This window comes from Salegentibacter sp. 24 (assembly GCF_004362395.1).
In the GTDB taxonomy this organism is placed as follows: domain Bacteria; phylum Bacteroidota; class Bacteroidia; order Flavobacteriales; family Flavobacteriaceae; genus Salegentibacter.
This window is the reverse complement of record NZ_SNWE01000001.1, coordinates 230,687-288,357: the sequence shown is the minus strand read 5'-3', so window position 1 is coordinate 288,357 and position 57,671 is coordinate 230,687. Positions and strand designations below refer to the sequence as shown.

55 protein-coding genes (2 of these 55 running past the window's edge) are annotated in these 57,671 nt (G+C 37.5%); 22 read left to right on the top strand and 33 right to left on the bottom strand.

What is annotated here, in order from left to right; genetic code table 11:
* From DET49_RS01310 to DET49_RS01295, 4 genes are all read left to right on the top strand, one after another.
* Positions 1-432, top strand: partial view of a 4Fe-4S binding protein gene (locus tag DET49_RS01310; protein WP_133546343.1) — the end only. It extends 1,152 nt beyond the left edge of the window; only the last 432 of its 1,584 coding nucleotides appear in the window; the start codon falls outside the window, past its left edge; it ends in the stop codon at positions 430-432.
* On the top strand, positions 432-1,124 hold the full coding sequence (locus DET49_RS01305; RefSeq protein WP_133546342.1) for a glycosyltransferase family 2 protein: 693 nt from the start codon (positions 432-434) through the stop codon (positions 1,122-1,124). Before DET49_RS01310 ends, DET49_RS01305 begins: the two co-directional genes overlap by 1 nt.
* The gene (locus tag DET49_RS01300) at positions 1,124-2,590 is read left to right on the top strand and encodes a cellulose synthase family protein (protein WP_133546341.1); all 1,467 of its coding nucleotides are present in this window, start codon (positions 1,124-1,126) and stop codon (positions 2,588-2,590) included. Before DET49_RS01305 ends, DET49_RS01300 begins: the two co-directional genes overlap by 1 nt.
* Positions 2,591-2,718: 128 nt before the next feature.
* Positions 2,719-4,143 (top strand): mannosyltransferase, encoded by a 1,425-nt coding sequence (locus tag DET49_RS01295; protein ID WP_133546340.1) that lies wholly within the window; start codon positions 2,719-2,721, stop codon positions 4,141-4,143.
* A 65-nt stretch (positions 4,144-4,208) separates the two neighbouring features.
* Here DET49_RS01295 and DET49_RS01290 read toward each other — a convergent pair whose 3' ends face one another.
* From DET49_RS01290 to DET49_RS01255, 8 genes are all read right to left on the bottom strand, one after another.
* A complete protein-coding gene (locus tag DET49_RS01290; protein WP_133546339.1) occupies positions 4,209-5,180 on the bottom strand; it encodes a deoxyhypusine synthase family protein in 972 nt (323 codons plus the stop codon).
* A complete protein-coding gene (gene speB / locus DET49_RS01285) occupies positions 5,173-6,048 on the bottom strand; it encodes an agmatinase (protein ID WP_133546338.1) in 876 nt (291 codons plus the stop codon). Before speB ends, DET49_RS01290 begins: the two co-directional genes overlap by 8 nt.
* Before the next feature lie 44 nt (positions 6,049-6,092).
* A complete protein-coding gene (locus DET49_RS01280; RefSeq protein ID WP_133546337.1) occupies positions 6,093-7,496 on the bottom strand; it encodes an arginine decarboxylase in 1,404 nt (467 codons plus the stop codon).
* 283 nt (positions 7,497-7,779) lie between these two features.
* Entirely contained in the window at positions 7,780-8,622 is an 843-nt protein-coding gene (locus tag DET49_RS01275) for a pseudouridine synthase (RefSeq protein WP_133546336.1), read from the bottom strand.
* 97 nt (positions 8,623-8,719) lie between these two features.
* Positions 8,720-9,196, bottom strand: a complete 477-nt coding sequence (locus tag DET49_RS01270; protein WP_133546335.1) for a nucleoside deaminase — start codon at positions 9,194-9,196, stop codon at positions 8,720-8,722.
* A gap of 18 nt (positions 9,197-9,214) precedes the next feature.
* Entirely contained in the window at positions 9,215-10,120 is a 906-nt protein-coding gene (locus DET49_RS01265) for a geranylgeranylglycerol-phosphate geranylgeranyltransferase (RefSeq protein ID WP_133546334.1), read from the bottom strand.
* A gap of 11 nt (positions 10,121-10,131) precedes the next feature.
* Entirely contained in the window at positions 10,132-11,070 is a 939-nt protein-coding gene (locus tag DET49_RS01260; RefSeq protein ID WP_133546333.1) for a mevalonate kinase, read from the bottom strand.
* A 50-nt stretch (positions 11,071-11,120) separates the two neighbouring features.
* The gene (locus DET49_RS01255; protein ID WP_133546332.1) at positions 11,121-12,209 is read right to left on the bottom strand and encodes a diphosphomevalonate/mevalonate 3,5-bisphosphate decarboxylase family protein; all 1,089 of its coding nucleotides are present in this window, start codon (positions 12,207-12,209) and stop codon (positions 11,121-11,123) included.
* 244 nt (positions 12,210-12,453) lie between these two features.
* On the opposite strand from DET49_RS01255, the gene DET49_RS01250 reads away from it, so the two are divergent.
* Positions 12,454-12,930 carry a TspO/MBR family protein gene (locus DET49_RS01250; RefSeq protein ID WP_133546331.1) on the top strand — a complete coding sequence of 159 codons (477 nt, stop codon included), beginning with the start codon at positions 12,454-12,456 and terminating at the stop codon, positions 12,928-12,930.
* On the opposite strand, the gene DET49_RS01245 is transcribed toward DET49_RS01250, so the two are convergent.
* Both DET49_RS01245 and DET49_RS01240 read right to left on the bottom strand, forming a co-directional pair.
* Complete coding sequence (locus DET49_RS01245; protein ID WP_133546330.1) at positions 12,927-14,147, bottom strand: NAD(P)/FAD-dependent oxidoreductase; 1,221 nt, start codon at positions 14,145-14,147, stop codon at positions 12,927-12,929. The two genes, DET49_RS01250 and DET49_RS01245, sit on opposite strands and share 4 nt — an antisense overlap.
* A 74-nt stretch (positions 14,148-14,221) precedes the next feature.
* Positions 14,222-14,911 (bottom strand): glycerophosphodiester phosphodiesterase, encoded by a 690-nt coding sequence (locus tag DET49_RS01240; protein ID WP_133546329.1) that lies wholly within the window; start codon positions 14,909-14,911, stop codon positions 14,222-14,224.
* 127 nt (positions 14,912-15,038) lie between these two features.
* On the opposite strand from DET49_RS01240, the gene DET49_RS01235 reads away from it, so the two are divergent.
* The 4 genes from DET49_RS01235 to DET49_RS01220 all read left to right on the top strand — a co-directional run bounded on the left by DET49_RS01235 (position 15,039) and on the right by DET49_RS01220 (position 17,606).
* Positions 15,039-15,563 (top strand): DUF421 domain-containing protein, encoded by a 525-nt coding sequence (locus DET49_RS01235; RefSeq protein WP_133546328.1) that lies wholly within the window; start codon positions 15,039-15,041, stop codon positions 15,561-15,563.
* Positions 15,564-15,724: 161 nt separating this feature from the next.
* Positions 15,725-16,423, top strand: coding sequence for a guanitoxin biosynthesis heme-dependent pre-guanitoxin N-hydroxylase GntA (gene gntA, locus DET49_RS01230; RefSeq protein WP_133546327.1), 699 nt, complete (start codon positions 15,725-15,727; stop codon positions 16,421-16,423).
* Positions 16,424-16,425: 2 nt separating this feature from the next.
* The gene (locus tag DET49_RS01225) at positions 16,426-17,037 is read left to right on the top strand and encodes an FMN-binding negative transcriptional regulator (protein WP_133546326.1); all 612 of its coding nucleotides are present in this window, start codon (positions 16,426-16,428) and stop codon (positions 17,035-17,037) included.
* A complete protein-coding gene (locus DET49_RS01220) occupies positions 17,028-17,606 on the top strand; it encodes a DUF1989 domain-containing protein (protein ID WP_133546325.1) in 579 nt (192 codons plus the stop codon). Before DET49_RS01225 ends, DET49_RS01220 begins: the two co-directional genes overlap by 10 nt.
* On the opposite strand, the gene DET49_RS01215 is transcribed toward DET49_RS01220, so the two are convergent.
* The 9 genes from DET49_RS01215 to DET49_RS01175 all read right to left on the bottom strand — a co-directional run bounded on the left by DET49_RS01215 (position 17,603) and on the right by DET49_RS01175 (position 26,841).
* Positions 17,603-18,325, bottom strand: a complete 723-nt coding sequence (locus DET49_RS01215; protein ID WP_133546324.1) for a TerC family protein — start codon at positions 18,323-18,325, stop codon at positions 17,603-17,605. The two genes, DET49_RS01220 and DET49_RS01215, sit on opposite strands and share 4 nt — an antisense overlap.
* A 148-nt stretch (positions 18,326-18,473) precedes the next feature.
* Positions 18,474-19,706: an ATP-dependent Clp protease ATP-binding subunit ClpX gene (gene clpX / locus DET49_RS01210; RefSeq protein ID WP_133546323.1), complete on the bottom strand. Its 1,233-nt coding sequence runs from the start codon at positions 19,704-19,706 to the stop codon at positions 18,474-18,476.
* Positions 19,707-19,758: 52 nt separating this feature from the next.
* Positions 19,759-20,436, bottom strand: a complete 678-nt coding sequence (clpP, locus tag DET49_RS01205; protein ID WP_075325692.1) for an ATP-dependent Clp endopeptidase proteolytic subunit ClpP — start codon at positions 20,434-20,436, stop codon at positions 19,759-19,761.
* A gap of 105 nt (positions 20,437-20,541) precedes the next feature.
* Positions 20,542-21,864 carry a trigger factor gene (tig, locus tag DET49_RS01200; protein WP_133546322.1) on the bottom strand — a complete coding sequence of 441 codons (1,323 nt, stop codon included), beginning with the start codon at positions 21,862-21,864 and terminating at the stop codon, positions 20,542-20,544.
* An 86-nt stretch (positions 21,865-21,950) separates the two neighbouring features.
* On the bottom strand, positions 21,951-22,292 hold the full coding sequence (locus DET49_RS01195) for a phage holin family protein (RefSeq protein ID WP_133546321.1): 342 nt from the start codon (positions 22,290-22,292) through the stop codon (positions 21,951-21,953).
* A gap of 90 nt (positions 22,293-22,382) precedes the next feature.
* Entirely contained in the window at positions 22,383-23,948 is a 1,566-nt protein-coding gene (locus DET49_RS01190) for a G-D-S-L family lipolytic protein (protein WP_133546320.1), read from the bottom strand.
* Between the two features lie 10 nt (positions 23,949-23,958).
* Complete coding sequence (locus DET49_RS01185; protein WP_133546319.1) at positions 23,959-25,218, bottom strand: OmpP1/FadL family transporter; 1,260 nt, start codon at positions 25,216-25,218, stop codon at positions 23,959-23,961.
* Between the two features lie 119 nt (positions 25,219-25,337).
* Positions 25,338-26,102 carry an alpha/beta fold hydrolase gene (locus DET49_RS01180; RefSeq protein WP_133546318.1) on the bottom strand — a complete coding sequence of 255 codons (765 nt, stop codon included), beginning with the start codon at positions 26,100-26,102 and terminating at the stop codon, positions 25,338-25,340.
* Positions 26,103-26,130: 28 nt separating this feature from the next.
* Positions 26,131-26,841, bottom strand: a complete 711-nt coding sequence (locus tag DET49_RS01175) for a pyridoxine 5'-phosphate synthase (RefSeq protein WP_133546317.1) — start codon at positions 26,839-26,841, stop codon at positions 26,131-26,133.
* Positions 26,842-26,931: 90 nt separating this feature from the next.
* Here DET49_RS01175 and DET49_RS01170 point away from each other — a divergent pair, with 90 nt between their 5' ends.
* The 8 genes from DET49_RS01170 (at position 26,932) to murI (ending at position 34,895) form a co-directional block, all read left to right on the top strand.
* On the top strand, positions 26,932-27,588 hold the full coding sequence (locus tag DET49_RS01170) for a CBS domain-containing protein (protein ID WP_133546316.1): 657 nt from the start codon (positions 26,932-26,934) through the stop codon (positions 27,586-27,588).
* Positions 27,585-28,469 (top strand): NAD kinase, encoded by an 885-nt coding sequence (locus DET49_RS01165; RefSeq protein ID WP_133546315.1) that lies wholly within the window; start codon positions 27,585-27,587, stop codon positions 28,467-28,469. Before DET49_RS01170 ends, DET49_RS01165 begins: the two co-directional genes overlap by 4 nt.
* Positions 28,470-28,569: 100 nt before the next feature.
* Entirely contained in the window at positions 28,570-29,274 is a 705-nt protein-coding gene (locus tag DET49_RS01160; protein WP_133546314.1) for a DUF6089 family protein, read from the top strand.
* Position 29,275: 1 nt separating this feature from the next.
* Positions 29,276-30,016 (top strand): isoprenyl transferase, encoded by a 741-nt coding sequence (locus tag DET49_RS01155; protein ID WP_133546313.1) that lies wholly within the window; start codon positions 29,276-29,278, stop codon positions 30,014-30,016.
* A gap of 7 nt (positions 30,017-30,023) precedes the next feature.
* Entirely contained in the window at positions 30,024-32,642 is a 2,619-nt protein-coding gene (locus DET49_RS01150) for an outer membrane protein assembly factor (RefSeq protein WP_133546312.1), read from the top strand.
* Between the two features lie 33 nt (positions 32,643-32,675).
* On the top strand, positions 32,676-33,479 hold the full coding sequence (locus DET49_RS01145; protein ID WP_133546311.1) for an OmpH family outer membrane protein: 804 nt from the start codon (positions 32,676-32,678) through the stop codon (positions 33,477-33,479).
* Positions 33,480-33,521: 42 nt separating this feature from the next.
* Positions 33,522-34,031, top strand: a complete 510-nt coding sequence (locus DET49_RS01140; RefSeq protein ID WP_133546310.1) for an OmpH family outer membrane protein — start codon at positions 33,522-33,524, stop codon at positions 34,029-34,031.
* A gap of 69 nt (positions 34,032-34,100) precedes the next feature.
* Positions 34,101-34,895 carry a glutamate racemase gene (gene murI, locus DET49_RS01135; RefSeq protein WP_133546368.1) on the top strand — a complete coding sequence of 265 codons (795 nt, stop codon included), beginning with the start codon at positions 34,101-34,103 and terminating at the stop codon, positions 34,893-34,895.
* On the opposite strand, the gene DET49_RS01130 is transcribed toward murI, so the two are convergent.
* Entirely contained in the window at positions 34,892-35,941 is a 1,050-nt protein-coding gene (locus DET49_RS01130; protein ID WP_133546309.1) for a type IX secretion system membrane protein PorP/SprF, read from the bottom strand. The genes murI and DET49_RS01130 overlap by 4 nt on opposite strands.
* A gap of 59 nt (positions 35,942-36,000) precedes the next feature.
* Between DET49_RS01130 and DET49_RS01125 the strand changes: the two genes are divergently transcribed.
* Complete coding sequence (locus DET49_RS01125) at positions 36,001-36,924, top strand: NifU family protein (protein ID WP_133546308.1); 924 nt, start codon at positions 36,001-36,003, stop codon at positions 36,922-36,924.
* 11 nt (positions 36,925-36,935) lie between these two features.
* Here the strand turns inward: DET49_RS01125 and DET49_RS01120 are convergent, their stop codons facing one another.
* The 5 genes from DET49_RS01120 to DET49_RS01100 all read right to left on the bottom strand — a co-directional run bounded on the left by DET49_RS01120 (position 36,936) and on the right by DET49_RS01100 (position 45,333).
* A complete protein-coding gene (locus DET49_RS01120) occupies positions 36,936-39,188 on the bottom strand; it encodes an inorganic phosphate transporter (protein ID WP_133546307.1) in 2,253 nt (750 codons plus the stop codon).
* Between the two features lie 175 nt (positions 39,189-39,363).
* Positions 39,364-40,965 carry a PepSY-associated TM helix domain-containing protein gene (locus DET49_RS01115; RefSeq protein ID WP_133546306.1) on the bottom strand — a complete coding sequence of 534 codons (1,602 nt, stop codon included), beginning with the start codon at positions 40,963-40,965 and terminating at the stop codon, positions 39,364-39,366.
* A gap of 11 nt (positions 40,966-40,976) precedes the next feature.
* Positions 40,977-41,255: a hypothetical protein gene (locus DET49_RS01110; protein ID WP_133546305.1), complete on the bottom strand. Its 279-nt coding sequence runs from the start codon at positions 41,253-41,255 to the stop codon at positions 40,977-40,979.
* A gap of 445 nt (positions 41,256-41,700) precedes the next feature.
* Positions 41,701-42,936, bottom strand: coding sequence for a DUF4374 domain-containing protein (locus tag DET49_RS01105; protein WP_133546304.1), 1,236 nt, complete (start codon positions 42,934-42,936; stop codon positions 41,701-41,703).
* A gap of 27 nt (positions 42,937-42,963) precedes the next feature.
* Complete coding sequence (locus tag DET49_RS01100; protein WP_133546303.1) at positions 42,964-45,333, bottom strand: TonB-dependent receptor; 2,370 nt, start codon at positions 45,331-45,333, stop codon at positions 42,964-42,966.
* Positions 45,334-45,580: 247 nt separating this feature from the next.
* Between DET49_RS01100 and DET49_RS01095 the strand changes: the two genes are divergently transcribed.
* The 4 genes from DET49_RS01095 to DET49_RS01080 all read left to right on the top strand — a co-directional run bounded on the left by DET49_RS01095 (position 45,581) and on the right by DET49_RS01080 (position 49,738).
* Positions 45,581-46,312 carry a DUF4198 domain-containing protein gene (locus DET49_RS01095; protein WP_133546302.1) on the top strand — a complete coding sequence of 244 codons (732 nt, stop codon included), beginning with the start codon at positions 45,581-45,583 and terminating at the stop codon, positions 46,310-46,312.
* A gap of 154 nt (positions 46,313-46,466) precedes the next feature.
* On the top strand, positions 46,467-46,667 hold the full coding sequence (locus tag DET49_RS01090) for a dodecin family protein (protein ID WP_133546301.1): 201 nt from the start codon (positions 46,467-46,469) through the stop codon (positions 46,665-46,667).
* 69 nt (positions 46,668-46,736) lie between these two features.
* On the top strand, positions 46,737-48,779 hold the full coding sequence (locus DET49_RS01085; protein ID WP_133546300.1) for a thioredoxin domain-containing protein: 2,043 nt from the start codon (positions 46,737-46,739) through the stop codon (positions 48,777-48,779).
* A gap of 74 nt (positions 48,780-48,853) precedes the next feature.
* Positions 48,854-49,738: a mechanosensitive ion channel family protein gene (locus DET49_RS01080; RefSeq protein ID WP_133546299.1), complete on the top strand. Its 885-nt coding sequence runs from the start codon at positions 48,854-48,856 to the stop codon at positions 49,736-49,738.
* Here DET49_RS01080 and tsaB read toward each other — a convergent pair.
* The 8 genes from tsaB to DET49_RS01040 all read right to left on the bottom strand — a co-directional run.
* Positions 49,735-50,394 carry a tRNA (adenosine(37)-N6)-threonylcarbamoyltransferase complex dimerization subunit type 1 TsaB gene (tsaB, locus tag DET49_RS01075; RefSeq protein ID WP_133546298.1) on the bottom strand — a complete coding sequence of 220 codons (660 nt, stop codon included), beginning with the start codon at positions 50,392-50,394 and terminating at the stop codon, positions 49,735-49,737. The two genes, DET49_RS01080 and tsaB, sit on opposite strands and share 4 nt — an antisense overlap.
* Positions 50,395-50,405: 11 nt before the next feature.
* On the bottom strand, positions 50,406-51,653 hold the full coding sequence (locus DET49_RS01070; RefSeq protein ID WP_133546297.1) for an efflux RND transporter periplasmic adaptor subunit: 1,248 nt from the start codon (positions 51,651-51,653) through the stop codon (positions 50,406-50,408).
* Between the two features lie 3 nt (positions 51,654-51,656).
* The gene (locus tag DET49_RS01065) at positions 51,657-53,096 is read right to left on the bottom strand and encodes a TolC family protein (RefSeq protein WP_133546296.1); all 1,440 of its coding nucleotides are present in this window, start codon (positions 53,094-53,096) and stop codon (positions 51,657-51,659) included.
* Between the two features lie 62 nt (positions 53,097-53,158).
* Positions 53,159-54,277 (bottom strand): efflux RND transporter periplasmic adaptor subunit, encoded by a 1,119-nt coding sequence (locus tag DET49_RS01060; RefSeq protein ID WP_133546295.1) that lies wholly within the window; start codon positions 54,275-54,277, stop codon positions 53,159-53,161.
* 35 nt (positions 54,278-54,312) lie between these two features.
* Positions 54,313-55,578, bottom strand: a complete 1,266-nt coding sequence (locus DET49_RS01055) for an ABC transporter permease (protein ID WP_133546294.1) — start codon at positions 55,576-55,578, stop codon at positions 54,313-54,315.
* A 1-nt stretch (position 55,579) separates the two neighbouring features.
* A complete protein-coding gene (locus tag DET49_RS01050) occupies positions 55,580-56,827 on the bottom strand; it encodes an ABC transporter permease (protein WP_133546293.1) in 1,248 nt (415 codons plus the stop codon).
* Entirely contained in the window at positions 56,820-57,521 is a 702-nt protein-coding gene (locus DET49_RS01045; protein ID WP_133546292.1) for an ABC transporter ATP-binding protein, read from the bottom strand. The genes DET49_RS01050 and DET49_RS01045 overlap by 8 nt, the downstream gene beginning before the upstream one ends.
* Before the next feature lie 106 nt (positions 57,522-57,627).
* Positions 57,628-57,671 carry the end of a hypothetical protein gene (locus tag DET49_RS01040; RefSeq protein WP_133546291.1) on the bottom strand. It continues 190 nt past the right edge of the window, so 44 of the gene's 234 nt are visible here — the last part of the coding sequence; its start codon lies beyond the right edge, outside the window; it ends in the stop codon at positions 57,628-57,630.

Sequence of the window (57,671 nt, the reverse complement as noted above, 5' to 3'; positions counted from 1 at the left end):
GCTGGCTACAAACTTCGTGAATGGTACGGCTTTTTAATTGGAGCTGTTTTTTCCGGTGTCATCGGAGTTGGTTTCTATCCAATTTTTGGAAGCAGGGTCTGGTGCCGCTATGGCTGCCCCATGGCCGCAATATTAGGAATGCAGCAACGGCTTTTTTCCAAATTCAGGATTACCACAAATGGAGGACAATGTATCTCCTGCGGGAATTGCTCTACCTATTGCGAAATGGGAATTGATGTTCGCGCCTATGCTCAAAAAGGTGAAAATATAGTTCGTTCCAGTTGTGTAGGATGCGGAATTTGCTCTGCAGTTTGCCCTCGCGGGGTGTTAAAACTTGAAAATGGTGACTTGGATGGAAGAATAAATTCTGAAGAGGTTTTACTTGGGAATGATGTGGATTTAATGGATTTAGTAAATCAGAAATCTAAGTAATGCCGAATCTTATTAAGGTCATTATTCCGGCTTTCAACGAAGAAGAATCCATTGCCAAAGTGATTGCTGAAATTCCAAAAATTGTTCAGGAAATAATCGTTGTAAGCAACAATTCCACAGATGCAACTGAGAATAATGCCAAAAATGCGGGTGCCACTGTGCTTCAGGAGTATCAAAAAGGCTATGGTTATGCCTGTATAAAAGGAATTGATTATATTTCAAAACAAGCAGTGAAACCGGATATAATTGTATTTTTAGATGGTGATTACAGCGATTTTCCTTCAGAATTGACCAATATCATCGCTCCAATTATTAAAAAAAATAAAGACCTGGTAATTGGTGCCCGAATTAAAAAATGGCGTGAAAAAGGTTCGATGACCTTCCCCCAAATATTTGGGAACTGGTTGGCCACTTCTTTAATGAAACTAATATTTAATGCCCGATTTACCGATCTGGGTCCATTTCGTGCTATTAAATATCAAAAGTTATTGGACCTGGAAATGCAGGATAAGACCTATGGCTGGACCATAGAAATGCAGCTCAAGGCCTTAAAAAAAGAATTTTCCTATACAGAGGTTCCTGTCCATTACAAAAACAGAATTGGTACTTCAAAAGTTTCGGGCACGGTGAAAGGTGCTACCTTTGCAGGAATCAAAATCCTGGGATGGATCTTTAAATACAGTTTCAAGTAATGGAATTGGCCATTGTCATTTTATACACTCTCGCCCTACTGCTCATTCTTTTCTACAGTATTTCGCAGCTGCAGTTACTTCTGAACTACCGAAGGGCTAAAAAACAGGTGGATGAGTCAGAAAAATTTGATTTGACTAATCCTAATGAAACTCCCGTAATCACTATTCAGCTTCCCCTTTACAACGAACTTTATGTACTGGAACGCCTGCTAAAAAATATTGCCAAAATCCAATATCCCAGAGAAAAACTGGAAATTCAGGTTTTAGATGATTCTACTGATGAGTCAGTTGAAAAAATTGAAACATTAGTGGCTCAACTTCAAAAAAGCGGACTCAACTTAAAACACATTACCCGTAAAAATCGTATCGGTTATAAAGCAGGCGCTTTAAGAGAAGGTTTAGAAATCGCCAAGGGCGAGTTTATAGCGATTTTTGATTCCGATTTTTTACCAAAAGAGGACTGGTTATTGCAAACAGTACCATATTTTAAAAATGCTGAAATTGGGGTGGTTCAGACCCGTTGGGGACATATTAACCGTAATTACTCCCTGCTTACTAGAATTCAGGCTTTTGCTCTTGATTATCATTTTATACTAGAACAAACAGGTCGTAATTTTGGACGGCATTTTATCAACTTTAACGGCACCGCGGGCATATGGAGAAAAGAATGTATTTTGGATGCGGGAAACTGGAGCGGAGACACTTTAACAGAAGATCTTGACCTGAGCTACCGCGCACAACTTAAAAAATGGAGATTTAAATACCTGGAAGATGTGGAAACTCCCGCCGAATTGCCTGTGGCTATAAGTGCAGCACGATCCCAGCAATTCCGTTGGAATAAGGGAGCGGCTGAAAATTTTAGGAAGAATTTCCAAAAGCTTGTAAAGGATAAATCGCTACCCTTGAACACTAAATTTCATGCGTTTTTTCACTTGCTGAACTCCAGTATGTTTCTAGTTATTCTGGTTTTGGCAGTTTTAAGTATTCCACTTTTGTTTATTAAAAATAACAATCCACAGTTTGACTGGTATTTCAATTTAATGGCCTTCTTTTTAGCAAGTACTTTAATTTTCTTATTATGCTATTACACCGCCTATACAAAGATCCATGGCAAAAGCATAAAGAGTTTTCTGAATTTTATCGGCATGTTTTTTACGTTCTTCTCCATAGCGATGGGGTTCTCTGTTCATAATTCATTGGCTGTTTTGGAAGGACATTTTGGAAAAAAATCAGCGTTTATAAGAACGCCAAAATTCAATGTAAATTCGCTAAGAGATTCCTGGAAACACAATATTTACATTCAACAAAAATTTTCATTGAGTATTGCCGTGGAATTCGCACTGTGGCTGTATTTTGGCTTTGGCCTTTTCAGTTCTTTTATACTTAATGATTTTAGCCTTGTTATTTTCCACCTAATGCTTTTCATAGGCTTTGGATTTGTGGTTATTAGATCGCTTAGAATTTAAGAAAGCTGAACCAAAAATAAATTGTAATTGTGGTGACAAATTAAGATAAGTTTTCTTTTGGTTGATTAAATATTCAATAACAGATTGCTACCATTGAGTTTTTTGGGCAGCTAATTTTGATAGAAAAAGTGAAAGATTTCTTTAAATATCATAAATTCTCTATTCTCCTAATTCTATCAGGAGGTGTTTTATACTGGTCTTTTGCATACGGTCTTGACCGAGATGATTTCGTTAAATTAATAAGTCTTTACACCGGGGTATTTTTTATCAGCTTTAAGCTTATTCAATTAGAAAAAAACAACTTTTGGTTTTTGGCAGGAGCTGCGTTGCTATTTCGATTAATTTTTATTGCTGCTGTACCAAACCTTTCGCAAGACTTTTATCGCTTTATCTGGGATGGCAAATTAATTTTAGAAGGAATAAATCCTTATATATCGGTGCCCCGAGAATTCCCTACACCACTTGGTGACACACAGGAAAAATTGATACAAGGAATGGGCAATCTAAGTGCAGGAAATTTCACGAGCTATCCACCTGCAAATCAGTTGATATTTGCTATCGCAGTACTTATGGGAGGAAAAAGTATTTTAGGTGCTGTGATCGCTATGCGGTTTTTTATCATTTTTGCAGATCTTGGAATTCTTTATTTTGGTCGAAAATTATTGCTGAAATTAAACCTACCTTCTCATCAAATTTTTTGGTTTATCCTCAATCCATTCATTCTCATAGAACTTACTGGAAACCTCCATTTTGAAGGGGTAATGCTTTTTTTCCTGGTCTGGGCCTTTTATTTATTACAGCAAACAAAATGGATTTGGAGTGCAGTGCTTATGGGGGTTTCAATTTCAGTAAAATTATTGCCATTATTGTTTGTACCCTTACTATGGAATTATTTTTCAAGTAAGAAAAAATCTAAGAATGCCGTTGTGGAAAATCAGGTTCAGGGTAACCGAAAGTTAAATTTTAAAATGTTCTCCATTTATTGTTTGATAGTTGGAATCACGGTTTCAGTAAGTTTTCTACCATTTATTTCTTCAACAGTAATATCGAATTTTTTGGCGAGTATCGCACTTTGGTTCCAGAAGTTTGAATTTAATGCGAGTATTTATTATGTAATCAGGTGGATTGGTTTTCAGTTAAAAGGCTATAATATTATAGCAACTGCTGGAAAAATATTACCAGTTATTGTGATCCTTATCTTTGCAGGATTATCATTTTTTAGAAACCACAATTCCACAAAGAAACTTCTAACAACAATGCTGTGGGGAGTTTCAATTTACTTTTTCCTTGCCACCACAGTGCATCCCTGGTATATTGCCACGCCTCTTTTGCTTTCAGTTTTTACCAAATTTAGGTTTGCCCTTGTTTGGTCCCTATTGGTAATGCTCAGTTATTCTGCTTATGCAAATGCTGAATTTCAGGAAAACTATTGGCTCATTGCAGTCGAATATATTGTTGTAATCAGCCTTTTTCTTATTGAAATTTTTCAATATTTACTGCAGGATATAAACAACCGTTCTTTACGGATAAAAACCAGTCGAAAAAACGCTTAAAAAGCCGTTCCATCCTTTTCGAACCGAACAGCTTTTGAGTTTAAAGTTCCAAACCTTCTTGGTGATTACATATCCAGCAAATACGCAAAAATAAGTGGTGCTACAATGGTTGCATCGCTTTCTATAATATGCTTGGGCGTATTTATATCTAATTTACCCCAGGTAATTTTCTCGTTCGGTACAGCTCCAGAGTAAGAACCATAACTTGTTGTAGAATCGGATATTTGACAGAAGTAACTCCAGAATGGCGTATCGGTTCTTTCCATATCCTGGTATAACATAGGCACCACACAAATTGGGAAATCCCCGGCTATACCCCCGCCAATTTGAAAAAATCCAATTCCTTCTTTTGAATTATTGGTGTACCAATCCGCAAGAAAAGTCATATATTCAATTCCTGATTTCATTGTACTGGCTTTTAATTCCCCTTTAAGCACGTAGGATGCAAATATATTCCCCAGGGTACTATCTTCCCAGCCAGGAACAACCATGGGTAGGTTCTTTTCGGCAGCGGCATACATCCAGGAATCTTTCAGGTCTATTTCATAATGTTCTTCCAAAACTCCGGAAAGCAACAATTTATAAAGAAACTCATGTGGAAAATAGCGTTTTCCACTAGCTTCGGCATCTTTCCAAATCTTTACAATATGTTTCTGGATTCTTCTAAATGCTTCCTCTTCGGGAATACAGGTATCGGTTACACGGTTTAATCCTTTCTCCAATAAATCCCATTCATCCTGCGCCGTTAAATCGCGATAATGTGGCACCCTCTTATAATGCGAATGGGCCACAAGATTCATCACATCTTCTTCTAGGTTAGCTCCAGTACAAGAAATAATATGGAGTTTCTCCTTGCGAATCATTTCGGCAAAAATCTTACCTAGTTCTGCCGTACTCATCGCTCCCGCTAGAGAAACAAGCATTTTAGAACCACCTTCAAGTTGTTTTTCGTAATCTTTTGCAGCATCTACAAGGGCTGCAGAATTAAAATGTAAGTAATATTTTTCTATAAATTGGGAAATGGCTCCTTTATTCATCTTCGTCTTCTTCGTTATAATTTTGGTATTTAAATTTATAGCTCAACATTTTATAATACAACTTTGCCGCAAGAAAATCTGACGATTTCTCGTTCTTATTAGGACAAAGTTCTACAATGTCAAATCCTACAACATTTTTCTTTTTGAACATCATTTTGAGGAATTCCAAGGTTTCATACCAGAAAAGTCCACCGGGTTCAGGGGTGCCGGTAGATGGTAAAATAGAAGGATCAAAAGCATCCAGATCTATGGTGATAAATACGTTGGGCGTCATTTGGCCAATGGCATCCTCCTGCCAGTCCTCGTAAAGATCATGCGCAAAATACACCTGGTTCTCATCCATATGTTCTACTTCTGATACATCCATTGATCGAATACCTACCTGCACCAAATTAGCTTTTTTACTGGCTTCATATACCGCGCAGGCGTGATTACAGCTAGAACCCTCATATTCCGGTCTAAGATCAGCGTGTGCATCTAATTGCACCACTGTTAAGTCTTCAAAACTTTCGTTGAAAGCACGAATTGTACCTATTGAAACAGAATGTTCCCCGCCAAAAATTGTAACAAATTTTTCCTGCTTAATATAATTTTTTACGGTCTTGTAAACGGTGTCTACCATTTTCTCTGGTGATTCGTCTTCAGTAACCGCAGGTGCAAGATATATTCCTTTCCTGTACACTTCAGATTTGGTTTCAATATCATAAAGCTCCATATTCTCTGAAGCTTCAAGAAAAGCCTCAGGACCTTTATCCGCCCCTTTTTGCCAGCTACTTGTCCCATCATAAGGAACAGGGATCAATACCACTTTCGCGTCATCTATTCGCGAATATTTATCTGGTATTCCGGCGTAATTCTTTTTATTCATTGTAATGCTAAATTGGTTGTTGTTGGTTATAAATTTATAAAAAATTAATTGCTTCCATTATAACCAAGGATTTTAAGCATATCCTCGGCATTTTGTTCGGGGCTAAACAAACTGGTTTTTATATTTCCATTCTTATCTTTATCGATAAGTATATGTTTTGGTTGCGGAATTAAGCAGTGATGCAGCCCGCCGTGACCTCCGATGGTTTCCTGATAGGCTCCAGTATTGAAAAATCCAATGTATAAAGGTTTATCTTTTCTATACTTGGGAAGATAAATAGCGTTAACATTTTGCTCAGAATTATAATAATCATCACTATCACAGGTTAAGCCACCAAGTAAGACACGTTCATATTCATCGTTCCAACGGTTTACTGGAAGCATCACAAATTTTTTGCTTATCGCCCAGGTATCTGGCAAAGTGGTTATAAATGAAGAATTTATCATGTTCCACTTTTCACGATCGTTTTGCTGCTTCTGATATAAAATTTCGTAAATCGCTCCGCCACTTTCTCCTACAGTAAAACTTCCGAATTCAGTAAAAATATGTGGAACTTCTACTTCGGCCTCCTCACAATAAAGCTTGATCTGGTTTATAATTTCATCTACCATATAAGCATAATCGTACTCGAAATGAAGCGAATTCTTCACTGGAAATCCTCCACCAATATTCAGACTATCTAAATCAGGACAAACTTTCTTTAAGTTGATATAAACACGTAAACATTTTTGCAGTTCATTCCAGTAATAGGCCGTATCCCGAATGCCGGTATTTATAAAAAAGTGTAGCATTTTCAGGCTCACCTTGTCATTTTCCTTTATTTCACGATTGTAAAAGGGTACAATATTCTTATAGCCAATACCCAAGCGAGAAGTATAAAATTCAAATTTCGGCTCTTCTTCTGAGGCTATTCTTATTCCAATAGGAAATTTACCTTCAATCTTATCGGTTAAAAGATCAATTTCCTCGTAATTATCTATAATTGGAATGCAATTCTTATGACCGTTATTTAACAATCCGGAAATATTTTCAATATACTGGTCCCGCTTAAACCCATTACAAAGCACATAAGTCTCGTCGGTTATCTTTCCTGATTTCTTGAGTTGCTCCACGATATTAATATCGAACGCTGAGGAAGTTTCAATATGGATATCGTTTTTTAATGCTTCGTTTAGCACATGTTGAAAATGCGAACTTTTAGTACAATAACAATAATTATAGCTTCCCTTATAATCATGTTTGGCCATAGCATCCGCAAACCATTTTTTCGCCCTGGCTATGTTATCGGTAATCTTAGGCAGATATGTAAATTTTAAAGGAGATCCATATTGTTTTACAAGCTCCATTAAATCTATGTCGTGAAATTTTAATTCAGTGCCATCCAGAGTAAATTCCTCCTGGGGAAAATAATAGGTCTGGTCTATTAAATCGCTGTATTTAGTATTCAATTGATTGGTTTAAATATTAAGGTAAAAATTTAGGCATTAATTTTTCGCACCAAAAGAAATGATTGGTAAATTAATGTTAAGAAAATTATTTGAAGAGACAATTTAGAAACCTGATGGTATTTCAAAATAAATATTTTAACAAAAGGTGATTGCTGTCCGTGGTGTCGATTATAAAATCCTGTCAATTAATTAGGTGCATTAATATTGAAATAAAAAAACCGGGAAAAGGGAGATCCTAACCCGGTTCAAAAATATTAAAAAACTTAATACGGAAACACTTTTTTTAAAGCATTCCTAAATTTATAACTTCCTGATCTGTAAGCCTCCTAAACCGCCCCCTTGGGAGGTCTTTTTTTGTCAGCCCACCAAATACTACCCGATCCAATTTTTCTACTTCATACCCCTGACTTTTAAAAAGTCGTTGAATGATATGATTTTTAGTACTATTGGTTTCTATACCTATTTCATTTTTAGGTCTATCGGCAATATAGCTGATGTCCTGAATGTTCACCCTACCATCTTCCAGAATTACCCCATTTCTGATTTTCTCCAAATGCTCAACTGAAAGGGGCTTGGTAAGATTTACCTGATATATTTGTCTGATTCCGTTTCTTGGCTTTCCGAGTCTTTTGGCCAAGGTACCATCATTTGTAAAAACCAAAAGTCCCATTGCCTGAGTATCCAATTTCCCTACTGGATCAAGTTTTGCCTTGGTCGCCTTAGCCATAATATCCATGACGGTTTTGCCTCCTTTATCAGTACTTCCGGTGACGTAAACACCTTTTGGCTTATTGAGAACAAAATATTCCGGTTTTTCCGGATTAACACTTCTGCCGTCAAATTTCACCTCATCGGTAGGAGCAACTTTAAAACCCATCTCAGTCACTACATTGCCATTAACAGTTACATTTCCTGCAGAGATAAAAATATCTGCATCTCGGCGGGAACAAATTCCGGCATTGGCAATATATTTATTTAAACGAATTCCATCGGTATTGGAAGGTGTTTTAGGGGCAGACTGCTCTTTTTTTATAGGCGCATTGCCTCTAGCCAAAGACTTTTTGCTTTTATTGCCGCCTTGTCTTCCGCTAACTTTTCCACCTTTAGATTTGTCGTTTCTACTCATATCGCTAATTTTTTGCAAAGGTACTCTATTGATTCATAGTGGCATTCTATTTAATTGAAAGATTTCACCCTATTGGGATAAGTATAAAATCCTTCAGTTAATAATCGACACGATCCCCTTTAGCATCCCATTTTTGAAATACTGGTAGTCCTTCTTCCCGCATTAAATGCTCAAATGGAATTTTGCGATCCTCCATTTTCAATGCAATCTCGTCGTATATAAATTGGTCATCAAAACCTATTTTAGCAGCATCTTCACGCGTAAGGGCATAATATACTTTTTCGGGACGTGCCCAGTAAATAGCCCCCAGGCACATAGGACAGGGCTCACAAGATGTATATAAAATACAATTTTTCAGCTGAAAATCCTGCAATTTCTCACAGGCCTTTCTAATGGCAACAACTTCTGCGTGAGCTGTTGGGTCATTACTTACCGTGACTGTATTATTAGCTTCGGCTATAATTTCACCATTTTTAACAATTACAGCACCAAAGGGTCCTCCCTGATTTTTGTCCATGCCTTCTTCTGCCAACTGAATAGCCCTTTTAAGAAAATAGCTATGATCTTTTACCATATTGATTTGAATAAATTGTTAGAAAACTCTGTTGAATACTTCCTTAATATCTATAAGTAAGATGCTAAAAACCCCCACTACAATAATTAATTTTAAAATATTATGAAGCAATAAATATTGCCATTTTGCTCTGCTGAAATAAAGAAATAATAAAAAAAATACAAGCAGAACCAGGGAAACATAGAAATAGTAATCCATATAACCGGTATCAAAACTTGTAATTAAAAGCATAATGGGAATAATTGCCAGAATGCTTAAAATTGAGAGAAAAAATTTACTGCGTCTCTCCCCATACACGATCGGGATAGTTTGATAATTTTGAAGTAAATCGCCCTGCATATTTTCCAGATCCTTCACCAATTCACGCATTACTATCATTAAATAAAGGAATGTGGCATGAATAAAGATTACAGTCTCAAAATTTTTATAATACACAAAAACCACGAAAAAAGGGGTAATGGTTAAAATGGAAGCTACGAGATTCCCAAGGAATAGAATTCGTTTTAAACGATGAGAATACAACCAAATACCAAAAATATAAACTGAAAAGAAAACCACCGCCCTAAACGAAACATAACTCGCAAAGAAAATAGCTAGTAAATTAAGAATGAAATACACGGAAAGTTTCGTTCGCTGACTTACAAACCGGTCTAACATGGTTTTCTTAGGCCTGTTTATTAAATCTTTTTCGCTGTCGTAAAAATTATTGATGATATATCCTGACGCAATTACTGTTGCTGAGGACAGGATCAGAAAAAATAAATTATCATCAAAAAAGATGTTTCTTAAGGGAAGTTCCGGTGCCAAAATAAAAGCTGAAGTGAGGTATTGGGCTACAATAAGCACTAAAATATTATAACCACGAACCACTGAAAACAAACTAAGCATTTTCAGCAATAAACGCTTGTTAGAAGAAGACGCCATGTATTTGGAATTTAGAAGTTGTAAACCACTTCTAATTTGTAATCTTTTAGGGATTTTCTGGCTTTTTCAATGTCCTCAGTGAAACCTAAAATATAACCGCCGCCACCAGAACCACAAAGCTTCAGGTAATAATCGTTAGTATCTATTCCATGTTTCCAAAGTTTATGAAATTGATCCGGAATCATGGGTTTAAAATTATCAAGCACAACGTGAGAAAGCCTTTTCACATTGGTGAAAAGAGATTTAACGTCACCTTTAAGAAAATCGTCTACACAGGCATCAGTATGTTTTACAAATTGTTCTTTCAGCATTTGTCTAAATCCTTCCTGCTTCATATTTTCCATAAAAATCCCCACCATTGGACCTGTTTCTCCAGTACTACCGCTATCTAACAGAAATACAGCGCCCTGGCCATTTTCTGTCTGGGACGGAATTCCCGCGGGTTCAATATTATCTTTGGAATTAATAAGAATTGGAATGCTTAAATAACTATTAAGCGGATCTAAGCCAGAAGATTTTCCGTGGAAAAAAGATTCCATTTCTCCGAAGATCTTTTTTAGTTTTAATAATTTATCGCGAGTAAGATTTTCTAAAACGGTGATCTTCCCGGTAGCATATTTATCATAAATAGCTGCAACCAAGGCTCCACTACTTCCTACTCCGTAACCCTGCGGAATAGTAGAATCGAAATACATGCCTTTTTTGATATCAGCATATAGTGCTGGCATATCAAACTGTACCAACCCAGGACTGTTCTGTTCAAGGTCGCTTAAATAATCAGCAAATCGGCGTAAACTATTATTGGAAGCTACAGCCGTATCCGATGGATTTTCATCTACCTTTAAAGCACCATTATAAAAATTATAAGGAATTGATAAACCCTTGGAATCCTTGATAATTCCATACTCTCCAAAGAGAAGGATTTTCGAATAAAATAAAGGTCCTTTCATAAGCTTTCGAATAATCTTTTTCAGGTCAAAAAAGATAAATGTAAGTAAATTTACAATTTTTCCGCACCCTTTCCAACCTGGTCACAAATATACTGCCCTTTTTCACAATAGACAACAAGCTCATTCTTAATGAATTCTAAAACTTTTGTTTTATGTGCTTCAGGATAAAGTACGTGTAAATTTGCCCCGGCATCTAAAGTAAAGCAAACCGGGGTTCTGGTTGTTTTCCTGAATTCCAATATTTTATTGATAATTTGTAGAGTATTGGGCTTCATTAGTATAAAATAAGGCTTGCTGCTCATCATCATCGCATGTAAGGTAAGCGCTTCGCTTTCTATAATGGCTATAAAATTCTCCAAATCTCCCGAAGCAAATACCTCCTTTAGTTTATCTAAATTTAAATGTGCTTGAGTAAAACGATTTTCGGCAAAGGGATGACCCTGCATTAAATTATGACCTCCACTACTGCTTACCTGCTTTTGACCCTTGTCTACCAACAAAATCGTATCCTGAAAAGTTTTAAAAACTTCATCAATTTCAAAAGGATATTTGATCCCAAAAAGATCACTGCTGCCCGGTATATTTTGATGTGCGCCCCATTCAATTAATTCGCCTTCTAAACTTCGGCAGGCACTTCCGGAACCTAAACGGGCCAAAAAAGAAGCCTTTTTATAAAAAGAAATTTCACTGCTCGTATGAATAGCACCCAATTCCTTTTCCAAACTCATAACACAGAGGGCCAGGGCACTCATTCCACTGGCAGAAGAAGCGATACCGCTACTGTGAGGGAAGGAATTCTCGGTGAAAATCTTAAAATTATAGTCTTTTAAAAATGGACAATAGGTTTCGATTCGTTCGAAAAACTGCTGAATTTTAGGCTCAAATTCCGGATTCCATTTTCCTTCAAAAAAAAGTTTAAAATCAAAAGTTTCAGATTTTACTGTTTTCCTTTGAAACTCCATTTTTGTGGTAGTTTTGCAGTTTTTCAATGTAAAACTCACGGAAGGGTTGGCAGGAATTTGATTCGCCCTTTTTCCCCAGTATTTTACAAGTGCGATATTACTGGGAGATTCCCAGGCTACTTCTCCTTTTTCTATTTTTTTTGAATATTCTTTTGTAATAAAATCCTCTCTACTCATAGTAAAAAATTAATAAACTACCTTGAACCAGGCCAAAGCAAGCTGATTGAAAAAAATTCAAATCTATTTTATGAAAGCAAAGATATGTTTTATGTTTTGGGAATATTCTTCCCCAGTTCAAATAAATTTATAATTTAGTAGATGAAAACTAAAAAGCTTAGACTCTGAAATAGTGATTTTTACAGCAAATCATTTTAAAAATAAGCTTGACAGGAGATAATATCACTGAGAATATCAACAGAAAATGACCAAAAAACTCTTTTTACGAAGTTCAGTGGCCATTGGCATTTGTTTGCTTTTCGGTTTTCTGGGAGCAATCGCCACCAACGCGGGCTTTGAAGGCTGGTATCCTGAACTTAATAAGCCCTGGTTTAACCCGCCGGATTCCATTTTCGGGCCAGTTTGGTTATTTATGTATATCTTGATGGGGATAGCTGCCGGTATTGTTTGGAATCGCGGCTTCTATCATAAATGGGTAAAAACAGCTCTGTATCATTTTGGAATCCAATTATTGCTAAATGGTTCTTGGTCCTTACTTTTCTTCGGTCTTCAAAAACCATTATTAGCTTTTATAAATATTATCGTACTTTTTATAGTTATAATTTTTACCATAAAATGGTTTAAGATAGTGAACAAAGTCGCTGCTTACCTGCTCCTACCTTATGCGATTTGGGTACTTTTTGCAATTGCGCTTAATTTTGAGATTTTGCGACTGAACTAATTTTCGCTCAAGGCTTTTGCAGCCAGAAAACCACCCGTCCATGCGTTTTGAAAATTAAATCCCCCAGTGATGGCATCGATATTTAAAATTTCCCCGGCAAAAAACAGATTTTTATGGAATTTACTCTCAAAAGTTTGAAAATTTACCTCTTTGAGATCTACACCCCCCGCAGTAACGAATTCCTCTTTAAACGTACTTTTACCGTTTACCTGAAAAACCGATTCTGTTAGCTGGCTGCTTAAATTATGTAGCTGATTCTTGTTTAAATCAGCCCAAGTCATGCCATCAGAAATTCCAGAAGCAACCGCCAGACTTTGCCATAGTCGCTTAGGCAAATCGAATTGTGCATTTTTCAAAACTTGTTGTTTGGCAAAATTGGTTTTCAATTCTTTTAATTGATTTAGTACATTTTCAAAAGTCACACCCGGCAGCCAGGACACTAGTATTTCGAACTGATAATTCAATTTTTGCAGTTCTCTGGCCCCCCATGCGGAAAGTTTTAAAATTGAAGGTCCGCTCATTCCCCAATGGGTAACTAATAACGGTCCGTTACTTTCTAAATCTATTGTATTTGAATTAATTCTCACTACAGCTTCTGTTGCAATTCCGGGTAGATCTTTGATTCTCTGGTCCTTGATGTTAAAGGTAAAAAGGGAAGGGACTGGATCTATTATTTTATGACCGAGTTTTTTCAAAATACTCCACATTTTCGGATTGCTTCCCGTAGCAAGCATAATCTTTGCTGCTAAAAAATCTCCTTTACTGGTTTTCACCTTCCAAAAATCTTCTTCCCGCTGAAAAGTTTGAACCGCGTGACTTTTTAAAACCTGAATTTTAAATTTCTCTGTGTCTCGAATAAAGCAATTGATAATACTTTGGGAATCGTCTGATACAGGAAAAATTCGACCATCATCCTCTACCTTTAAGGCTATGCCTCTTTTTTCAAACCATTGCATCGTATCGCCAGACATAAATTTATGAAATGGCCCTAACAACTCCTTTTCCCCACGAGGATAATTAGCACTGAGTTCTCGCGGAAGAAATTCTGCATGGCCTACATTACATCTTCCTCCTCCCGAAACTTTAACCTTGGTAAGAACTTCCTTACCACGTTCTAAAATGCAAATTTTCAACTCAGGGTTTAATTCCGCTGCGTTTATCGCGGTAAAAAATCCTGCCGCTCCTCCGCCTATGATAATTATATCGAAATTCTGCATTTTGAATGTTTCTGATTTGAAATTTCAGGTTCCATTATAAAATTTTAAATGCTAATTATTGGAACCTTTATTTTTTAAAAAAGTCTGTCTGGAAAATCCGAGATAATTCCATCAACACCAAATTTCTTTATTCTCTCAATATCCTGAAATTCATTTACCGTCCACACATTCACTTTAAACCCATTTTCGTGAGATGCTTTCACATTATCGCGAGTGACAATCCCCAGTGACGGATGAATTGCCGATGCACTGAGGAGTTTCCCTAATTCAATAGCTTCAGTAACACTGGCTTTACTCAAAATCCCTAAGGGGACATTTTTATCAAGTTTGCGCATTTGGAACAGTTCATTTTTCTGAAAGCTGGAAACGATAAAATCTTCGTACTTCCAAAAGTTTTCCGCAATATATTTCTGGATAATTGATGAGGTAGGGATTGCGGTATTTAGACCCTTTAGTTCGATATTAATACTACATTTCCCCTCAATGAGGTCTAAAACCTCAGTTAGTAAAGGGATTTTGAATTGACCTTCGACCTTTAAAGTTTTTAATTCGGTTAACGACATTTTAGCTATTTCGCCGCTTCCATTGGTGGTTCTGTCTAATGTAAAATCGTGGATAACTACTAGCTCTCCGCTTTTGGATTTATGTACATCGATTTCTATTGCATCAACTCCAAAATCCAAGGCTTTTTGTATACTTTCTAAGGTATTCTCTGCTAAGTAGCCTTTAGCACCACGATGACCAATTTTAAGGATTCTGTTCATAGGGCAAATATATTCATTCTCCTTAAGCGATTAAAAATCTTATTAAGAAAGACTTATAAGCAATTAACATTTACTTATAGCTGATAGTCTTTAAATTTAAAGATCTAACGTCTCAATACTATAAGTTATGGAAAAATGGTTTGGAGTTTCAATTAATTCCCTTTTAGCTGTAACCATCTCCGCTATAGGAATTTATATAGCGATCATCATTTTTACGCGAATAGCCGGTAAACGAAGCTTTTCTAAAATGTCAAGTTTTGACTTCGCTATGACTGTGGCTATAGGCTCTATCATTGCTTCTACATTATTATATGCTTCAGTAAGTCTTTTACAGGGAATTGTTGGACTGGGGGCAGTATATATTTTACAGATTTCTGCCGCATATTTAAGGCGTTATGCATGGTTTCAGAAAGCCATAGATAATACCCCCCTAATGCTTATGGACAGGGAGAAAATTCTCTACAAAAATTTAAAAAAGGCCAGGGTAACCGAAGGGGATCTGCGATCAAAATTAAGAGAAGCTAATGTGGTGGAATTGTCCCAGGTGCGAGCAGTGGTATTTGAAACTACCGGTGATATATCGGTATTGCATACTTCAAATGAAGACCAGCAACTTGAGAATTGGCTCATCAAGGATGTATCTCGCTCTTAAAAACCGGAAGTTGGTTTAGGGACATTTATGATTAATTTAAGAATCGTCCAAAGTTTGAACCGCTGCGTGTTAATCTTTTAAAATTTTAGATTAATTTATTCTTAAACCATATTGAAAGGGGAAACAAAGCTGATAATTTTACAAAATAACCATTCAATATTATGACTACTCCCGATATAAAACCTAAAACCAAGCATCGTAAAATTATAACACATGATGATATTATGGCAGATTTCAAAGATTTTGTCTTAACCCAGGATCATCCGTGTATGATGGCTCAAACGGTCTTTAGTCAGGATCACTTAAATCTTCATACCTACGATGAATTTCCCAGCCTGGAAACTGCTAAAAAAATATATAAGGACCTTAAAAAATATATTGAAAACTACGATTTCGACTCAAATGAATTCTACACGTTTTTAGCTGTCTTTAAAGGACAGGACTCATTTACTGAAATTCAGTTTGAAACCGCACTTTGGAAGCAACTCGAGTTGCTGCATCAGATTGATGACCAGGCCTGGGATCCCAAGGTCAGTGATGATCCCCAGGACAAAAATTTCAGTTTTAGCATCGGCGGAAAAGCTTTTTATATCGTAGGTTTGCATCCAGATAGTAGTCGTAAAGCAAGACAAAGCCCGTACCCAGCCATCGCATTTAATTTGCATTGGCAATTTGAGAAATTAAGAGAAATGGGAATATTTACCACCGTAAGGGATAAAATCCGGGAACGGGATACTGAACTACAAGGAAGTATCAACCCAATGCTTGAAGATTTTGGGGAAAATAGTGAAACAAGGCAATATAGTGGCCGTAAAGTTGGAGAGGAATGGAAATGTCCTTTTCTTCACGGTAAAGAATAAGTATGTACCAGCCTACAAAATACAAGAAAGATGATGCTGATTTCATTTTTAGATTTATCCAACATCATCCTTTTGCAACCTTCATACTCAATGGAGTTCGCCTATTAGCTACTCATATCCCTGTTTTAACCAAGGGGACTGCCAAGGATTTTCGTCTGTTTTCGCATATTGCCAATCATAATGAACAGTTTGAATTCTTAAAAGACGGCACAGAAGCCCTCTTGATTTTCCAGGGAGCCGATGGCTATGTTTCCTCTTCCTGGTATAAGGAAAAAGACATCAGCACGTGGGATTATTCTGCGGTGCATCTCAATGTTAAGCTCAAAAAACAATCCCGGAAAGAACTTGAAGAATCACTTAGGGAGCTTGTAGCCAGATTTGAAAAACCCCAGAAAAAACCATTATATTATCAAGATATTCCGAAAAAAATGCGGGAAGATCACTTGCCATTAATTACTGGGTTTTGGTGTGAAGTAGAGAAGATCCAAGGAATTACAAAATTGCACCAGGGGTATGATAAAGAAGATATTGATTCGATAACCACGCATTTGGATAATCAACCAGAAACTCAAGAATTAAGCAATCACATTAAAAAAGAGCATAAATGCACATAATTAAAAAACAATCTGGAGTCGCCTTTAAATTGAAGGAAGGACAAAAATTAAAAGTCATTGACCCTAAAGGTGAACAGGTTAGCGATATGGTATTGTTTAATGCAAAGGATCGAAAGGAAAAGTTATCATCAGGAAAAACGATGGATTTTGAAGCTTCTATTTTAATAAGTTCCGGTAATGCGCTATGGAGTAACCGCAGCCAAAAAATGATGGAAATACTCGAAGACACCAACGGAAGAAATGATTTCTTACTCGCCCCATGCAGCCCTGAAACTTTCAAGGTAATGTATAATTATGATGCTTATCACCCAAGTTGTTATGAAAATTTATATACAAATCTAGAAAAGTTTGATATCCAGCCAGATGATATTCCAACTGCCTTCAACATTTTTATGAACGTGCAGTTTGATGAAAAAGGAAAAATAAGCGTAGACCCGCCTTTAAGTCAAGCAGGAGATTACCTATTATTTGAAGCAAAAATGGATTTGATAATCGGACTTACTGCCTGTTCAGCCGAAGACAGTAATAATGGCAGCTTTAAGCCCATCCATTATGAAATATTAGGTTAAGCCTTTGTTTCCGGGGTGTTTTTCTTTCTAAAACGCATATTCAACATTTCAATGGCCAAGGAGAAGAATACAGAGAAATAAATATATCCCTTGGGTACATGGTAACCCACTCCTTCTACTATTAACATTACGCCAATTAGGATAAGAAAGGAAAGCGCAAGAATTTGTATTGTTGGATGTTTATTCACAAATTCACTAACTACTTTAGCAAAAATCATCATTACAATAATGGCTATAGTAATAGCTATGATCATTAACATTATTTGATCGGTAAGTCCTATCGCGGTTAATATGGAATCGAAAGAAAAAACCATATCCAACAATACGATTTGCAAAATAGCATAACCAAAAGATTGTGCTTTCTTAACCTCTTCATTTCCTTCCTGGCCTTCAACCTTTTGATGAATTTCAAGTGTACTTTTTATTAAAAGAAAGATTCCTCCCGCAATTAAAATAATATCACGCCAGCTGAGTTCGAATTCGTATAATGAGAGCACGGGTTCTGTGAGCCCTATAATCCAGGTAATACTTAAAAGCAATAAAATTCGCATAATAAGGGCTAGGCCCAAACCACCAATTCTGGCTTTCTTTTGTTCATCTACAGGGAGTTTACTGGCTACGATAGAAATAAAAATAATATTATCTATCCCTAACACGATTTCCATAAAAGTAAGCGTAAGCAGTGCTATCCAGGTATCTGGCTGAAGAAAGATTTCCATAAGTAAATCAGCTTTTGGTTAGGCTAAAGCTAACTAAAAAATCATTTTTATTTACAATAAAACTCTAAAAAAATAAAAAGCTGTTTAGAATAGAAAGCTTTTTAAAGATAGCTTTTTCCAAACAGCCTTTATTAAAAATGTCGTGGTCTTAGGAAACCGCCTTGAGTTTTTTCAAAGTCGACTTATTAAGTTTATCTTCAGCATAGGCTCGAGACACCCTAAGTTTGCTTTTGCCACTTTCCGGCATTTCAAACATGGCATCGGTTAAAATGGCTTCACATAAAGATCTTAAACCTCTAGCCCCTAATTTATATTCAACCGCTTTTTCAACTATATAATCAAGAGCATCGTCGGTCATTTCAAACTCAATATCGTCCATTTCAAACAATTTTTGATACTGTTTTACAATAGCATTTTTAGGCTCTGTCAAAATGGAACGCAGCGTGCTTTCATCCAAAGGATTCATATAGGTAAGTGCGGGTAATCTTCCTATTATTTCAGGAATAAGTCCGAAATCTTTTAAATCTTTCGGAATAATATATTTCAACAAATTAGTCCGCTCTATATTATCATCGCTTTTTGAAGCACTGAAACCAACTGCCTGCATATTCAACCGTTTGCTGATGTTACGTTCAATACCATCAAAGGCACCTCCTGCAATGAAAAGGATGTTCTCGGTATCAACTTCAACAAATTTCTGATCGGGGTGTTTTCGCCCCCCTTTTGGAGGAACATTAACGGTAGTTCCCTCCAGTAATTTTAACAATGCCTGCTGAACACCCTCCCCGGAGACATCCCGGGTAATGGAAGGATTATCGCTTTTCCGCGCAATTTTATCTATCTCGTCAATAAATACGATTCCTCGCTGAGCTTTTTCAACATTATAATCGGCAGCCTGAAGCAAACGTGTTAAAATACCTTCTACATCTTCCCCTACGTATCCCGCTTCGGTAAGCACCGTAGCATCTACAATTGCCAAAGGAACATTAAGCATTTTGGCAATGGTCTTAGCGATAAGGGTTTTACCAGTTCCGGTTTCACCAACCATAATGATGTTAGATTTTTGAATTTCCACATCATCGTCACTTGCTGGCTGTAATAGCCTTTTATAATGGTTATAAACAGCTACAGACATCACTTTTTTGGTAGCTTCTTGCCCAATTACATACTGATCTAAAAACTCTTTGATCACTTTTGGTTTGCTTAACATAAGGTCGGAAGACAATTCCTTAGCTTCTCCCTGTTTAAGCTCTTCCATAACAATACCGTGTGCCTGCTCTATACATTTATCACATATATGCGCGTCCAGTCCTGCTATAAGTAAGTTGGTTTCGGGTTTCTTTCTACCGCAAAACGAACATTCTAATTCTTCTTTCGCCATTTCGTCAAATTTCAACTTTCGTTATATAAAATAATATAATGAAAATTAATTCCTATCCTTCTCTCGTTAAAATCTCATCGATCATACCGTATTCCTTAGCTTTTTCCGCCTTCATCCAGTAATCACGATCACTATCTTCCTCTATTTTTTCATAAGATTGCCCAGAATGTTTAGCGATAATATCGTATAATTCCTTTTTAAGGGTTAAAATTTCTCTGGCTGTAATCTCTATATCACTTGCCTGGCCCTGAGCTCCTCCAAGTGGCTGATGTATCATCACTCTTGAATGAGGCAAACCGCTCCTTTTTCCTTTTTCGCCAGCACAAAGCAATACCGCGCCCATCGAGGCTGCCATTCCTGTACAAATTGTTGCGACATCTGGTTTTATGAACTGCATCGTATCATATATACCTAGACCTGCATAAACACTTCCACCGGGAGAATTTATATAGATTTGAATATCTTTGGAAGCATCCGTACTTTCCAAAAACAACATTTGCGCTTGAATAATATTGGCAACCTGGTCGTTAATGGCTGTTCCCATAAAGATAATCCTATCCATCATTAATCTGGAAAAAACATCCATGGCAACCGCATTCATTTGCCGCTCTTCAATAATATTTGGCGTCATTCCCGTAGGAGTCACACTGCTCACTATCTTTTGGTAATAATTGCTATTTATACCGTGATGTTTAGTGGCGTATTTTTCAAATTCTTTTCCGTAATCCATCAATTTTTTGTTTTTAAGCTTTTTTCTTAGCTGCCTTTTACGTGAAAAGGCGTTAATCCAAATGGTTTAACGCCTTAAATATAAGTATAAATTTATAGAAAAAGCTTACTCGTAAATCTCTTTCACAAATTCGTCGTAGGTCACTTCTTTTTCTTCAAAAGACATTTTCTCTTTATAGAAATCGAGTAATTTTTCGTTCATTAACTGCTCAGAAAGCCTTTTTACCTCATCCTGATTGGAAAGAATTCTGGCAGCAATATCATCAAGTTCCTTATCTCCAGGATTCATTTGGCCAAACTGCGCCATTTGCTCCTTGATCTTTTCCTTGGAAAAAGCTTTAAGATCTTCAAACTCTACGCTTAGATTATTTTCGTTAACTATTTTACCTTCAATTAACTGGTAGCGTAAACCTTCTTCACTCTTCTCGTATTCCTCTTTAGCCTCTTCCTCGGTCATGGGCTTTTCCCCCACGGTTTGAATCCATTTTTGAAGAAATTCCTTTGGAAGCTCAAACTTTGTTTGTTCTATAAGCTGCTTAGTTACGTCATTCATTAACTGCTGATCGCTCTGCTGTTTGAATTGCTTGGCTGCATCTTCCTTGATTTTCTCTTTTAATTCGTCTTCACTGCTTACTTTTCCTTCACCAAAAAGCTTATCGAACAACTCCTGGTTAAGTTCAGCCAATTCTCTATGATTGATCTCTTTTACAGTAAATTCAACTTCAATATCTAAATCATGAGCTCTATCATGTTCAATTCCTAAGTGCTGAATAAGATCGTGATCCTCTTCAAAAAGATTCTTGGTCTTTAAGGTCAGAGAATCTCCCACCTTAGCACCAACAAATTTACCAAGATTTCTTTTTCCTTTGATCTTTTCCAGTTCCACTGAAGTTTCCTTCTCGATTCCTTCTTCTTCGTTTTTGAAAGTTCCGGCAACGATATCCCCTTCTTCTGCTTCATCTTTAGAGATCAGTTTCCCATATTGTTTTCGGACAGATTCAATTTGGTTATTCACCATTTTTTCATCTGGTACAATATTATAATGAGTTACTGGTTGTTCCAGCTCAAGTTTCACATCAAATGCTGGAGCTAAACCTAGCTCGAATTCAAAAGTATATTCTTCTTTATTCCAATCAAAGTTTTCCTGCTCCTTTGGAATAGGATTCCCCAGTACATCCAGTTTTTCTTCGGTAAGATATTTATTAAGCGAATCCTGTAAAAGTTTATTTACCTCATCCACCAACACAGCTTGACCGTATTGTTTTTTTACCATTCCCATAGGCACATGTCCTTTTCTAAAGCCGGGAATATTGGCATTCTTACGGTAATCTTTTAAGATTTTATCAACTTTACCGGCATAGTCGTCTTTGGCGATATCTACTTTTACCACCGCATTCAATTCATCAATATTCTCTCTGGTAATATTCATCTTGACTTGTTATAAAAATTGGAGTGCAAAATTACACTTTTTTCTCAAGCCAACAAAGTTTCAAATTATTGAATTTCAGTCTACTTCTAATCTTTTCCTAACAATGAAAACAAAAGAGATTGAAACAGCGACAAAAGCAAACTGAAAAGCAGGGCGATAAAAAAGCCGCTAACCCCAAATCCCGATACGAAGGCATCGGCCAGTAGAATAATTACCGCATTGATAACAAGCAAAAACAAACCCAGCGTTAACACAGTAACGGGCAAGGTGAAAATTACTAAAATAGGTTTCACCAAAAGATTCAGAATAGCCAAAACCACAGCGACTAGAATTGCTGTTAAATACCCTTCAACCTCAACTCCCGGCAGAAATTTAGCAAGAACCACCACGGCCAGTGCGGTAAGTAAAATTCTTAATATAAAATTCATGATTTTTAGTTTAGTTGGTTATTGAAAAATACAAAAAAAAAACGCCGGTAATAGTCCGGCGTTATTCATTCTTATAAAAAGTACTTCTTATTATTCAACTTCATTGCTTAAAGTTACTGTTCCGTATGTACCGGGATTAACCTTTGGAACCTGGGCATTATAAGTTGTATTAATTACTTCAATAATTTCGTTGGCCATCACCGCATTACCCCGAGGAGTTAAATGAATTCCGTCTAAGGAAAAAGCGCCACCAGTGACAAATTCCGAGGTAATGATTCCGGCGTCAAAAGCAATTCCGCCCTCAGCCAACTGATTAAGTAACTCACGAGCATCTACATACCCCAGGTTATTTGCTACAGCAGTGGCCTCTATGGCATCATTATAGGCAGCTGTTGCCTGTCTTACATTCGCCAATTCAGCTTCATCCAGAGCATCTGCATCATCAATTCCATTTACCGCACCAAAAAGCGCATTAGCCTCTTCCTGAGTTGGAGTTTGCCCTTGTTGTAAGGCCCCCAGGATCTGCATCACTTGCGGGGAAAGACTAACTGCACCATAACCCTGGGCTAAAGCTGCCCGGTCTATAGTTAAAAGTAATTTTTCATCGGGAGTCATTTGTCTAAATCCAAGGGGATTGGAATCCGAAGGCTCAACATCGATAAGAAACCTGTTTGGACCTTCACTGAAAGTGATTGCATATTGGGAAGCTAAAGCCTGGGCTTGTTCCGCCGGAACGCCCTGCTGTATCAAACCACCCGCAAAAACTTGAGAAACAGCCTGAAAATACCCTGTCAGGTTTGCTGCGGTTTCCGCATCAAGCTCAAGTCTGTTATTAGGAATTGTATTAAAAAAAGGCACCGCAGCAACATCCGGTATGTTTATTAAAACTCCACCACTTGCCGAAGCCGATAAAGCCTGAACCATTTGTGCATAAACACCTGCGAAGGCATTAGGGTCTGTAATATCGTTTTCTCCATAGGTGGAAGGATCTAAATTATTTAACTGGAACTCTCCTGTACCACCTGAGGTTGCATAACCCAGTACATCGTTATTCCCAATCCATAAAGAAAAGAACGTGGGATTTTGAGCAAGAGCATCAGCTAATACCGTAGTTTCCGGCGAAGAAGCAAAACGAACGAAATATGGGTTGGCAGTACCAACGGCCACGCCCTGAACATTTCCATATCCCGGAGCAACTAAATGATAAGATTTAGCTCCCGGAATCCCCATATTATTAAATGGTCCCTGAAGAATATTTCCTACTTCCGTGGTCGCCTGCATCCCGGTATAAACCTGAGGTGAGGGATTGTCACTTGCATCCACTGCTAAAACAAGCCTGTTTGAGGTAATTTGAGTTCCGCCTAATAAAAGCCCACCAGCATTATCGTTCATATAAGGAATGGCGAATTCTTCGACATCTTGTGTTTTCTCAAACTGTTGCACGAGAATATTTGGATAAGAGTTTTCCTGCCCGGTTATATACAAGGCATTATCGGCATAACCTGCAGTGAGTGAATTACCCAAAGCTACGTATCGCGAAAAATCGGCTTCCCCATTACTGTAAGCTCCTGCTTCATTGACCGGATTATCAAATTCTGGCTCGCAGGAAACAATTCCCAGAGCTAATATTGCTAAATACTTAAAATACTGTTTCATCTTCTTCATTTTATAATTTATAGGTTACACCAAGTCCCGGAATAAAGGCTGAAGTTTTATAGGTTCCTTCAAAAGGAACTCCGTCGTAATTCGGGAAATCAGAGGGATCAGGAGCGTAAGACTCGTTAACTTCCTCGTACCTGTTATAAAGGAAAGAAGCATCTATGGAAAATCTGTCGTTAAGATTTAAAGAAAGTCCACCTGTAAAACCATGTGCGTCGTTCCTCGGAGTTTCAGGAGCAAAATAACCTGACTGCACCGGAGATTCATCAAAATAATATCCAACCCTTAAGGTAACGGTTTGGTTTGCGAGATACTGAAGACCAAATCTATAAGTAGAAGAATTCTCGTAGTTTCTCGGATTTTGGGAATCAGGAATAGCAGGTTTCGCAAAATCTAAATCTAAGGATTTATAAACATCCCAGAAGGTTCTGTTGTAATCAAAAGCAAAAAGCCATTTATCCAATAGCTCATAGGAAACACCTACTGAAAGCTCTGCCGGTAGCGGCAGGGAAGCATCAAATTGGGTATCCTCAAAAGGAGTCAAAGGAGAGTTCGGAATATTTTCAAAATCAGCATCTCCACCTTCAGCCTCCACCATAATTTCACTTCGATAATTGATACCAAAACGTAAATCTTCGGTTGCATTATACATAGCACTGGCAGACCAACCAAAGGCATTCACACCACTTGCATCTACTGTAACATTCGCACGATTCCCTTCTATGTCGGTTAAAGTACGGCTTAGGTTACGATTAAAATTCACTGATCCATTCACATAGATTGGCCCACCCCCAACGCTTAATTTATCTGATATTTTTACAGAAGCCAAGGCTTGTATGTAAATAGCCTGAAGGTCTATATTGTTCACCAAGTGTGAGCCAGACCAATCGGTTGGCCATTCAACGCTACTGCCATAGGGAGTATAAGCAGCTAAGCCTAAAGTTAGCCAATCGTTTATTCGATAAGAACCATAAGCATAAAAAGGAGTCCCCACCGCACTATTGGTCTGAGAACTAAGTCCGAATTCCGAATTCTGATATTTTACACTGGAAAATACAGCACTAGCACCAGCAGCTATATTTAACTTGTTCTCAAGGTACACAAGACCTGCCGGGTTAAAAAAAGCAAGTTCAGCATTGTTCACAACGGCAACACCCGTGTGGCCCATAGCCAACGATCTTTGACCCTGAAGACTCACCCGATACCCACCTGCATAAGTTACCGCAGCCATTAGACCGAAAAGGCCCAGGAAAAGTATTTTTTTCATAATAGATTTGGATTTTATTGTATTCTAATAATTTATTGACTCCAAATTTAGCATAAATTACATATTACTCAACAAAATTCCATAATTTATTATGCACACATAATAAATTTAGATAGATTTTAAAGAAAATTAATCACAGTACTATAGAACTCGTTTATTTTCTCAGCGTGCACCCAGTGACCAGCATTTTCAATTTCCTTAAAATCCACTTTTGGAAATTGTTTTCTAATAGCATCCTTATCCGTTTCTTTAATGTAGTTGGAATTACCGCCTTTTATAAAAAGTGTAGGACCCTTAAAGGTTTTATCCTGTGGAAGCGCCCTCCCTATTTCTTCAATATTATTTTTTAAAGTTTCCAGGTTCACCTTTAGGTTGTAGGTTCCTTCAGATTTACGGTTTAGATTCTTTAAGAGAAAAAGTCTAACCGGTTTTTCCGAAATAAACTCGGAAAGTAATGTATCGGCTTCCTGCCTGGATTCAAGGTCGGCCTTTTCTAAAGCAGTTAAACCATCCAGTATTTGTTGATGATGCGGTTCATAATATTTTGGTGCGATATCTACAACAATTAGTTTTTCAACCAGTTCCGGGTAATTTGCCGCGGCAAGCATCGCTGTTTTGCCGCCCATAGAATGACCGATTAAAACAATATTTTTTAAAGTATGTTGTTGGCAATATTCCTTAAGGTCCTCAGCCATTAACTCATAGCTATGCTCATTGGCATGTGGACTTTTCCCATGATTACGCTGATCTATTAAATGAACCTGGAATTCTTTTTCTTTTGCAAGTTTACTGCCAATGGTTTTCCAGTTATCACTCATTCCTAAAAAGCCGTGCAGTATTACTAGTGGTGAACCCTCACCAATTATTATAGAATTTAATTTCATTGTAGTTTGTTTTTAGAAGAAAAAAATATTAGAGCAACTCAAGATATTTTTTAATTGTTGTCTCCAAGCCGAGGTATAAAGCTTCCGCAATCAGCGCGTGACCGATAGAAACCTCATCGAGATGAGGGACATGCTCGCTAAAATATCTAATATTACTCAATGATAGATCGTGACCGGCATTAATCCCTAAACCCAATTCTTTAGCCAGTTTCGCACATTTCGTATAAGGTGTTATCCCGTCTTTATTCCCTTTCGCAAATTTAACAGCAAAATTTTCGGTATATAATTCAATCCGGTCTGTTCCCGTTTCTGCAGCACCCTCAATCATTTTTTCATCGGGATCAACAAAAATTGAAGTTCTAATACCGTTACTTTTAAACTCCTGAATCACTTCCTGAAGAAAGCTTTTATGTTTGATGGAGTCCCAACCGGCGTTAGAAGTAATAGCATCTTCAGCATCTGGAACCAAGGTAACCTGGGCTGGTTTAGCTTCCATAACCAAATTAATAAATTTGGCCACAGGATTTCCTTCAATATTAAATTCCGTTTTCACAATAGGCGCAAGGTCCCGCACGTCCTGATAAGTAATATGACGCTCGTCTGGTCTAGGATGAACGGTGATCCCCTGCCCGCCAAAAGACTCAATTTTCTGAGCAGCTTCAACTACATTGGGGATATTACCGCCCCGGGCATTTCTCAGAGTAGCAATTTTATTGATATTTACACTTAATTTCGTCATTTTATAAGCTTTTGTTTAACAAAAATACAAACTTGTAAATGCCCTAATGAATTTTATTTTAATTAATTTGCATAAAAAGGAAGTGACATCATGAACATGGAAGATTATATTATTAACGATGTCTCAATAAGGCATTTTTCCGATAAAATTGGAGAGGTTCAAGACCTTTTCAATCAGCTAACCTATTCACATTTACCGGTAGAAAATAACGGTATTTATATGGGTTGTATTTCAGAAAATGATATCCGATGTTTTGAAGCTGAAAAATCATTGGAAGATTATCAATATGCCTTGGAAGGCTTTTTTGTTAGAAATACAGCATTCTGGCTGGATATTTTAGAACGCTTTGCGCAAAACAACACTAATATTTTACCGGTTTTAGATGAAGAAAACCATTATTTGGGCTACGTGGAACTCAACGAAATTATCGCTTTATTTAATGAAACACCCTTTCTAAGTGAGCCTGGCAATATTATCGTAATTCAAAAGGGTATCAAAGATTACTCCTTTAGCGAAATTACACAGATTACAGAATCTAATAACTCCAATATACTTGGCCTTTTTATCTCTAAAATCAAAAATGATATGGCCCAGATCACCATTAAATTAAGCCCATCCGGAATAAATGAAATCATTCAGTCTTTCCGAAGATATGGCTACAAGATAATTTCAGAACATCGGGAAGATAATTTCAATAAAAATCTTAGAGACCGTTCTAAGTATTTAGATAAATATTTAAATATATGAAAGTAGGCATCTACGGTCAATTTTATCATACCAATGCCGGGACCTATATTGCACAGCTTCTGGAATTACTCAAGCGTGAGAATATTAAGGTAATTATAGAGAAAGATTTTTTAGAATTAATTCATCTAAATAAAACCATTGAGGAAAATTACTCCCATTTCTCCACATTTGAAGAATTAGACAACAGTTTTGATTTGTTTTTTTGTATTGGTGGTGATGGAACTATATTAAAATCCATAAATTATATCAGGAATTTAGATATTCCAATTGTAGGTATAAATACCGGAAGATTAGGTTTTTTGGCTAGCATCCAAAAAGAAGAAATCAAAGATAGTTTACAAAATATCCTGGATAAAAAATATAGTATTTCCAAACGCAGTGTTTTAAATATTAGCACGAATCCCACTAATTACGATCCTGTTTTTAAAAATATAGCCCTGAACGAAATCGCTGTTAGTCGTAAAAATACTACCTCCATGATTACGGTAGATACCTGGCTAAACGATCAGTATTTAAATTCGTACTGGGCAGATGGATTGATTGTTTCGACACCGACAGGCTCTACTGGCTATTCTTTAAGTTGTGGCGGTCCTGTAATTACCCCAGATGCCGGTTCTCTCATTATTACCCCCATTGCCCCGCACAATTTGAATGCCCGGCCCTTAGTAGTGAAAGATGACACTAAGATTACGCTTCGGGTTTCCGGCCGAGAAGAGTCCCATTTAGTATCCATGGACTCCCGTATTGCCACCCTAGAAAACGATACGGAGATTATTATTGAAAAAGCACCCTACACGATAAATCTTATTGAACTTAAGGGCGACAGCTTCTTACACACCCTGCGAAAAAAGCTTATGTGGGGAGAAGATAAGCGCAATTAAGCAATATTTTTTTTTAAAAACTGTTTAAGAATATGTACAAACTTGCTCAAATTATTGTAGAGCAAACATAATTGTTATATTTGCAAACTTTTGAAAGCCTATGAGGTACCTTTTAGTTTTTGTAATCATGCTTGTTTTTGCACCAAAAACATATTCCCAAACATTTGAACTAGGACCGTATATTGGTGGCGCCAACTACATCGGCGATGTAGGTCGAACCAATTTCGTTCTCCCCACTGGCCTTGTTGGTGGTGCGCTTCTAAAATGGAACCGTAGCCCCCGACACGCCTTTAGACTTTCGGTACTATATGCCGAAATAAATGCTGATGACGCTGATTCCAATGACCCCCGAAGAGTGAAGAGAGGTTATTCATTTAGCAATACCATTGCCGAAGCTTCTTTAGGCATAGAATATAATTTTTGGAATTTTAATCTTCACGAAGGTCATCCCCAAAGCACCCCCTATCTTTACACAGGAATAACTTATTTCAGAGCAGATCACTTAATGCTGGACGCCAATTTCCCTAATGGGGAACTTGTAAACCAGGGAGCTAACTGGGATTTTGCCATACCTGTGATCTTTGGTTATAAAGAGAGTATAACGAATCACATTGTTGGTGCTATGGAGTTAGGGGTTAGATATACCTTTACCGACAATTTAGACGGAAGCTGGCCCGAAGAAATATTTGGAAACAGGAGACCAAATATTGAATTTGGTAATCGAAACACTACGGACTGGTATGTTTTTACAGGGGTGAATTTCACCTTTTCCTGGGGTAGAAAACCTTGCTATAGTCAATTTTAACATGAACTATAAAGACCACATAGACCTTAAAAAATTACCCAGGCATATCGCCATCATAATGGATGGTAATGGACGTTGGGCACGGCAAAAAGGTTTCCTAAGGGCCGCAGGCCATCAGGAAGGCACAACTGCAGTTCGGGATGTTGTTGAGGCTTCAGCGGAAATCGGCATAGAATATTTAACGCTTTATGCCTTTTCCACAGAAAACTGGAAGCGCCCAAAATTGGAGGTAGACACTTTAATGCGCCTATTGGTTTCCTCCCTCAAAAAGGAAATTAAAACCCTTCAGGACAATAATATTAAGCTAAAAGCGATTGGAAATCTAGAAACCCTCCCAAAGAAGGTTTACAGAGAACTTCAGGAAGTTATTGAAAAAACGAAAACCAATGATCGCATGGTGCTTAACCTTGCCCTGAGTTACGGTTCTCGGGAGGAATTAACCTCAGTAGTTCGGGAAATTAGCCTGAAAGTTAAAAATAAGGAAATATCAGCCGATGCTATTGATGAATCGGTTATAAATGAGCATCTTTACACCCGAAATTTTCCGGAGGTTGATTTGCTTATTAGAACCAGTGGAGAACAACGCATCAGCAACTTCCTTTTATGGCAAATTGCTTATGCAGAATTATATTTTACAAAAATATTATGGCCAGATTTTAGAAAAGAAAATCTTTTTAAAGCCATTTACAATTATCAAAATAGAGAACGACGATTTGGAAAAACCAGTGAGCAACTCAGTTAGCGCATTCATGACGAAGAAAGTATTTACCCTTCTGGCAGTAGCATGTAGTTTAATTTTTAGCATTTCTTCACAAGCTCAGGGCTTACCATTAGCAGATGGCAAAAAATACATAATTGGCGATATAAAAGTTACGGGCAATGTTAGTTTTAACGAGCAAACCGTAATCGCTTATACCGGGCTTAAGAAAGGGGAAGAAATTTTTATTCCCGGGGATAAAATTAGCGCTGTGATCAATAAACTTTGGGATATTGACCAGTTTAGCGATATCAATTTTTATATCACCAATGTCAGTGATGGGAATGTGGCTGACCTGGAAATCGAAATCCAGGAAGTGCCAAAACTCAATAAAATTCAGGTGACCGGCCTTAAAAAAGCCGAAAAAGAGGAAGTTATTGAGGAAAATAAATTAAGGGCCGGGGCTAAGGTATCTGAGAACCTTATTACCACGACAAAAAATTATATTGAAAGTAAATATCGGAAGGAAGGTTATTTAAATGCGCAGACAAAAATAAGCACCAGCGAGGTCACCGATACTACGGCCAATGCAAACCTGGTAAATATGCTTGTCGATATCGACAAGGGTGAACGCGTAAAAATTGAGGATATAAACTTTATAGGTAACGATAAATTTTCTGATGCCAAGCTTAGAAGGGCTATGAAAAATACCAAACAAAAGAATATCATTCGCTTCTGGAAAAGATCAAAATTTGTGCGAGACGATTACCAGACAGATAAAGAGAGCCTTATAGATAAATATAAGGAAAGTGGCTATCGTGATGCCCGAATTGTGAGTGACTCCCTTATAGAAATAGACGAGGAAACTATTGCTTTAGATCTAAAGGTAGAAGAAGGCGATCAGTATTATATAGGAGATATAGATTTTATCGGAAATACTGTTTATAGTGATGCTCAACTGGCACGTGTTTTAGGAATAGATAAAGGTGATGTTTATAACGGGGTGCTATTAGATAAGCGAATTGCCGATGAAACAAAACCCGATGGAGAGGACCTTTCTAATTTATATAAAAACAATGGTTATTTATTTTCCAATATCAACCTTGTAGAAACCAATGTTTACAATGATACTATCGATTTTGAAGTAAGAATTATTGAGGGTAAAGAAGCCTATTTCAATAATATTACGGTAACTGGAAATGATAAGACAAAAGACCATGTAATTTATCGTGAACTTCGTACAAAGCCCGGTCAAAAATATAGCCAGGAAGATGTAGTCAACACGGTAAGAGAACTAGGTCAGCTTGGCTTTTTTGACGCAGAACAACTCGAACCAAAATTTATTAATCCAGATCCTCAAACAGGTACTCTGGACCTGGAATATTCTGTTGTAGAAGCCGGGGCCAGCCAAATTGAACTGCAAGGTGGATACGGTGGGGGTGGCTTTATAGGTACCCTGGGACTTTCTTTCAATAATTTCTCCTTATCGGGTATTTTCGACAAAGAAGCTTATAAACCGGTACCTATGGGCGATGGCCAAACCCTTTCACTAAGAGCACAGGCAAGTACCTTTTACCAGACTTACAGCCTTTCCTTTGTGGAACCATGGTTGGGAGGTAAAAAACCGGTGAGCCTGCAAACTTCCTTCTCATATACAAGACAGTTTTTATTTGATTATATAAACCGGGAGGCAGATAGAACCAGGAGTTTTGATATTCTTGGAGTAAATGTGGGCTTAGCCAAACGTCTAACCGTACCTGATCCATACATCACAGTGTCGCATTCCGTTGGATTTCAACGTTATGATCTAAATAATTATAATACGGGGCTATTTACTTTCGGGGATGGATATTCAAACAATTTCACCTATACCTTAGGACTTACAAGGGATAATACCTATGTGAATCCTATTTTCCCAATGGGAGGTTCCAAGTTCAAAATTACCGCCAAATTCACACCTCCTTATTCGCTTTGGAATGGTGTAGATTACGCCAACTTAGCTGAACAAAGAGAATATCAGTTAGAAGATGAGAATGGCAACCTTATAAATCAACAGGGTGATAGGGTTACCCCCGAGAATGCAGTCGGAGATCCAAGAAAAATAGACCAGAAAAAATTTAACTGGTTAGAATTTTATAAAGTCAAATTTAGTGGAGAGTGGTATACTCAAATTTATGACAAACTGGTTTTAAAAACCAATGCAGAGTACGGATTCCTTGGCGCTTATAATAGTGAGCGTGGTATTCCACCTTTTGAAAGATTTTTTCTTGGTGGGGATGGTCTTGGGGCCTTTAGTTTAGATGGCAGGGAGACCATTGCATTAAGGGGATATCCAAACCAATCTGTGGTACCTATAGATAGGCCAGCAGGTGTAAATGATGATGGTGCAACCATTTATAACAAATACTCCTTAGAACTTAGATACCCTATCACTTTAAAACCTTCGGCATCTATTTACGCACTCACCTTTTTAGAAGCGGGTGCATCCTATGATAACTTTAGAGATTTCAATCCTTTCCAATTAAATAGATCGGCCGGTGCAGGCTTAAGAATCTTTATGCCTGCCTTTGGTTTGCTTGGTATAGATTTCGGATACGGGTTCGACTCCATCGGAGGAGAACAAGGCGCAAATGGTTGGGAAACGCATTTCATAATCGGACAACAATTTTAATTTGGCACGGTATTTTCTATATTCCATTTAAGTATGCTTAAAAGAACATTCTTATTCACACTTTTTATCTTGGCTGGCTTTGGGGCAAACGCTCAAAAACCAATAAACATAGGTTTTGTGGATATGGAATATATTCTTGAAAATGTTCCGGAATATCAGCAAGCTTCCACTCAATTAGATCAGCGAGTTAAAGAATGGCAAAATGAAATTGAGCAAAAACGAAAGGAAATCAATGAAATGAAAACCAGCCTGCAAAATGAACGTCCATTACTTACTCCGGAATTAATTGAAGAACGGGAGGAAGAGATTGCATATCAGCAGGAACAAGCTATAAATTACGAGCAGAAGCGTTTCGGTCCGAAAGGAGATTATATGATTCAAAAGAGGCAATTAATAAAGCCTATCCAGGATCAGGTTTTCACCGCTGTACAGGAAATAGCCGAAACCAGAGATTTCGATTTTATTTTCGATAGAAATTCAGAATCAGGAATGTTATTTGCAAAAAAACGTTTTGATCTTAGTGATCAGGTTTTAAGAAGTATAAATAGAGCTTCTAATCGTAGACAAATTGAAACCAAACAAGAGGAAAGAGAACTTGAAAGAGCCGAAACCCGCACTCCTGAAGAGGACCAAGAACTAAGCCAGCGCGAGCAAGCCATTGAGAAACGAAAAAATGAGCGTGAGGCCTTAATAGAAGAAAGAAGAAGACAACAGGATTCTATTAAAGAGGCGAGGCAAAAAGCATTTGAAGAACGACGGGAAAGAATTTTAAAGGAAAGACAACAAAGAAGAGATTCTATAGAAGAAGCCCGGGACAGAAAAGACACAATAAACTAAATAATTTAAACCTTAATACTTTAACAATTAATATCAATTAAAATGAAACAATTCAAAACCCTTTTTATAGCCCTTGCATTAACCATAGGAGCTACAACATTTGCAAACGCACAGAGCAAAGTTGCTCACATCGCCACCCAGGAATTGGTAGAAACTATGCCAGCCTATAAGGATGCCATGGCACAACTCCAAAAGTTAGAGAAAACATACGATGCTGAAATTAAGGATATGCTCACTGAAGCTCAAAATACGATGCAGCGCTATCAGGCTGAAGCTGAAACTGTAACCGAAGAGGAAAACGCAAAAAGAGCGAGTGAACTTCAGGCAACTGAAAGAAGAATCCAGGAACACAGCCAGAGAGCAAGACAGGAACTTCAGAAAAAAGAAAACGAACTTATAAGACCTGTTATTGAAAAAGCTCGTGAAGCTATCCAAAAAGTAGCTAGAGCACAAGGATTTGATTATGTTCTTGATTCTACTACTGGAACAGGAGTAATTCTTGCCGATGGTAAAAACCTTATGGCAGATGTAAAAGCCGAATTGGGAATGTAATTTCTCCCAATTCATAAATATTCAATAAAAACTGTGCCCTTTCAAGGCGCAGTTTTTATTTTTGTGCCAATGAGCAATTCGCAACCCATAGGTATTTTTGATTCCGGTGTAGGTGGAACTTCCATTTGGAAGGAAATCCATGAATTACTTCCCGCGGAAAAAACCATCTATCTCGCCGACAGTAAGAATGCTCCTTATGGTGAAAAACCTATTGAGGAAATAAAAAATCTGAGCAGAAAGAACACTGAAAAATTATTGGAAATGGGAGCCAAAATCATTGTCGTAGCCTGTAATACAGCAACGACAAATGCAATCAAAGAGCTTCGAAATGAATATATGGTCCCCTTTATTGGTATTGAGCCTGCGATAAAACCTGCTGCTTTGAATTCTAAGTCCAAAACCATAGGCATACTGGCTACCCGCGGCACTTTAACCAGCACCCTTTTTTCACAGACCTCGGATTTTTATGCAAGAAATATTAATGTAGTTGAAGTCGAAGGACGAGGCCTTGTAGAACTTATTGAAGCGGGAGAAATAGATTCCGGGCATATGAGAAGCCATTTACTTGGACTTCTGGAACCTTTTTTTATGAATAAGATAGATTACCTGGTGTTAGGTTGTAGCCACTATCCTTATCTTATCCCACTCCTGAAAGAATTGTTGCCAAAAGAGGTAGTAATTATAGATTCTGGTGAAGCAGTAGCACGACAAACCAAAGCTATTCTTAGTGCAAATAATTTATTGGCCCAGGCAAAGCAAGCCCACCCAATTCCGGAATTCTTCACGAACACGAATCCGAAAGTACTTGAGAATTTAACGGGAGCTATTTCAATGGGATATAAAGTTTCCTATCTGGATTTCTAATTATTCACCGCTGGACACTTGCAATCCCAACGTCCTCTACTCTTACCGAAATCGTATCCAATAGTAATTTGGTGGAATCCATTGTTGCTTAATACAACAGAATTAAATTGATAACTAAAAGTATAACCAAACATAAAATCTTTATAATCCAGACCAACAAAAGGAGTAATATAGCGCAGTTGCTGACTTTTAATTTCCTCTCCATCGGTTGTATATTCGGTAGCTTCAAAACTGTTGCGGTAAGAAAGTCCGCCCCATATTTGACCGAAATCAACATTTTTATAAACTTTCATATTTAAATCAATATTCATTTCATTGGTTGCTTCACGCATTTGAAATAATATTGAGGGTTCATAACTCCACCCACCCGAATTTTCAAAAACATATCCCGTAGAAAATAAATATTTACGTTGGTTACTGGGAACTGCGTCAGAATAGAAAAGTTCACGATTAACCGAAATTATATTTTTTGCGGCCAGATGAGCATAGAAATCCAGATAATAATAGGACATTCCTACATCCATATTTGCAAACATATCGGATACATTGTTGCCGTTGACAATAGGATCAAATTCCGTAAAACTACTTTGGTCCAACCTATGCTGAATAATCCCGGCACTTATTCCGAAAGAAAGCTGGTTCAGATCTACTTCACTCCTTGAGAAAAGCAAATGATAAGCCACTGTTCCGTAAGCTCCAATTTTAGAAAAATTTCCATTTTGATCATTAAAAAATATCCCTCCAATACCAAGTTTTTCTCCTACCCTGCCATTTATGGCGAGAGTTTGTAAGCTGGGCGCATTATCTACGTCAAACCACTGTTGCCTGGCGGTAAGTCTAATCTGATTTCGATTGGCTGCACCGGCCATAGATGGATGAATCAAAAAAAGATTATCGGTTAGGTAATCAGAATATATGGGAATTACTTCCTGGGCTTTTAAAGTAAGCCCGGATAATGAGATAAATAAAATTATAAAAATCCTTTTTGGTGCCAGAAAAACAGCTCTTGCTTCAATACCACTGATAAATAAAGTCTTAATCCCCATAAGAAAGTAAAGATATAGATTAACTAAGTTTTCTTTAGTACTTTTGCAAAAAAAATAATATGAGCAATTTCTCAATAAATATACAAGCCACAAATAAACCAGGAATTATAAAATTTGAAACCAATAAATTCCTAACCCGGCACGAAAATTACGAATTCAGCAATATAGACGAAGCAGCTATATCGCCTTTAGCACAACAACTGTTTTATTTACCTTTTGTAAAAACGGTTTATATCGCTCAAAATTTCATTGCGATTGAAAAATACGATATTGTCGACTGGAATGATGTGCAGGAAGAAGTTGCAGCACAAATAGAGGAATTTTTAAACAAGGATGGTATCGTAATTAAAGATAACACCGATAAGCCTAAAAATGTACCGGTAACCGTTTACGCGGAAAGCACTCCAAACCCGGGGGTAATGAAATTTGTTTCCAACAAAAAATTGGTTTTAAAAACTGCGGAATTTAAAAATATCGATGAAGCCAAAGATGCACCCCTTGCTCAGCAGCTTTTTCATTTTCCTTTTGTAAAAGCTGTGTTTATAGATTCCAATTACGTTTCTATACACAAATATGACGTTGCGCAATGGGAGGAAATCACAATAGAATTAAGGGAATTTATCACTAACTACCTTCAAGAAGGGAAAGAAGTACTAAAAGCAGAGGCTTCTCTTCCGCAACAAACGGAATCCGATAGCCATCCTGCGAATCCTGAAGTTAGCCAGGAAATTATGGATCTTGACGATACTTCAAAGCAGGTTATTGCTATTTTAGATGAATACATTAAACCAGCTGTTGCCAGCGACGGAGGGAATATCCTTTTCGATTCATATAATCCTGATAGTAAAACTGTAAAAGTAATTCTTCAGGGAGCCTGCAGTGGTTGTCCATCCTCTACAATGACCCTAAAGAGTGGAATCGAAACTATGCTTAGAGATATGCTTCGCGGGAAAGTGGATTACGTAGAAGCGGTAAACGGCTAAATCAAAAAATTTTAAAGCGTAGACCTAGCTTCCACATAGAATTCCCGGAATAACTGAATTAAATTAAGCGTCGACGAAATAAGGTCTTTGGATTCCAAGAGAAGCCCAAAATAAAGCTTGGTATTTTTAGGGCTGCTTTCTGAGGTCCTTATTCTTTTAATTTGCTTCTCGATCATTTCTGAAACCGTGTCGAGCAATTGTTGCTTTCCGGCAAGAATATCGTCCAAACGCTCAAAATCATGTTCATCGAAAGTGTATTTAATCTCTTCAAAAAGCTCTTGAATATTCTTATCAATTTTTTTCAAATCCCTGATCTGATTGAATTTTAGGTTTTTGTGATTGTTATTTACGTGCTCAAAAGAGTTTCGAGTAATGAATCTGGTAGAATTAACCATTTCCTGCAAATAATCCAATAAATGAATATAGAAGCGACTTGCTTCAACCGAATCTTCATCAAGTGACCTTATAAAATAATATATATTTCCTTTTAAATTGTCAACCTCGCTTTCAAGCTCACCCACCTTCTTATTGTTTTTCTTAAGTTTGGCCAGGTCGTGATAACCCAGATTATCTACGGTCTTGGTATAGCGCTTTCTAATTCCTGAAATGACCTGAGAGATATTTACCGAACTCTCGGCAGTTATTTCATTAATCGTAATAATATCGGTACGCTTATATTTTTTCTGACGTTTATCAGCCTTTGCTTTTTTAGCATAAGACAAGGAGTTTCTAATAATAAGAAAAGCCGTAATAACAACCAGAAACGCAATAGCGATTAAACCTCCGTAATAAATTATGACGGCAAAAACCGCTGCACCTACAAAGGCAACTAAAGCGGTAACAAACCAACCTCCAATTACATTAAGCACACCAGAAACCCTATAAACGGCACTTTCCTGGTTCCATGCCCTGTCAGCCAAAGAAGTCCCCATCGCCACCATAAAGGTCACATAAGTGGTAGAAAGCGGCAATTGCAAATTGGTTCCCATGGAAATTAAAATACTGGCCACTACTAAATTTACAGAGGCCCTAACCAAATCGAAAGCAGGGGGAGCAATTTCTCTTGAGGCAGTTTTAGCCTTAGGGGTTTCAAATTGACTATTTATCTTCTTGCGGAAATTCTTGGGAACCAACTCTGAGACTAGCCCACCGAACATAATGGAATAGCGAACTATAGTCCGGGATAAATAAGTGGCCCCAAAACGCTCTGAACCTTCATTTTGTCGGGATAATTTTACGCCTGTGTCAACTACGGACTGGGCTTTTCCAGAAAACCAAATGGTAAGCACCATCACTCCTCCGGCAAAAATCAATATAATTTCAGGAGTAGGGACACTCCCGGCAAGATCGCTCATCAATAATTCTGAAGCGGGAATTCCGGAAGCTAACCAGATTTCATAAGACTGCCAGGCGGCGATGGGCACACCTATAAAATTCACTAAATCGTTACCTGCAAAAGCAAGAGCTAGCGCAAAGGTGCCCACTATTACAATAACCTTAAGAATATTGACCCTAAAGAAGCTAATTAAGATTTTTGATAATATAGTGAATCCAATAAGGCTACAAAAAATGACCTGAATCCGATTTTCGTTTATATCTTCAACGAAATGATCTGATACAAAAGCCATACTGTTAAGGCCCTTAATAAGGATGAAATAAAATATAGCAGCCAGGGAAACCCCTCCAAAAATAGCACCGGTATATTTCAATCTTCTTTCATACCTAAAAGAAAGCACCAGACGAGAAAAATATTGAACCACTGCGCCAGTAACAAAGGCAATAAAAATAGCTAATAAAATTCCTGAAATAACCTCACTTGCTTTATCTACATTTATAAAATTAGCCAGGTGAGAAATATTATTGGTGGTATTAAAAATCTTAATCAGGGAAATACTAACGGCAGCGCCCAGTAATTCGAAAATGATGGAAACCGTTGTGGAAGTGGGCAAACCCATGGAATTGAAGAAGTCGAGCAGTAACACATCGGTGAGCATCACTGCCAGGAAGATGATCATAATCTCTTCGAAATAGAATTCATGTGGAAGGAAAATTCCTTTCCGGGCGACCTCCATTAATCCACTTGAAAAAATTGCACCTACCGCAACCCCGAAACTTGCAATAATAAGAATGGATCGCAGCGAAACTGCTTTGGAACCAATTGCAGAATTCAAAAAATTAATGGCATCGTTACTTACTCCCACCACCAAATCTGTAATGGCCAGAATAAATAAAAGCCCAAGAATAATTAGATAAACATCCTGCATGGAAATAAAATCCTTTTAACCCGCAAAATTCAATTAAATTTTCCTAATAAATTCTTTTTATAGGTTATTAAAACTTTAATAAAACAGTAAGAATATATCTCAAAAATTAAAAAGTAATCTAATCGAACTATTCTGGAGAAACTAGGTAAATTTATAGTCCTTTGACGCCTATTTATTATGCAATTTTCGGTTTATTTTTTCTCTTCAATCTAAAGGCTACAAAGAAGGCCGTCATGGAAAGCATTATCCAAAATATATCAACTACAAATATCTGGGTGTAGCCTTTCTGAAGGGAAATCCAGATCCAATTACCGGTCATTATGCCGTTAGCAACAGGTACCAGTATGCCGAAGAAGCTCCCTAAAATTAAACAGGTTTTATTTGTAAAGTAATTATCATGTTTTATAGTAAATAAGATACTTAAAACTAGCCAACTCCAAAAAAATACCTGGTAAATAAGTTCCTTTCGCAAACCTCCGGTATCTTGTACATAACTTTCTCCAAAGATTTTCATTACAATAAAAATAATAGCAGTGACCGGTAATAAACTCAGACAAACAGAAGTATAAATAGTAACAAGCCAGTTATTGAAATTTCTCTTACTTTTTGAAACACTTTTTTTATCTCTGGCAACCAGCCATATATAAACTCCAGAAAGAATTACAAAACAGGTAACAAAACCCAAAACAAGATAAATTAGCTTAAGACCATACCCCCCATAATCTCCGTAATGCAAACGGCGCAAAAGATGGAAAGTTCCCTTGGCGTAAGAAGTGGATTCATTAATCGATTTTTCAGCGATAAGTTGACCATCTGCTATTCGATAGGTTTGGTAAGCCTGGGCTAGTAAACTTTCATCAAAGCCCGGGGAACCAGTTAACTTCACATACATATGTTCATCTCCATAATTTCCTATTTTAAGCTCACTGAGTTTTAAATCAGGCCATTTTTGTAGGATCCTCTGGGCAAAATGATTAACCGAAAAGTCTTTCTTTATTGGGTTATAAGTAAATTCCAAATCATCTACTTTTTCTTCCAGGTTTAGGATCCTGGCCATTTCACCAGGTTCCTCCGGGAATAGATATTTTTCTACCGGCGGAAGCATCACCATATAACCAATCATTAAATAACAACCGGTGACCGCAAAAATAAACTGATATGGAAGGCCTATCATTCCCAGGGCTACGTGGGCATCTGTCCAAATGGTCTTCCATTTGGCACCGGGCCGGAAGGTGTAAAAACTGGAGATAATCTTTTTCCAATGCACTAGCACCCCGGTTATTATGGCAAAAAGGAAAAAAAAAGCCACCAATCCCGATAGTAAATAACCAGACCTTCCAAAGAAATTAAGCTGGGCGAAGAAGTGTAGGCGATAAAAAAATTCGCCAAGAGAGTAATTAGACTGGTAGTCTTTTTTTTCAAAGGATTCCATGTCCATAAAAAAATAATTAGACAAGCGTCCCCTATTTTGATCTATGATCGTAGAATCTTTAGAAGCGGTAATAGAAACGTTTACTTCCCGCTCGAAATAGCGATGAGAGAAGGTAATGTCTCTTCCGTAAAGGTTTTGCTCCTCTTTTAGTTTGTTTAATGACTTATCAAAATCAATGGTATTGAAGTAATTCTCTTCAATAGGTTTATTATGTTCCCAGGCGCTAATTTCGTCCCTTAAAAAGGCGATGGAACCAGTAAAAAAAATCACATATAAAAGTGCACTGATAATTATACCGCTTATGGTATGGGTATGAAAAAGAATATTGTAAATTCTATTGGACATATTAGAAGAACTTAAGGAATGAAGTAAATAAGCAGGACAAAAAAAGCAGTGAGTAGAAGATATACTCCCCAGATTTTAAAGCCGTTTTTAGCTAAAAAAGCGATCACCAGTAAAGCGGCCCATAAAATAAAGCCAGCAAATTGCAAGGTGATGAGTGATCCGGCATCTTTAAAAATTTGGATAAAGAACATAAAAAAACTCTGAGTGAGGATATAACCACCAATAAAGCCTGCCGTAATTTTCAATAGACGTTGCCAGGGAGAGGAGAAATATTTCTTATTTGCCGGCATAATAGGAGAGATATATTTCAGTAATTAATATCAGTACAACAAAAATGATCCAAAACTTTAAAGATAGAACTTCTAAAGGCATAAGGAGTATACTTAGACTTGCTACTAAGCTCAGGATCATCAAAAAAGAAAGGAAACCCACCAAGAATCCTAAATACAATATACAGATGCAAAGACCAATGGACATTAACATAACCCCTAAATAATTGGCCTTTCTAGGGTGATTTTTCAAGTATTTTTGAACCGAATAGTTCACGCTGAATTTTGCTTTCTTCGAACTGTGATAACAGGAAAGAAAACCTAAAAACGTTAATAAAAGAGCTAGTGAAATCATCTGAAATCTTCAATAGTAATTATCCTGAAAAACAGGTGCCTTATGCTTTTTACGAAAGTAAACGTTTCGGCCCGAACACCGAAACGTCTGATATTTCTTCAATTGAATTATTTATTCTACACTCACAGGATCGAGCTTGCTGATAGCTGTTATGTTACCGCCCAGAACTTCCAGCCCCTGGGTAGCAGTTGCTTTTTCAACATCAATATTATAAACATAACTGCTTTGGGTTGTGGTAATTCCAACATGGACAATTCCATCAGCGTCTACATAATTATTGCTTGTCACATTTTGTATGCTTGAAGCTTCAGGAGTTCCTTCTACCCACTCAAAAGTTTTATCATAAACATTAATAATGGCCAAATTAGTTCCTACACTATATGGAGCTTTTTCTTCTCTCATCATCACCACATAATCTCCGTTTCCAGCATAGATGTGGTTGGTAACATAGTAACCTCCAGAGGCTTCTTCAAGATCAAAAAAGTAAGATTCATCAAATTCGGTTTCTCCACTGTTTATTCTTGTAACCGCTGATGGTTTTGTAGAGGTCATGGTGCCATTTGAAGAGGCAATAGAGGATGAAAAGGCGTAGGTATCACCGGCTTCATCTACACTAAGTCCATTTGTAAAGTAGCGTCCGATAAAGCTGGTCCGGTCATCATTTATAACTTTTTCCAGCTCCATTTCGGGGTAAGAATAAACCGCAATCCAGGCTTGATCCGGGTAATCGGTGCCGAAAGTATTGTTACAACAAGCTTTAATGCTAAAAAAGGGAGCAAAAACTTTATCACCTACCTGGGTCATCCAGCTAAAAAATGCCTGTTCCCCTTCAGGTGCAAGTGCCGCCGTGTTAATTTCGCCCTCTCCTACAAACTGGCTGGTTTCGGTATCTAAGCGGTACCAACTTGCCACAGGTGATTCACTGCTTCTGGAAACTCGTGTCATTAGCACCTCATCCCCCACGTTGGTAAAAGTATGTACTGTTTCGGACTGAAAATCAGATAACTTATCCAATGCTCCGTTTTCATTTAACTGGTAGGTGGTTACCGCACCGGGATTCCCTTGGCCGTATAACAGACTAAAAAACTTGTTATTATTGGTAATATAATAACGGTATGTACCGTCTTGTTCTACTCCGTTTCCTTCTGTGCTGATAGCGCCTTCCGAAACACTTTCAGTGGTAAGCAAATAGTCTGCAACACCCTCTGATGCTATTGGATTAGCCGCGATAATGTACTTATCCGTGGCAGTCTCTTCTCCTCCTCCTGGTTTATCGGTGGCGTCTTCACTACAGCTTATTAAAGCCAAGGTTAAAATTGCGAGGTAATAAAAATTAAACTTTTTCATATTGATTAATTTGGAATTAGGATTTGATTAAAATGAATATCTTATTTTTCCGGTAAAGTTTCTGCCGGGTTTTTGTAAACTAAAATTGTCATATAAATTGGCATCGGCCAGGTTTCGTGCCTCCAGGGTAAACTGAAAATTGTTGTATTTACCAAAACTGTAGGTCATACTCAAGTCGTGTGCAATTTGTTCCGGCACCTCTAATTTTGTGCTTCCCAAGCTGGGCCAATACAGATAAAAGGAATGCACATACAATAGGTTATAACCAAAACTGATGTTATTCTTAGAATTAAAGGGACTTTCGAGTGTATAACTAGCATCAGCATTTCCATACAAATAGGGAATGTTAGGAATTCTATCCCTGTAGAGAATGCTTTCCTGGGTTTGTCCCCCTTCATAGCGAGTATTATTCCTGAGGTTCTGGAAAGTTAAGTTTGCTCCGGCAGACCATTTATCTTTATAAGAATAACGAGCTTCGGTTTCTATTCCCAGGTTGGTCACATCCGCCAGGTTATCCATTACCTGGAAAACCTGGTTTTGGTTAAGCCGGGGCCTTATAAAGTCTTTGGCATCGCGATAAAATCCATTGGTACTTAAATTCACCTGGTGATATTTCTGGATTCTGAATAAATATCCCACACCGAAATTATAATTATAACTGGTTTCCGGCCTTAAACTACTGTTCCCTTCCAACAAAACGCCACCATCACCAAATAATTCATTGGGTTCAGGTAGGCGAAAACTTTTTTCAAAAGAAGTTTTCAGTTGCAAATTATCGGTAAGAAAATAGGTTGCCGCTCCACCATAACCAAAATTATTAAATGTATTCTGTCTGGGACGGTATGCAACGGTCCCGTACTCTGAACCTTCAGGCCTGTATGCTTCTTCAAAAACATTAACCTGGTTGTAATTCTTTAAAAAGGTAGTTATACTCCAGTTCTCTTGCTCAAAAGTATAGCCAATGCCGGCAATATTTTTGGTGGTTTTTTGAGGTTGGCTATAGATTTGTGACTCTTCCGATAACAGGTTTTCCCTTTCCCTGTTAAAGGTGGTATAGACATTACTAAGCGCTATTTTGTGCGAATCATTAATTTCATAGGTAACATTAGCATTTGCAATACCGTTGTTATTCTGGAATTTTAAATGAGTGTAATTTAATTCCCCTCCTGGACTATCATATTCAATGAATTCCCCAAACCAATTATAACGTCGGTTAACAGTGTCTACAACTTCTTCTTCCCCAAAATTATAATTTGCGTTTAGAGTGACATCCAATCCTCCAATAAAGACATCTTCTTTTTTATATTTAAAACTGGGCATTAAAATATTTCCTCGCCGGTGCCTATCTCCATAAACGCTTACTTGCCTGGCGCCGGTCTGAATTTCATTATAATTTTGACCTACAGCAAAACCAATTAATAACTTATCGGCATAGGGTGTATTTACGACCCCAATATTTCCAATTATAGTTTCATTGTGATATTCATCATTAAAGCGTTGAACTTCCTGGTTCGGAAAATATTCTCCCGTTTCCAAATCAGCTACATCGACCTGAATATTATAATCATTATCCGAATAATTTTGAAATGCATTTAATCTGGCAGTAAAACCGGTTTCCGAAGTATATATAGCATTGATATTACTACGATGGGTATTAAAGGAGCCGTAGGAATAAGAAACATCTAAATGATTTCCGAAATCACTGTTGGTAACAATATTAATAGCCCCACCTAGGGCATCGGCCCCTAATCCAACCGGTACCACGCCTTTATATACTTCAATACGTTCTGCAAGATTGATTGGGATATTATTGAGCTGAAACGAAGATCCAAAATTTTCCATCGGAATACCGTCAATAAAAATTTTGACCTGGTTCCCACGAAAACCGTTCATTGAAAGTTGCATATCTGAGCCAACCCCCCCACTTTCTCTTACCCGTATCCCAGAAACACGATCCAGGGCGTGCCCAATATCCAGGGAAGTATGGTGAAGTTTTTTCGCATCTACCACCTCTACATTATATGCCAGGGCCTCAATTTGCTGAATCCTGCTTTTTGCCGAAAGGTTAACCTGCTCCAGTTCGGTAGCTGATTCTTCAAAACGTATCTCAAAAAAGCTATTTCCTTGCTTAATTGTTCTGGTTTCTGGATTATAGCCGATAAATGAAGCTTTAAGATGAAACTGCTTGCTATTGGAAGGAATTACAAGGGAGAAATCACCCTCTAGATCTGTAGTGGTCCCTTTTGAAATTTCAGGAATCCAGATGGTGACCCCCAGCAGGGGGTCGCCCTTGGTGTCGGTTATTCTTCCTTCAATTTGCCTCTGCTCCTGGGCGGTTAAAACCCCGCTTATAAACAGGCATAGCCATAAAATCCCACGCAAATTTGTATATTGCATTGCTTTTTAATTGTAAGAGGTTAAAGAGTAATCACGGAGTCATACAGTTACCGCTGTATGGCTCTTTTTTGTTTAAAATCAATGCGAAAATATTATTAAGACTGGTTCTAAACTATGGCAAATGTAATTATTTTTTTGAATTGAAAAAGCCCATTCTCATTTTTATTTAAAATAAGTCTAAATTAATTTTAAAATCAAAACATATGTTTTATGTTTGTACTATTAATAATCATTCTAAATAGAAACCATGAAAAAAATTACACTTATTTTAATAGCCTTATTGATCCAGGGCACGGCCTCAGCTCATTATTTATGGATAGAAACCAACCCAGTTGCCAATCTCAATGAAGAACACTTAATTAAAGTTAGGTATGGTGAATATACCTATGGTGCTATTGAAAAACCGGGAAGTGAAGCATTTAATGGTGTTAAAAACTTCAAGCTTTGGTTGGTATCTCCCAGCGGAATGAAAATGAAACTTAAAACTACTCCGGGAAAAGAATTTTACCAGGCTAGTTTTGTTCCATTGGAAAAGGGAAGTTATACCATCGCTTTAAATAATGAAGAAATAGAAGTATTGGATTATACCGAATATGATTTTGGTGTTTTCAAACCTCAGTACCATGCTAAAGCCAGAGTTACTGTAGGTGATACCCCGGAAGCCATTACCCAAACAAATGCCAATGGAATTGAAATTATAAACTTAAGCCGCACGATCGCAGGTAAAAACAACGAAGTAAAGCTTAAGGTTATTTTTAAGGGACAACCCATAGCGGACCAGGAGGTAGTAATTTACATAAGTGATTTATGGTCTAAAAAAGTGATTACTGACAAAGATGGCGAAGTTAATTTTAGTTTACCCTGGGGCGATACACTTTATACAGTAGAAACCACTTACAATGAAAACGTACCTGGAAAATATAAACAAAAAGATTACGAATTTATTTGGCATTGCGCAACCTATGCCATTGCCATATAATTTTACCTTGTGTTAATTTAGTTTTTTTGAGTCCTTAGAAACCCTGCTTATGGCGGGGTTTCTTTTTAGCGTGAAATCCAGTATTTTTTTGTAGAATCCATTTACGATAAAATTTAGTCGTAACTTAAAAGTTATAATCACAAAACTCAAAATTATGTCCATTATCAAAGTAATAGAAATTTTAGCTAATTCTACCGAAAGCTGGGAAGATGCCACAAAGAAAGCAGTAAAGCATGCTTCTAAAACCGTAAAAAATATAAAGTCCGTTTATGTTAAAGAACAAAGTGCTCTTGTGAATGGAGAAAACATTACCGAATTTCGGGTAAATGTGAAAATCTCTTTTGAAGTCAGTTAACCTTAATGTGTAAAATTAACCACGCTCGCTGAGATATCAGGGAGCGTTTTTCATTTTAAAAAAACGTATATGCCCAAACCAAAATACACCAATAGCTTGATTAATGAGACGAGTCCTTACCTTTTGCAACACGCTCATAACCCTGTAAATTGGGAAGCCTGGAATTCAAAAACTTTGGCAAGAGCGGCAAAGGAAGAAAAACTTTTAATCATAAGCGTGGGATATTCTGCTTGCCATTGGTGCCACGTAATGGAACACGAGAGTTTTGAAGATGAAACAGTGGCCATCATTATGAATACCCATTTCATAAACATCAAAGTCGACCGAGAAGAGCGCCCGGATGTTGACCAAGTTTATATGAATGCGGTTCAGGTAATGACCGGTGCCGGCGGATGGCCTATGAATATTGTGGCCCTTCCAGATGGTCGTCCGGTGTGGGGAGGTACCTATTTCAAAAAAGAACAATGGAAGGATGCCCTAAAACAACTCTCGGGACTTTATAAAACAAAACCTGATGAAATGAAGGAATACGCTTCCAGGCTTGAGGAAGGACTTCAACAGCTACAAATAATAGACTTACCAAAAGACGAATTCCAGTTTACCCCTGGGTTTTTAGAAGATGTAATTCAGAAGTGGAAAAAAAATTTTGATAGGCAAAATGGAGGCTCCGTTGGAGCACCTAAATTTATGCTTCCGGTAAACCTAGAATTTTTAATGCGATATGCAGTACAGAAAAAAGACAAAGAGTTGTTGGAGTATTGTTTTCTAAGTCTTAACAAAATCTCCTATGGAGGAGTTTTCGATCAAATTGATGGAGGATTTTCTCGCTATTCAGTAGATGAACGCTGGCACGTACCACATTTTGAAAAGATGTTATATGATAATGCCCAGTTGGTAAGTCTTTACAGCAAGGCTTATTCCCTAACAAAGAATAACTGGTATAAAGAAGTTGTTTTTAAAACCCTTGATTTTGTAAAAAAAGAACTCACCGATACTTCTGGCGCCTTTTATTCGGCCTTAGATGCTGACAGTGAAGATGAAACCGGAAATAAAAGCGAAGGCGCTTATTATGTTTGGGACAAAGACAATTTGCAAAATTTACTAAAAGAAGATTTCCCGATTTTCAAAGCCTATTACAATATAAATTCCTTTGGGAAATGGGAAAAAGATAAGTACGTACTTATTCGCACTAAAAGTGATAAAACCATTGCAGAAGAATTTAACCTTGAGCATTCTGAATTACTATCAAAGAAAAAAGTTTGGATCGAAATCTTAACAAAAGTGCGTGATAAAAGAACTAAACCAGCCTTGGATGATAAAAGTCTAACTTCCTGGAATGCCTTAATGTTAAATGGATATATCGATGCCTATAAAGCCTTTGGTGAAAAGGAATTTCTTGATACCGCTCTTAGAAATGCAGAATTTCTAATTGAAAAACAATTCGGAAGCAATTTTCGGCTTTGGCATAATTACAACAATGGAGAAAGTTCTATAAATGCCTATTTGGATGATTACGTTTTGTGTACTGAAGCTTTTGTCAATTTATATGAAACTACTTTCGAAGAGAGATGGTTGGAAATCGCAGAAAAATTAATCAGGGTGTGTTTCGAGGATTTTCAGGATGAAAACACCGGACTATTTTATTTCACCTCTTCTAAAGACAAAGCACTAATCACTAGAAATTATGAGCTCAATGATAATGTGATACCAGCTTCCAATTCGGTTATGGCTAAAAACCTTTTTAAACTTTCAGGCATTACCGGCAAAACGGAATACCAGGATCTAGCGGCAAAAATGTTAAAAACCATCCAGCCCCAAATAAAAACCTATCCACATTCTCATGCAAACTGGCTTGAGTTAATGCTCAATTTTACAGAAAGGTTTTACGAAGTAGCAATTATCGGAGAAAATTCACTAGAATTTAAAAACATATTGCAGCAAGAATACTTGCCAAATATAGTCATAGCCGGAAGCCAACAAGCTTCTGAAATTGCTATTTTAAAAAACAGGTTTAAGAAAAATGAAGATCTCATCTATATCTGTTCTGATGGAAAATGTGAACTTCCATTTGATTCTGTAGAAGATTCTATTAAAAAACTAAAACAATTTTAACAAAAATTAAACAACAAACCTTCTTATAAATAAAAAAAATATAGTCAATTTGTTTTACCAAAATATTTGAAGTTATGGAAAAATTAAACGATTGGGGCGCCATCGCACAGGAATACGCAAAAAAATTCATCGATTATCTGCCTACCTTACTAGGGGCTTTGGCACTTCTAGTAATAGGGCTGTGGGTGATAGGTTTAATAGTGAAATATGTAGAAAAGATATTCCAAAAGAAGGACTACGATAAAACCCTGGAAATTTTCACCCTCAATTCGATTAAATGGGGGCTACGTATCATACTTTTTGTCCTGGTAATAACCCAACTGGGTGTAGAAAGTGCTTCTTTAGTAGCAGCCATTGGTGCTGCCGGTTTAGCCATAGGTCTTGCAATGCAGGGCTCACTATCAAATCTTGCAGGAGGTGTTCTGCTGATTATCTTAAAGCCTTTTAAAGTAGGAGACTGGATAGAAGCACAGGATGTATCGGGAAGCGTAGTTGAGATTTCTCTTTTCTACACCAAAATTGATACTTTCGGGAATCAACGTGCAGTAATACCTAACGGTCAATTGAGTAACGACAATATTATTAATTATAGCTACAACGGAACCCGAAGAGAAACATTGAGCTTTGGAATTTCTTATGATGATGATTTAAAAAAGGCAAAACAAGTACTTAGAGATCTTGTAGAGGAACAGGAAGATGTTCTTAAAGATCCCGCACCACAAATTATTGTTGCTGAACTTGGTGCTGATTCGGTGAACTTCTCAGTTCGATATTTTGCAGAAAACAGTAAATTCTGGGATTTACACTGGTATATGATTGAAGAAGGAAAAATAAGACTGGAAGAAGCCGGGATGACTATTCCTTATCCTCAAAGAGATGTTTATCTTTATGACCAGACAAAGATGAATGGTACAATTGAGAAGAATTCTAAAAATAATGATTTAAATACAGCCAATTAACCGGCAATAAAATCCTTAAGGTAATATGGTTCAAAATAAGCGACATCTTCGGTGTCGCTTATTTTATATTTAGCTTCAGCCAAACCGCACATTTCCGTGGCCGATGGTAATTTTCCTCCTATAAATTCAGCATTGGGGTGATTACAAATGCCCTTAAATTTTTCCACACCGTCTCCGATAAAAACCACCTTATCCTTATCAAGAAATTCAGCAAAAGATTTTTCATCCAAAACCTCTGCTTTTGTTGCTCTAACTTGCTGTAAATCTGAATTAAAAACAGTTGAATAAACCTCCATGCGACGGGCATCTAACATAGGAATTACAAATCCTTTTTTTGGTTTTACCTGCAAAGCCAAGCAAGTCAAAGTGGGAACTGAGATCAGGGGAAGGTCTAGTGAAAAACACAGCCCTTTGGCAGTAGAGACCCCAATTCGCAATCCGGTATACGAACCCGGTCCTTTACTCACTGCAATTGCATCAAGATCAGCAATACTCAGATTATTCTCTTTTAAAATTTCCTCTATAAACACGTGCAACTTTTCGGCATGCGAGTAATTTTTGCTACCATCCTCTTTCCGTGCAAACAAGGCTCCATCTTTTGAAAGTACAACAGAGCAATTCGTAGTAGCGGTTTCTAAGCAGAGTATTAATGCCAATGTTTCCTTTTTTATTCTTTTGAATCCCCTATAACTTCAACCTGGTCTCCATCCTTGAGGCTTTTAGTAACTGTATTATAAGGTCCCGTTATAACGGTTTCTCCCAGGGTTAAACCCTCGGTTATTTCAATATTACTATCGTCTTGAATTCCTGTTGATACCTTTCGAAGTTGTGCCTGCTCTCCTTCTTTTAAAAATACAGCTTCATATTTTTCCTGGTCTATGGAAGCATTTATAGCTGTTGTATCATTTTTAATGACAATGGCACTAATTGGAACTCCAATGATATTTTCTTTTTTATTTGTAATTATATCCACAGTAGCTGTCATTCCAGGTCTAAAAGGAGAATAATTCTCATCCTCTCCTTCGAGAAGATCCTTATAAGATTCTTCTAAAATACGAACTTTAACTTTAAAATTGGTGACCTGATCTGTGGTTAGCGCAGCATCAGCCGAGTTGGAAATTTCGGTAACAATTCCTTTAAATTCTTTCCCTAAATAGGCATCTACCTCAACAATAGTGGAATCTCCAACTTCAACTTTAACAATGTCGTTCTCGTTCACATCAACTTCAACTTCCATATTACTCAGATTGGCTACCCTAAGAATTTCAGTACCTGCCATTTGTTGGGTTCCCACCACCCTTTCGCCAAGTTCGGCATCAAGTTTTGATATCGTTCCGCTCATAGGAGCATAAATCCTGGTCCGACCTAAGTTATCCTGTGCTTCCTCTACGGTAGCTGCTGTACTTTGCATATTGTAAAAAGCCGCTTTTTGACTGGCCTGGGCAACTTCGTATTCTGAAACAATTCTATCCCATTCGGCTTTTGAAATCACACCTTTTTCAAAAAGGCTTTTATTTCGGTTATAATTGGCTTCAGCTTGTTTTAAATTTGCTTCAGCCTGGGCATAATTTGCTCTGGAAGACTGTAAACCGGCCTGTGCCCTATTCACATTGGACTGATAAATATCGGGGTTAACCCTAACCAATAGATCTCCTTCTTCTACTGCCTGCCCTTCCACAACAGGAATTTCTATTATTTCTCCTGAAACCTCTGATGATAATTTCACTTCGATCTCAGGTTGAATTTTACCAGTAGCTGAGACAGTCTCAATAATATCTATAGGTTCTATTTTGGTTATTTCAACTTCTTTAAAATTACCAGATTTACCAAACCAACCCGCTTTTTTTCCAACAATAAGTAATACAATAAGCCCTAAAGCAATTCCTATAATTATAAAAAGAGTCTTTTTCTTCATAGTTTAAAATTTAAGGCCGGTCACAGGTACTCCAAAATAAAGTTCAAGTACTTTTAATTTAAAAATATAATCATATTTAGTACGAAGCACCTCACTTTGTGCATTTTCATACCCAAGTTTTGCCTGGCTAAATTCAAATGCATTGGATATCCCCACATCGAAACGTTGAGTCGCATATTCAAAGGCCTGCTCCTGTGCATTTGCTGCAACAAGTGCGGCTTCATAAGCTTCTAAGGCTCCTTCGGCATCTACATATGCCTGGTAAACATTTGCTTCAAGATCAAGTTCGGCTTGTTCTAATTCGTATTTGGCGCGCCTGGCGTTCACTTCGCTTCTTCTTACCTGAATCCTAGTGGAGAATCCATTAAAGATTGGAATATTAACCTGTAAACCATAAGAAATACCATCATTACGTTGCAATTGGTCAAAAAATGGCAATGGATTTCCAAGGGTTGAAATGGTGTTTGGTGTCACCACAATATCACCGGTTTCTTCCACTATGCCAATTTCCCGAGTGGGATCATTTGGGTCAACTTCAACACCCACAATTCTTCCCTGCCCAGATTCCCTGGTATTGTAATTAAAGAAAGCCCCCAGGCTTGGGTAATAAGCACCTTTGGCAATTTCTATATCCTTTTTTGCAATTTCAAGGTTAGCTTCAGCAATTCTAATTTCAGAGCGTTCTTCTTTAGCTTGCTCTACGATATCCTCTACCGAATTTCCTAAAATTTCTGTTCCAAAAATATCATAATCCCTTTCAACAATATCAAAGCTTTCATAATCTTCTATAAGTAAAAGCTGCGCTAAACTAATAAGGGATATCCTAATATTGTTACGAGCGACAATGATTCGTTGTAGCTCATCGGCATAAGTAGCTTGGATCTGTAGAAGATCACCCTGTGGTAAAGACCCTGCTTCGACAAGTTGTTTTGTCCTTTCTAATTGTTCCTGGGTAACTTCATTTTGCAATCTCAAAATCTCAAGATTCTGCTTATTGAAAAGTACCTGTAAATAAGAATCGGCAACAAACAGGGTGATATCGTCTTTCATCTTATCCAATGCATATTGGCTGGCAAGTTCAGATATTTTCGCGCGCTGTACCTGTTTTATGTTTCTAAGGCCATCAAAAAGCGTGAGACTTGCAGTAACACCAGCAGAAAAGTTTCTTGTGGTTTGGGTTTGTAAAATCCCTGTAGTAATATTTTGGGTCAGACCAGTATTCCATGAGTTGGTGGCCGATCCATTTATATTTGGAAGTAAATTACCATAGGCGTCTTTTACTCCCAGTTCAGCGAGCTCTACATCAAGGGCACTTTGTTTTATCGATATATTATTTTCCAGGGCGTAACTAACACATTCCTGTAGTGTCCATTTATCTTCTTCCTGGGCCTTAGCCAATAAAGCAACAAATAAAAATATGGTGAGTAAGCTGTATTTTTTCATAATAGGAATTGTAGTTGATGAGTCTTTGAAATTCTATACTTGTTACATTTTGAAGCAAAAAACTAATTTCCTGCAAATTCAGGAGTCGGTTCTACTTTGTTCCAAACCTTAATTTTATCGTCTTTGGTAATTCCGTCAATTACTTCTACCTGTATCCCGTCACTAATTCCCAATTCTAAATCCCTTCGCTCAAATTGCTGGTCTCCCGTTGCTACTTCCACAAAAGGTTCTTGAGTTTTTGGATCAAACTGAACCAGTGCTTCTTTTATTGCCAGTACCTGATCTGCTCTATCTAAAATAATTGAAGCATTCGCACTTAAACCTGCGCGAATAAAAGTCGTATCTTCTTTATTTAAGGTTCCTTTTATTTCAAACTGAATGGCTCCGTTTTCGTCTACACCTTTTGGTGCTATATAGTCTAATATGGCATCAAAAGTTTTATTTTCTATAGCCCCAACTGTTACTTCCAGCGGCAAATCCTCTTTAATTTTCCCTACTTCACTTTCGTCAACTTTCCCCTCAAAAATCATATCGTTTACATTGGCAAGCGTCGCCAGGGTCGTTCCCTCATTAAAGTTATTACTTTCTATGACCTGATTCCCAACTTTTACAGGAACATCCAACACCATTCCATCTATGGTAGAACGAATAAGGGTGTTTGCTGCGGTTCCAATTCCACTGGTTGTACCAGTTTGTACAATTTCAAAATTTTGTTGTGCCGAACGGTAGTTCTGCTGCATCCTTTTGTAATTGGCCAGAGCATTATCAAAATCGTTTTGAGAAATTACGCCCTCTTCAAACAACTTTTTTTGTCGTTCAAAAGTTTTTTCCTCATTGTCCAAATTTATTTTAGCGGTAGCCACAGCATCTTTAGCGCTTTGTAAAGAATTCACATTAGGGATTACCCGAATTTTTGCAATAAGATCCCCAGAATTCACTTTCTCCCCGGCCTTTATATATATTTCATCAATAATTCCCGAGATATTCGGCTTTATAAGCACCTCTTCCCTTGGAACAATATTACCAGTAGCCACAGTTTTCTTTACTATAGTTTCTATTGATGCCTGTTCTGTTTCGTAAACCGTAGGATCCTCCTGATTTTTCTGAAATAAGTAGTATAACGCCCCTACAAAAAGAACGGCGATCAATACTAAAATTGAGATGGTAACTGTTTTTTTCATTTTTTGATTGTATTTATCTTCTTTACTTTTTCTTATTATTCGGTTCTAAGTGCATCTACAGGTTTTATTTTTATGGCATTCTGTGCTGGGATTAATCCCGCCAATAAACCTGAGCATACTAAAATAGCAAGGGCGGTAATAACCACTCCCAAATCTACACTTGGGTTTGCAAACATCATTTCTGACGTATCCATTCCGCTAAGAGCATAATTTATTCCTGCAATAATTCCGGTGGCAAAAATAATTCCTACCATCCCGGAAATAATAGTCAAAAAAATAGATTCCATTAGAATTTGCCCTCTTATGGACCAGGGCGTTGCTCCAAGCGCACGTCTAACCCCTATTTCATTGGTTCTTTCTTTGACCACAATTAGCATAATATTACTAATCCCAATTATTCCAGATAGCAATACCAAAATTCCCACAAAGTAGGCCACTGCCTTAAGGGCAATAAATAAACCGTTAATCTTGTTAAATTCTTCATACAGGTCGAAATTTCCAACAGCCCTATCGTCATCCGGATGGATTGAATGCCTGCTTTTTATCAAATCTAAAATTCTTGATTTTAAACTTGTGATGGAATGTTCATCTTCGGCTGTAATTGCCATCCACCCTACAGTATCACCCATATTAAATGCCTGGGAAAATGCGGTAAATGGAACATAAATCTCTTTCTGAGCTTCTTCAGCATTGCCACCGCCCCCACCTTTTTTCTTATAGGTCCCAATCACCATAAAATTAACCCCATTAATTTTAAGATAGGTTCCTAAAACCTCTTCCTCTTGTTCATAAAGTTCACGTCTGACTCCCTCTCCAATAATGGCAACTTTTCGTTTATTTTCAATATCGAGATAATTAATAAACCTACCGGAAGTAATATCCATAGGTTCCTGCTGAATGATCTCTGGATAATCACCGTAAACATTAAAGGCTCCGGTTTGCAGTCCGCGGACCACATTATTATTCCCTCCGAAACCACCTAACTGATTTCTAGGGGAAATAAACCGAAGGCCAGGCACATTTTCCCGCAAAGCTTCTACATCATCTGTTTTGAAATTATAGTTTCTGCCTTTTGGCAATCCTTTATAAGGTTTTGATGGCGTTTGTGTCCACATAAACATTGTATTGGTAGCTATGCCACTAAAACCTTGTTTCACTCCATTTTCGAGACCTTTGCCTGCAGCCAGTAGAATTACGAGAATAAAAATTCCCCACATTACGCCAAAAGCAGTAAGTAAGGTTCTAAACCAGTTCGCACTTAATGCTTCAATAATTTCGCTCCATTTATCCCTGTTAAACATACTATTCGTCTCTTAATGCTACAATAGGTTTTATTCTCGCGGCTCTCCAGGCAGGGAAAAATCCGGCAATTGCCCCGGCAAGCACCAAAATAAAGACGGTGGTAAGTGCTACATTGAAGTTCACTGCAGGATTTGAAATATACTGGGTTTCTATAAGCGGTCCTACAAATTCTAAAAGTAACAAACTTGCAATAAGGCCTATTAATCCAGCGATTGCAGTTACAAAAATTGACTCGTGGAGAACCATTCCTACAATTGATAGCGGTTCTGCTCCCAGGGCTTTTCTTATTCCGATCTCTCGGGTTCTTTCTTTTACGATGATGAGCATAATATTACTCACCCCGACTATTCCCGCGATAATGGTACAGATTCCAACCCCCCAAAAGAAGAATTTTATCATATCCATAAGATCGTAAAAGCGCTTCGCATTCTCCAGCGAATTATTAATACTTATAGCACTATCATCACTAGGGGCTATGGTATGCGATTCTTTAAGTTGGTTCTTCATATCCGCTGAGAAACGATTAGAAGCGGCCAGTGCAGCTTCAAAGTTTTTCTCAGGCTCCAAGGTAAATGCCATATTGGCGATATTATCAGCACCACCAAAAACGCGTTGTGCAGTGGAAAGTGGCATAAAAACGCGGCTTTCCTCTCTTTCCCCGCCTGGATCAGTAAAAACACCAATCACTTTAAAATTTATACCTGAAATCTGAACATATTCCCCAATTGGATCTTTATTATCTTTAAATAGGTCGTTTCTTACCTTATTCCCAATTACCAGTAATTTCTCAAAATTTTCGTAATCTTTATAATTTACAAATCGTCCCTCTATCATTCCACTGTTTTCCAGAAATTGATAATCGGGATAGACGCCTTCTACGCGATAAGAACCAGATTCCTTTCCATAGTTCACAATCCCGTTCCAAATTCGGTAGATAGAAGATTTGTACTGCAAATCATCTTCATACTTTAAGGCGGTGTAATTAAAATCTTCGTCCTTCAACTGAATTCTTCTACCCGGATTTAAGCCTTTGTATTCGACAGAAGTAACCCCCGTGTAGACATAAATTATATTTGCGGCATCTCTTTTAAATTCCTGTGAAATACCGTTACGCATTCCTTCCCCAATTCCCAACAGCACAACCAAAATAAAAATCCCCGAAGCCACCGAAAGCCCGGTAAGAAACGTCCGCAATTTATTTTTACGAATCGTATCAAAGATTTCTTCCCAACGTTCTAAATCAAACATTCTGTTGCGCTCTTATTTGTTCCACTTGGGTGTCCTGGATTATTCTACCATCCTTTAGATTCACAATTCTTTTAGTCATGGCAGCGATATCGGGTTCGTGGGTTACCACAAGTATAGTCCGGCCCTCATCGTTAATTTCCTGAATTAAATTCATCACATCATAAGATGTTTTGGAATCTAAGGCCCCGGTAGGTTCATCCGCTAAAAGCACCTTTGGATCACTTGCCAGAGCCCTGGCAATGGCAACTCGTTGTTTTTGCCCACCCGAAAGTTCGTTCGGCAAATGTCCTGCCCAGTCGGACAGGCCAACTTTTTCCAGATAAGACATCGCTTTATCTATACGTTCTCCCCGTTTCACACCCTGGTAATACAGCGGAAGTGCCACATTATCCAAAGCATTTTTATAAGAGATAAGGTTAAAAGATTGAAAGATGAAACCCAGAAATTTATTACGGTACCTGGCTGCTATTTTTTCGTTGAGATTTTTAATTGGCACGCCATCTAACATATAAGAGCCTTCATCGGCTTCGTCCAACATTCCCAGAATATTTAATAAGGTAGATTTTCCAGAGCCTGAAGATCCCATAATAGAAACTAGTTCTCCTTCGGCTACGCTAAAATTGATCCCCTTTAATACATGCAGCGAATTGCTACCCATTTTATAGGACTTGTGAAGATCTTTAATTTCTATCATCTCAATGAAATTACAGGTTACTAACTTTTAATAAAAAAAGCGTCACCCATAAGACTCTATGAAATAGAAAATGTTACATTTTATTTAAGAAAATATTCCGAACCGTTTATGACTGATCCAACTTTTTGGCTTTTTTGCGAGACCGGTAAA

Bases quoted from the DNA above. Each gene is read 5' to 3' on its own strand.
- DET49_RS01305 (WP_133546342.1), top strand. From the start codon at position 432: ATGCCGAATCTTATTAAGGTCATTATTCCGGCTTTCAACGAAGAAGAA.
- DET49_RS01300 (WP_133546341.1), top strand. From the start codon at position 1,124: ATGGAATTGGCCATTGTCATTTTATACACTCTCGCCCTACTGCTCATT.
- DET49_RS01290 (WP_133546339.1), bottom strand. From the start codon at position 5,180: ATGAATAAAGGAGCCATTTCCCAATTTATAGAAAAATATTACTTACAT.
- speB (WP_133546338.1), bottom strand. From the start codon at position 6,048: ATGAATAAAAAGAATTACGCCGGAATACCAGATAAATATTCGCGAATA.
- DET49_RS01275 (WP_133546336.1), bottom strand. From the start codon at position 8,622: ATGAGTAGAAACGACAAATCTAAAGGTGGAAAAGTTAGCGGAAGACAA.
- DET49_RS01270 (WP_133546335.1), bottom strand. From the start codon at position 9,196: ATGGTAAAAGATCATAGCTATTTTCTTAAAAGGGCTATTCAGTTGGCA.
- DET49_RS01265 (WP_133546334.1), bottom strand. From the start codon at position 10,120: ATGGCGTCTTCTTCTAACAAGCGTTTATTGCTGAAAATGCTTAGTTTG.
- DET49_RS01260 (WP_133546333.1), bottom strand. From the start codon at position 11,070: ATGAAAGGACCTTTATTTTATTCGAAAATCCTTCTCTTTGGAGAGTAT.
- DET49_RS01255 (WP_133546332.1), bottom strand. From the start codon at position 12,209: ATGAGTAGAGAGGATTTTATTACAAAAGAATATTCAAAAAAAATAGAA.
- DET49_RS01250 (WP_133546331.1), top strand. From the start codon at position 12,454: ATGACCAAAAAACTCTTTTTACGAAGTTCAGTGGCCATTGGCATTTGT.
- DET49_RS01245 (WP_133546330.1), bottom strand. From the start codon at position 14,147: ATGCAGAATTTCGATATAATTATCATAGGCGGAGGAGCGGCAGGATTT.
- DET49_RS01240 (WP_133546329.1), bottom strand. From the start codon at position 14,911: ATGAACAGAATCCTTAAAATTGGTCATCGTGGTGCTAAAGGCTACTTA.
- DET49_RS01235 (WP_133546328.1), top strand. From the start codon at position 15,039: ATGGAAAAATGGTTTGGAGTTTCAATTAATTCCCTTTTAGCTGTAACC.
- gntA (WP_133546327.1), top strand. From the start codon at position 15,725: ATGACTACTCCCGATATAAAACCTAAAACCAAGCATCGTAAAATTATA.
- DET49_RS01225 (WP_133546326.1), top strand. From the start codon at position 16,426: ATGTACCAGCCTACAAAATACAAGAAAGATGATGCTGATTTCATTTTT.
- DET49_RS01220 (WP_133546325.1), top strand. From the start codon at position 17,028: ATGCACATAATTAAAAAACAATCTGGAGTCGCCTTTAAATTGAAGGAA.
- DET49_RS01215 (WP_133546324.1), bottom strand. From the start codon at position 18,325: ATGGAAATCTTTCTTCAGCCAGATACCTGGATAGCACTGCTTACGCTT.
- clpX (WP_133546323.1), bottom strand. From the start codon at position 19,706: ATGGCGAAAGAAGAATTAGAATGTTCGTTTTGCGGTAGAAAGAAACCC.
- clpP (WP_075325692.1), bottom strand. From the start codon at position 20,436: ATGGATTACGGAAAAGAATTTGAAAAATACGCCACTAAACATCACGGT.
- tig (WP_133546322.1), bottom strand. From the start codon at position 21,864: ATGAATATTACCAGAGAGAATATTGATGAATTGAATGCGGTGGTAAAA.
- DET49_RS01195 (WP_133546321.1), bottom strand. From the start codon at position 22,292: ATGAATTTTATATTAAGAATTTTACTTACCGCACTGGCCGTGGTGGTT.
- DET49_RS01190 (WP_133546320.1), bottom strand. From the start codon at position 23,948: ATGAAACAGTATTTTAAGTATTTAGCAATATTAGCTCTGGGAATTGTT.
- DET49_RS01185 (WP_133546319.1), bottom strand. From the start codon at position 25,218: ATGAAAAAAATACTTTTCCTGGGCCTTTTCGGTCTAATGGCTGCGGTA.
- DET49_RS01180 (WP_133546318.1), bottom strand. From the start codon at position 26,102: ATGAAATTAAATTCTATAATAATTGGTGAGGGTTCACCACTAGTAATA.
- DET49_RS01175 (WP_133546317.1), bottom strand. From the start codon at position 26,841: ATGACGAAATTAAGTGTAAATATCAATAAAATTGCTACTCTGAGAAAT.
- DET49_RS01170 (WP_133546316.1), top strand. From the start codon at position 26,932: ATGAACATGGAAGATTATATTATTAACGATGTCTCAATAAGGCATTTT.
- DET49_RS01165 (WP_133546315.1), top strand. From the start codon at position 27,585: ATGAAAGTAGGCATCTACGGTCAATTTTATCATACCAATGCCGGGACC.
- DET49_RS01160 (WP_133546314.1), top strand. From the start codon at position 28,570: ATGAGGTACCTTTTAGTTTTTGTAATCATGCTTGTTTTTGCACCAAAA.
- DET49_RS01155 (WP_133546313.1), top strand. From the start codon at position 29,276: ATGAACTATAAAGACCACATAGACCTTAAAAAATTACCCAGGCATATC.
- DET49_RS01150 (WP_133546312.1), top strand. From the start codon at position 30,024: ATGACGAAGAAAGTATTTACCCTTCTGGCAGTAGCATGTAGTTTAATT.
- DET49_RS01145 (WP_133546311.1), top strand. From the start codon at position 32,676: ATGCTTAAAAGAACATTCTTATTCACACTTTTTATCTTGGCTGGCTTT.
- DET49_RS01140 (WP_133546310.1), top strand. From the start codon at position 33,522: ATGAAACAATTCAAAACCCTTTTTATAGCCCTTGCATTAACCATAGGA.
- murI (WP_133546368.1), top strand. From the start codon at position 34,101: ATGAGCAATTCGCAACCCATAGGTATTTTTGATTCCGGTGTAGGTGGA.
- DET49_RS01130 (WP_133546309.1), bottom strand. From the start codon at position 35,941: ATGGGGATTAAGACTTTATTTATCAGTGGTATTGAAGCAAGAGCTGTT.
- DET49_RS01125 (WP_133546308.1), top strand. From the start codon at position 36,001: ATGAGCAATTTCTCAATAAATATACAAGCCACAAATAAACCAGGAATT.
- DET49_RS01120 (WP_133546307.1), bottom strand. From the start codon at position 39,188: ATGCAGGATGTTTATCTAATTATTCTTGGGCTTTTATTTATTCTGGCC.
- DET49_RS01115 (WP_133546306.1), bottom strand. From the start codon at position 40,965: ATGTCCAATAGAATTTACAATATTCTTTTTCATACCCATACCATAAGC.
- DET49_RS01110 (WP_133546305.1), bottom strand. From the start codon at position 41,255: ATGCCGGCAAATAAGAAATATTTCTCCTCTCCCTGGCAACGTCTATTG.
- DET49_RS01105 (WP_133546304.1), bottom strand. From the start codon at position 42,936: ATGAAAAAGTTTAATTTTTATTACCTCGCAATTTTAACCTTGGCTTTA.
- DET49_RS01100 (WP_133546303.1), bottom strand. From the start codon at position 45,333: ATGCAATATACAAATTTGCGTGGGATTTTATGGCTATGCCTGTTTATA.
- DET49_RS01095 (WP_133546302.1), top strand. From the start codon at position 45,581: ATGAAAAAAATTACACTTATTTTAATAGCCTTATTGATCCAGGGCACG.
- DET49_RS01090 (WP_133546301.1), top strand. From the start codon at position 46,467: ATGTCCATTATCAAAGTAATAGAAATTTTAGCTAATTCTACCGAAAGC.
- DET49_RS01085 (WP_133546300.1), top strand. From the start codon at position 46,737: ATGCCCAAACCAAAATACACCAATAGCTTGATTAATGAGACGAGTCCT.
- DET49_RS01080 (WP_133546299.1), top strand. From the start codon at position 48,854: ATGGAAAAATTAAACGATTGGGGCGCCATCGCACAGGAATACGCAAAA.
- DET49_RS01070 (WP_133546297.1), bottom strand. From the start codon at position 51,653: ATGAAGAAAAAGACTCTTTTTATAATTATAGGAATTGCTTTAGGGCTT.
- DET49_RS01065 (WP_133546296.1), bottom strand. From the start codon at position 53,096: ATGAAAAAATACAGCTTACTCACCATATTTTTATTTGTTGCTTTATTG.
- DET49_RS01060 (WP_133546295.1), bottom strand. From the start codon at position 54,277: ATGAAAAAAACAGTTACCATCTCAATTTTAGTATTGATCGCCGTTCTT.
- DET49_RS01055 (WP_133546294.1), bottom strand. From the start codon at position 55,578: ATGTTTAACAGGGATAAATGGAGCGAAATTATTGAAGCATTAAGTGCG.
- DET49_RS01050 (WP_133546293.1), bottom strand. From the start codon at position 56,827: ATGTTTGATTTAGAACGTTGGGAAGAAATCTTTGATACGATTCGTAAA.
- DET49_RS01045 (WP_133546292.1), bottom strand. From the start codon at position 57,521: ATGATAGAAATTAAAGATCTTCACAAGTCCTATAAAATGGGTAGCAAT.